The 55,225-nt window shown below is 61.0% G+C and carries 58 protein-coding genes and 1 riboswitch (1 of these 59 cut by a window edge); of the genes, 40 read left to right on the top strand and 18 right to left on the bottom strand.

Annotated elements, in window-relative coordinates; genetic code table 11:
- Window positions 1-704 carry the 5' portion of a hypothetical protein gene (locus BMZ35_RS00285; RefSeq protein WP_093089961.1) on the bottom strand. The gene continues 124 nt to the left of window position 1, outside the view, so 704 of the gene's 828 nt are visible here — the first part of the coding sequence; its start codon is at window positions 702-704; its stop codon lies off the left edge, out of view.
- A gap of 110 nt (window positions 705-814) precedes the next feature.
- On the opposite strand from BMZ35_RS00285, the gene ybeY reads away from it, so the two are divergent.
- The 20 genes from ybeY to BMZ35_RS00185 all read left to right on the top strand — a co-directional run bounded on the left by ybeY (window position 815) and on the right by BMZ35_RS00185 (window position 19,771).
- Window positions 815-1,315 (top strand): rRNA maturation RNase YbeY, encoded by a 501-nt coding sequence (gene ybeY, locus BMZ35_RS00280; RefSeq protein WP_093092411.1) that lies wholly within the window; start codon window positions 815-817, stop codon window positions 1,313-1,315.
- A gap of 33 nt (window positions 1,316-1,348) precedes the next feature.
- Entirely contained in the window at window positions 1,349-2,242 is an 894-nt protein-coding gene (locus BMZ35_RS00275; protein ID WP_093089960.1) for a hemolysin family protein, read from the top strand.
- Entirely contained in the window at window positions 2,232-3,740 is a 1,509-nt protein-coding gene (gene lnt, locus BMZ35_RS00270; protein WP_242654661.1) for an apolipoprotein N-acyltransferase, read from the top strand. The genes BMZ35_RS00275 and lnt overlap by 11 nt, the downstream gene beginning before the upstream one ends.
- Window positions 3,741-3,776: 36 nt before the next feature.
- Window positions 3,777-3,826, top strand: a riboswitch (SAM-SAH riboswitch).
- Window positions 3,827-3,830: 4 nt separating this feature from the next.
- Window positions 3,831-5,012: a methionine adenosyltransferase gene (gene metK, locus BMZ35_RS00265; protein ID WP_093089958.1), complete on the top strand. Its 1,182-nt coding sequence runs from the start codon at window positions 3,831-3,833 to the stop codon at window positions 5,010-5,012.
- A gap of 160 nt (window positions 5,013-5,172) precedes the next feature.
- Window positions 5,173-6,033: a bile acid:sodium symporter family protein gene (locus BMZ35_RS00260; RefSeq protein WP_093089957.1), complete on the top strand. Its 861-nt coding sequence runs from the start codon at window positions 5,173-5,175 to the stop codon at window positions 6,031-6,033.
- 62 nt (window positions 6,034-6,095) lie between these two features.
- Window positions 6,096-6,809 carry a tRNA (guanine(46)-N(7))-methyltransferase TrmB gene (gene trmB, locus BMZ35_RS00255; protein WP_207502856.1) on the top strand — a complete coding sequence of 238 codons (714 nt, stop codon included), beginning with the start codon at window positions 6,096-6,098 and terminating at the stop codon, window positions 6,807-6,809.
- Window positions 6,810-6,866: 57 nt separating this feature from the next.
- Window positions 6,867-7,931, top strand: coding sequence for an amidohydrolase family protein (locus BMZ35_RS00250; protein ID WP_093089955.1), 1,065 nt, complete (start codon window positions 6,867-6,869; stop codon window positions 7,929-7,931).
- Between the two features lie 90 nt (window positions 7,932-8,021).
- Window positions 8,022-9,374 carry a 3-phosphoshikimate 1-carboxyvinyltransferase gene (gene aroA, locus BMZ35_RS00245; protein ID WP_093092409.1) on the top strand — a complete coding sequence of 451 codons (1,353 nt, stop codon included), beginning with the start codon at window positions 8,022-8,024 and terminating at the stop codon, window positions 9,372-9,374.
- Window positions 9,371-9,904: a hypothetical protein gene (locus BMZ35_RS00240; protein ID WP_093089954.1), complete on the top strand. Its 534-nt coding sequence runs from the start codon at window positions 9,371-9,373 to the stop codon at window positions 9,902-9,904. Before aroA ends, BMZ35_RS00240 begins: the two co-directional genes overlap by 4 nt.
- 25 nt (window positions 9,905-9,929) lie before the next feature.
- On the top strand, window positions 9,930-10,439 hold the full coding sequence (locus BMZ35_RS00235) for a hypothetical protein (RefSeq protein WP_093089953.1): 510 nt from the start codon (window positions 9,930-9,932) through the stop codon (window positions 10,437-10,439).
- A gap of 57 nt (window positions 10,440-10,496) precedes the next feature.
- Window positions 10,497-11,111, top strand: a complete 615-nt coding sequence (cmk, locus tag BMZ35_RS00230) for a (d)CMP kinase (protein WP_093089952.1) — start codon at window positions 10,497-10,499, stop codon at window positions 11,109-11,111.
- Between the two features lies 1 nt (window position 11,112).
- Window positions 11,113-12,114 (top strand): aldo/keto reductase, encoded by a 1,002-nt coding sequence (locus BMZ35_RS00225; protein WP_093089951.1) that lies wholly within the window; start codon window positions 11,113-11,115, stop codon window positions 12,112-12,114.
- 357 nt (window positions 12,115-12,471) lie between these two features.
- Entirely contained in the window at window positions 12,472-13,533 is a 1,062-nt protein-coding gene (locus tag BMZ35_RS00220) for a Hint domain-containing protein (RefSeq protein WP_093089950.1), read from the top strand.
- 118 nt (window positions 13,534-13,651) lie between these two features.
- Window positions 13,652-14,566, top strand: a complete 915-nt coding sequence (locus BMZ35_RS00215) for an ATP-grasp fold amidoligase family protein (RefSeq protein ID WP_165609975.1) — start codon at window positions 13,652-13,654, stop codon at window positions 14,564-14,566.
- Window positions 14,567-14,578: 12 nt separating this feature from the next.
- Entirely contained in the window at window positions 14,579-14,917 is a 339-nt protein-coding gene (locus tag BMZ35_RS21190) for a DUF6525 family protein (RefSeq protein WP_278247107.1), read from the top strand.
- 235 nt (window positions 14,918-15,152) lie between these two features.
- Window positions 15,153-16,832 (top strand): 30S ribosomal protein S1, encoded by a 1,680-nt coding sequence (rpsA, locus tag BMZ35_RS00205; protein ID WP_093092406.1) that lies wholly within the window; start codon window positions 15,153-15,155, stop codon window positions 16,830-16,832.
- 202 nt (window positions 16,833-17,034) lie between these two features.
- Window positions 17,035-17,823, top strand: coding sequence for an alpha/beta fold hydrolase (locus tag BMZ35_RS00200; RefSeq protein ID WP_093089948.1), 789 nt, complete (start codon window positions 17,035-17,037; stop codon window positions 17,821-17,823).
- Window positions 17,783-18,049, top strand: a complete 267-nt coding sequence (locus BMZ35_RS00195) for a hypothetical protein (protein WP_093089947.1) — start codon at window positions 17,783-17,785, stop codon at window positions 18,047-18,049. Before BMZ35_RS00200 ends, BMZ35_RS00195 begins: the two co-directional genes overlap by 41 nt.
- A gap of 161 nt (window positions 18,050-18,210) precedes the next feature.
- Window positions 18,211-18,969: a nuclear transport factor 2 family protein gene (locus BMZ35_RS00190; RefSeq protein ID WP_093092404.1), complete on the top strand. Its 759-nt coding sequence runs from the start codon at window positions 18,211-18,213 to the stop codon at window positions 18,967-18,969.
- A 178-nt stretch (window positions 18,970-19,147) separates the two neighbouring features.
- A complete protein-coding gene (locus tag BMZ35_RS00185) occupies window positions 19,148-19,771 on the top strand; it encodes a class I SAM-dependent methyltransferase (RefSeq protein WP_242654658.1) in 624 nt (207 codons plus the stop codon).
- 40 nt (window positions 19,772-19,811) lie between these two features.
- Here the strand turns inward: BMZ35_RS00185 and BMZ35_RS21185 are convergent, their stop codons facing one another.
- Window positions 19,812-19,934 (bottom strand): hypothetical protein, encoded by a 123-nt coding sequence (locus BMZ35_RS21185; protein WP_278247106.1) that lies wholly within the window; start codon window positions 19,932-19,934, stop codon window positions 19,812-19,814.
- Between the two features lie 264 nt (window positions 19,935-20,198).
- Between BMZ35_RS21185 and ihfB the strand changes: the two genes are divergently transcribed.
- The 7 genes from ihfB to BMZ35_RS00150 all read left to right on the top strand — a co-directional run bounded on the left by ihfB (window position 20,199) and on the right by BMZ35_RS00150 (window position 24,753).
- Window positions 20,199-20,480 carry an integration host factor subunit beta gene (ihfB, locus tag BMZ35_RS00180; protein WP_093089946.1) on the top strand — a complete coding sequence of 94 codons (282 nt, stop codon included), beginning with the start codon at window positions 20,199-20,201 and terminating at the stop codon, window positions 20,478-20,480.
- 3 nt (window positions 20,481-20,483) lie between these two features.
- The gene (locus BMZ35_RS00175) at window positions 20,484-20,834 is read left to right on the top strand and encodes a lipopolysaccharide assembly protein LapA domain-containing protein (RefSeq protein WP_093089945.1); all 351 of its coding nucleotides are present in this window, start codon (window positions 20,484-20,486) and stop codon (window positions 20,832-20,834) included.
- A 73-nt stretch (window positions 20,835-20,907) separates the two neighbouring features.
- Complete coding sequence (locus BMZ35_RS00170; protein ID WP_093089944.1) at window positions 20,908-21,567, top strand: phosphoribosylanthranilate isomerase; 660 nt, start codon at window positions 20,908-20,910, stop codon at window positions 21,565-21,567.
- 112 nt (window positions 21,568-21,679) lie between these two features.
- Window positions 21,680-22,933: a tryptophan synthase subunit beta gene (gene trpB / locus BMZ35_RS00165; RefSeq protein WP_093089943.1), complete on the top strand. Its 1,254-nt coding sequence runs from the start codon at window positions 21,680-21,682 to the stop codon at window positions 22,931-22,933.
- A 261-nt stretch (window positions 22,934-23,194) separates the two neighbouring features.
- A complete protein-coding gene (locus BMZ35_RS00160) occupies window positions 23,195-23,425 on the top strand; it encodes a hypothetical protein (RefSeq protein ID WP_093089942.1) in 231 nt (76 codons plus the stop codon).
- 233 nt (window positions 23,426-23,658) lie between these two features.
- Entirely contained in the window at window positions 23,659-24,189 is a 531-nt protein-coding gene (locus BMZ35_RS00155; protein ID WP_093089941.1) for a hypothetical protein, read from the top strand.
- A 45-nt stretch (window positions 24,190-24,234) separates the two neighbouring features.
- Entirely contained in the window at window positions 24,235-24,753 is a 519-nt protein-coding gene (locus BMZ35_RS00150; RefSeq protein ID WP_093089940.1) for a helix-turn-helix transcriptional regulator, read from the top strand.
- On the opposite strand, the gene BMZ35_RS00145 is transcribed toward BMZ35_RS00150, so the two are convergent.
- Window positions 24,750-25,124, bottom strand: a complete 375-nt coding sequence (locus BMZ35_RS00145; protein ID WP_423227736.1) for a DUF2237 family protein — start codon at window positions 25,122-25,124, stop codon at window positions 24,750-24,752. The two genes, BMZ35_RS00150 and BMZ35_RS00145, sit on opposite strands and share 4 nt — an antisense overlap.
- 107 nt (window positions 25,125-25,231) lie before the next feature.
- Here BMZ35_RS00145 and BMZ35_RS00140 point away from each other — a divergent pair, with 107 nt between their 5' ends.
- Window positions 25,232-26,599 (top strand): FAD-dependent oxidoreductase, encoded by a 1,368-nt coding sequence (locus BMZ35_RS00140; RefSeq protein WP_093089939.1) that lies wholly within the window; start codon window positions 25,232-25,234, stop codon window positions 26,597-26,599.
- A gap of 84 nt (window positions 26,600-26,683) precedes the next feature.
- Here the strand turns inward: BMZ35_RS00140 and BMZ35_RS00135 are convergent, their stop codons facing one another.
- The 3 genes from BMZ35_RS00135 to pth form a co-directional block, all read right to left on the bottom strand.
- Complete coding sequence (locus BMZ35_RS00135) at window positions 26,684-27,850, bottom strand: serine hydrolase domain-containing protein (protein WP_093089938.1); 1,167 nt, start codon at window positions 27,848-27,850, stop codon at window positions 26,684-26,686.
- A gap of 68 nt (window positions 27,851-27,918) precedes the next feature.
- Complete coding sequence (locus BMZ35_RS00130) at window positions 27,919-28,956, bottom strand: DUF2332 domain-containing protein (RefSeq protein WP_093089937.1); 1,038 nt, start codon at window positions 28,954-28,956, stop codon at window positions 27,919-27,921.
- Complete coding sequence (pth, locus tag BMZ35_RS00125; RefSeq protein ID WP_093089936.1) at window positions 28,953-29,654, bottom strand: aminoacyl-tRNA hydrolase; 702 nt, start codon at window positions 29,652-29,654, stop codon at window positions 28,953-28,955. Before pth ends, BMZ35_RS00130 begins: the two co-directional genes overlap by 4 nt.
- A gap of 86 nt (window positions 29,655-29,740) precedes the next feature.
- Here pth and BMZ35_RS00120 point away from each other — a divergent pair, with 86 nt between their 5' ends.
- Window positions 29,741-30,430 (top strand): FkbM family methyltransferase, encoded by a 690-nt coding sequence (locus BMZ35_RS00120; protein ID WP_093089935.1) that lies wholly within the window; start codon window positions 29,741-29,743, stop codon window positions 30,428-30,430.
- 18 nt (window positions 30,431-30,448) lie between these two features.
- Here the strand turns inward: BMZ35_RS00120 and BMZ35_RS20810 are convergent, their stop codons facing one another.
- The 8 genes from BMZ35_RS20810 to BMZ35_RS00080 all read right to left on the bottom strand — a co-directional run bounded on the left by BMZ35_RS20810 (window position 30,449) and on the right by BMZ35_RS00080 (window position 37,468).
- Window positions 30,449-30,835: a hypothetical protein gene (locus tag BMZ35_RS20810; RefSeq protein WP_242654656.1), complete on the bottom strand. Its 387-nt coding sequence runs from the start codon at window positions 30,833-30,835 to the stop codon at window positions 30,449-30,451.
- A 258-nt stretch (window positions 30,836-31,093) separates the two neighbouring features.
- Window positions 31,094-31,729, bottom strand: coding sequence for a 50S ribosomal protein L25/general stress protein Ctc (locus tag BMZ35_RS00110; RefSeq protein ID WP_093089934.1), 636 nt, complete (start codon window positions 31,727-31,729; stop codon window positions 31,094-31,096).
- Between the two features lie 127 nt (window positions 31,730-31,856).
- Entirely contained in the window at window positions 31,857-32,480 is a 624-nt protein-coding gene (locus BMZ35_RS00105) for a hypothetical protein (RefSeq protein WP_093089933.1), read from the bottom strand.
- 58 nt (window positions 32,481-32,538) lie between these two features.
- Window positions 32,539-33,705, bottom strand: coding sequence for an alpha-hydroxy acid oxidase (locus tag BMZ35_RS00100; protein ID WP_093089932.1), 1,167 nt, complete (start codon window positions 33,703-33,705; stop codon window positions 32,539-32,541).
- Between the two features lie 127 nt (window positions 33,706-33,832).
- The gene (locus tag BMZ35_RS00095; RefSeq protein WP_093089931.1) at window positions 33,833-35,401 is read right to left on the bottom strand and encodes a trimethylamine methyltransferase family protein; all 1,569 of its coding nucleotides are present in this window, start codon (window positions 35,399-35,401) and stop codon (window positions 33,833-33,835) included.
- Between the two features lie 179 nt (window positions 35,402-35,580).
- Window positions 35,581-36,372 (bottom strand): tryptophan synthase subunit alpha, encoded by a 792-nt coding sequence (gene trpA, locus BMZ35_RS00090; RefSeq protein WP_093089930.1) that lies wholly within the window; start codon window positions 36,370-36,372, stop codon window positions 35,581-35,583.
- Between the two features lie 111 nt (window positions 36,373-36,483).
- The gene (locus BMZ35_RS00085) at window positions 36,484-36,969 is read right to left on the bottom strand and encodes an acyloxyacyl hydrolase (protein ID WP_242654655.1); all 486 of its coding nucleotides are present in this window, start codon (window positions 36,967-36,969) and stop codon (window positions 36,484-36,486) included.
- A 76-nt stretch (window positions 36,970-37,045) separates the two neighbouring features.
- A complete protein-coding gene (locus tag BMZ35_RS00080) occupies window positions 37,046-37,468 on the bottom strand; it encodes a VOC family protein (RefSeq protein ID WP_093089929.1) in 423 nt (140 codons plus the stop codon).
- 93 nt (window positions 37,469-37,561) lie between these two features.
- On the opposite strand from BMZ35_RS00080, the gene ychF reads away from it, so the two are divergent.
- Window positions 37,562-38,659, top strand: coding sequence for a redox-regulated ATPase YchF (gene ychF, locus BMZ35_RS00075; RefSeq protein WP_093089928.1), 1,098 nt, complete (start codon window positions 37,562-37,564; stop codon window positions 38,657-38,659).
- Window positions 38,660-39,021: 362 nt separating this feature from the next.
- On the opposite strand, the gene BMZ35_RS00070 is transcribed toward ychF, so the two are convergent.
- Window positions 39,022-40,899, bottom strand: a complete 1,878-nt coding sequence (locus tag BMZ35_RS00070; protein WP_093089927.1) for an acyltransferase family protein — start codon at window positions 40,897-40,899, stop codon at window positions 39,022-39,024.
- Window positions 40,900-41,524: 625 nt separating this feature from the next.
- On the opposite strand from BMZ35_RS00070, the gene BMZ35_RS00065 reads away from it, so the two are divergent.
- From BMZ35_RS00065 to BMZ35_RS00050, 4 genes are read left to right on the top strand one after another with little or no spacing between them, the layout of a single operon-like run.
- Window positions 41,525-42,442, top strand: a complete 918-nt coding sequence (locus BMZ35_RS00065; protein ID WP_093089926.1) for a branched-chain amino acid ABC transporter permease — start codon at window positions 41,525-41,527, stop codon at window positions 42,440-42,442.
- 1 nt (window position 42,443) lies between these two features.
- On the top strand, window positions 42,444-43,427 hold the full coding sequence (locus BMZ35_RS00060) for a branched-chain amino acid ABC transporter permease (protein ID WP_093089925.1): 984 nt from the start codon (window positions 42,444-42,446) through the stop codon (window positions 43,425-43,427).
- Entirely contained in the window at window positions 43,420-44,184 is a 765-nt protein-coding gene (locus BMZ35_RS00055) for an ABC transporter ATP-binding protein (RefSeq protein ID WP_093089924.1), read from the top strand. Before BMZ35_RS00060 ends, BMZ35_RS00055 begins: the two co-directional genes overlap by 8 nt.
- Complete coding sequence (locus BMZ35_RS00050; RefSeq protein WP_093089923.1) at window positions 44,181-44,870, top strand: ABC transporter ATP-binding protein; 690 nt, start codon at window positions 44,181-44,183, stop codon at window positions 44,868-44,870. The genes BMZ35_RS00055 and BMZ35_RS00050 overlap by 4 nt, the downstream gene beginning before the upstream one ends.
- Before the next feature lie 16 nt (window positions 44,871-44,886).
- On the opposite strand, the gene BMZ35_RS00045 is transcribed toward BMZ35_RS00050, so the two are convergent.
- Window positions 44,887-45,561, bottom strand: coding sequence for a GntR family transcriptional regulator (locus tag BMZ35_RS00045; protein ID WP_093089922.1), 675 nt, complete (start codon window positions 45,559-45,561; stop codon window positions 44,887-44,889).
- Between the two features lie 198 nt (window positions 45,562-45,759).
- On the opposite strand from BMZ35_RS00045, the gene BMZ35_RS00040 reads away from it, so the two are divergent.
- The 6 genes from BMZ35_RS00040 to BMZ35_RS00015 are packed head-to-tail and all read left to right on the top strand — an operon-like array spanning window position 45,760 to window position 52,675.
- Window positions 45,760-46,914, top strand: a complete 1,155-nt coding sequence (locus tag BMZ35_RS00040) for a Gfo/Idh/MocA family protein (RefSeq protein WP_093089921.1) — start codon at window positions 45,760-45,762, stop codon at window positions 46,912-46,914.
- Between the two features lie 34 nt (window positions 46,915-46,948).
- The gene (dctP, locus tag BMZ35_RS00035; protein WP_093089920.1) at window positions 46,949-47,962 is read left to right on the top strand and encodes a TRAP transporter substrate-binding protein DctP; all 1,014 of its coding nucleotides are present in this window, start codon (window positions 46,949-46,951) and stop codon (window positions 47,960-47,962) included.
- Between the two features lie 25 nt (window positions 47,963-47,987).
- Window positions 47,988-48,593 (top strand): TRAP transporter small permease, encoded by a 606-nt coding sequence (locus BMZ35_RS00030; protein ID WP_093089919.1) that lies wholly within the window; start codon window positions 47,988-47,990, stop codon window positions 48,591-48,593.
- On the top strand, window positions 48,590-49,885 hold the full coding sequence (locus tag BMZ35_RS00025; RefSeq protein WP_093089918.1) for a TRAP transporter large permease: 1,296 nt from the start codon (window positions 48,590-48,592) through the stop codon (window positions 49,883-49,885). The genes BMZ35_RS00030 and BMZ35_RS00025 overlap by 4 nt, the downstream gene beginning before the upstream one ends.
- Before the next feature lie 5 nt (window positions 49,886-49,890).
- Entirely contained in the window at window positions 49,891-50,778 is an 888-nt protein-coding gene (locus BMZ35_RS00020; protein ID WP_093089917.1) for a shikimate dehydrogenase, read from the top strand.
- Between the two features lie 10 nt (window positions 50,779-50,788).
- Entirely contained in the window at window positions 50,789-52,675 is a 1,887-nt protein-coding gene (locus BMZ35_RS00015; protein WP_093089916.1) for a bifunctional sugar phosphate isomerase/epimerase/4-hydroxyphenylpyruvate dioxygenase family protein, read from the top strand.
- Between the two features lie 587 nt (window positions 52,676-53,262).
- Here the strand turns inward: BMZ35_RS00015 and BMZ35_RS00010 are convergent.
- Together BMZ35_RS00010 and BMZ35_RS00005 are read right to left on the bottom strand one after the other, a co-directional pair.
- Window positions 53,263-54,678: an FAD-binding oxidoreductase gene (locus BMZ35_RS00010; RefSeq protein ID WP_093089915.1), complete on the bottom strand. Its 1,416-nt coding sequence runs from the start codon at window positions 54,676-54,678 to the stop codon at window positions 53,263-53,265.
- A gap of 218 nt (window positions 54,679-54,896) precedes the next feature.
- The coding region (locus tag BMZ35_RS00005) for an IS3 family transposase (protein ID WP_165609974.1) at window positions 54,897-55,225 on the bottom strand (329 nt) is incomplete at its 5' end.

Raw genomic sequence — 55,225 nt, 5'->3', positions numbered from 1 at the left:
AGAACGTCCTGACCCGCCTTGACGGCATCGGGCGTGCCTGAGTCGACCATGGCCCGAGCACGGGCGCGGGCCACATCGTAGAATCCCCAGCTGTCGCGGTATTCGATGGCGATGTCGATGGCGCCATCCCCGGCGACGCCACCCTCGTATTCGGCGGCGGCCAGCGCGACGAGATCCTTGAGCGACAGGATCTGGTCGCGCAGCGAGGCATCTGCCGCCGCCGCGTTGAGCGAGATCGCTTCGTGCAGGGTGTCAAAGGCTTTCCGAACGGTGTCGGCATCCGCGCCGTCGCGCACGGCGGCGACAAAGGCGGCGTCTTCCGCTCGGAATCCCGGAGCGCCATAGGCTTGGAGCGCGTCCTCGATGTCGTCGTAGAAGGCGTGGTGGCTTTCTTCCATATGGGCGCGCGCCGCATTGGTTTCGCCGTCAAGATAGAGGCGGGAGATAATGCGGTAGGTGCCTTCGAAATAGCCAAGCTGGGTGAGGAAGGCAGAGGGGCCTTCGCTCAGTTCCACACCGGCTTCGCCGGATTCCCCGGCCTCGCCGCCCTCACTGGCTTGGGCTGCGCTGGCGTGCAGGCCGGTGGTGGCGGCAAGGCTTGTCACAACCACGGGATGGGCTGCCGCAAGCGCGGTCGCTGCCACGGTCCCTGCCAGAGACCACTTGCGTGGCCTTGTCGTGCGGGGGGTGTTTTCGTCTGTCATGTCGCGGGCTCCTAAATTCCGACTGTTTTTGTCGGAATATGGTTTGCGCCGGGTTCTGTCAACGGTTTTTTCGACTGTTGCCGGGATGTTGGCCGCGATATGGTCAGGTCATGAACGTGGATATTCTTTATGAAGATGAGCGCTGGCAGGCGCTTGGGCTTGAGCGGCTGGCGGATCGGGCGATGACGCAAACGCTGCGTCATCTTGGGATCGCCGCCGAAGGGGTCGAGGTGGCGCTGCTGGCGTGCGACGATGCGCGGATTGCCGAGCTGAACCGGGATTTCAGGGACAAGCCGGTGCCGACAAATGTGTTGAGCTGGCCCAGCGAGGAACGCGGCGCGGCGGAGGACGGGGATATGCCGGACCTGCCGGAGCCGGGATTGCCGGGCATGCCGGTAGAGCTTGGGGATATCGCCATTGCCTGGGAAACCTGTGCGCGCGAGGCCGAGGCGGGCGAAAAACCGCTTGAGGCGCACGTGACGCATTTGCTTGTGCACGGTCTGTTACATCTACTGGGATATGATCACGTGCGTGACAAAGATGCCACTTTGATGGAAGGGCTTGAAACGGCGATACTTGGCAAGATAGGGATCGCTGACCCATATACATAGGATCAAGGGGCGTATCCCCGATGGAAAGGACCGATGGGCGACAGTACCGACGGGTCTTCTAACGCAGCGCTTGGCGCGCAGCCGGAAGGCCAGACACCGACGAACAAGGGTGGCTTTTTGCGCCGCCTGTTTTTTGCAGACACCCCCGAACCCGAAAGCCCGGAGGGGCGGCCAGAGGCGCCCAAGGCCCCTGTGACGCAGACGCATGGCATGATCAACCTGCGCCGGATGCGGGTCGAGGACGTGGCGATTCCGAAGGCGGATATCGTTGCCGTTCCCACCAGCATTACCAGGGATGATCTTGTGCAGCTGTTCCGTGAAAGCGGGTTGACGCGGCTGCCGGTCTACGAGGGGACGCTGGACACACCGATCGGCTTTGTGCACCTCAAGGATTTCGCATTGCGCCATGGGTTCAACGGCTCGGGTGGCGCATTCGAGATCACCGAAGAGTTGCGCCCGCTCCTGTTCGTGCCGCCTTCGATGTCGATCGGCGTTCTGCTGACGCGGATGCAGGCCGAGCGGCGCCACATGGCGCTGGTGATCGACGAATATGGCGGTGTGGACGGGCTCGTCACCATCGAGGACCTGATCGAACAGGTGATTGGGGAGATCGAGGACGAGCATGATGTCGATGAGGCCGACCTCTGGACCGAGGACAAGCCGGGAAGCTATATCGCGCTGGCCAAGACGCCGCTTGATGAGTTCGAAGCCGCCATCGGGCGGTCGCTGACCCATCACGACGAGGTGGATGACGAAGAGGTCGATACGCTGGGCGGGTTGGTCTTCATGTTGTGCGGACATGTCCCGGCACGGGGCGAGGTTGTCGAATTGCCCGACGGGGTGGAGTTCGAAGTGATTGACGCAGACCCCCGCCGGATCAAGCGGCTGCGGGTGATCCTGCCCAGCGGGGCGCAGCGTGACGAGTAAGAGACGCGCGCGCTGGCAGACCGGTGCGCGTTTCTGGCAGGATTTCCTGATGTTGGCGGGTGCCGGGGCGGTGGCCGGGCTGGGCCACCCGCCGTTTGACCTGTGGTTTCTGACGGTTGCGGGATTGGCGTTTGCGGTCTGGTCGCTAGGGCGCAGCGGATCGGCGCGGCAGGCATGGTGGCAGGGCTGGGGCCTTGGCACGGGCTATTTCGCCGTGTCGATCCACTGGATCGTCGAGCCGTTCTTCGTGGACCCGGTGCGCCATGGCTGGATGGCGCCCTTTGCGATCCTGTTCATGGCCGTGGGGCTGGGGCTGTTCTGGGCTGTGGCCTTTTTGGGCGCAAGGCGGATCGGGCGGTCAGTCTGGCCGGTGGCGGTTTTCCTGACCCTTGCCGAGATGGTGCGCGCCTATCTTTTTGGCGGTTTCCCGTGGGGGATGCCGTCCTATGTGCTGGTGGACAGTTTCACCGGGCAGCTCGCCGCATGGATCGGGCCGCATGGGCTGAACCTTTTGGTGTTCGCGCTGGCCTGTGGTCTGGCAACGGGGGCGGCACAAGGCGGCGTGGTCCGGATCGGGGCCGGGGGGAGCAGCCTTGTTGCGCTGGCGTTGATGGTACTGCCCGCGCCCGAAGCAGACACAGTGGCGCCCGACGCTCCGGTGATCCGACTGATCCAGCCCAATGCGCCGCAGCACCAGAAATGGGACCCGGCACATATCGGGCGGTTCTTTGACCGGTCGATCCTGTTCACGCGGCTGGGCGCGCCGCGCCCCGATCTGATCGTGTGGCCAGAAACCTCGGTGCCGACATTGCTGGGGCGGGCGACCAACACGCTGGCGGTGATCGCGGAGGCCGCCGAAGGTGTGCCGGTGGTTCTGGGCATCAACCGGGTGGGGGGCGAACGGGTCTATAACTCGGCGGTGCTGATGGACGGCACGGGCGCGGTGACGGACATCTATGACAAGCACCACCTGGTCCCGTTTGGTGAATACGTGCCGTTGGGCGACCTGATGAGCCGGTTTGGCCTGCGCGGGTTCGCAAGCCAGCATGGCGAGGGATATTCGCCAGGGCCGGGGCCGCAGCTAATGGATCTGGGGCCGCTGGGCAAGGCGCTGCCATTGATCTGTTACGAGGCGGTGTTTCCGCAGGACGTGAACGGTGCGCCGGAACGGCCCGAATTCCTGTTGCAGATCACCAATGACGCGTGGTTCGGCAATTTCTCGGGGCCTTACCAGCATCTCGCACAGGCGCGGATGCGGGCCATCGAACAGGGCCTGCCGATGGTGCGTGCCGCCAATACCGGGGTGTCGGCCATGATCGATGCGCGCGGGAAGGTGATCGCGAGTCTGCCACTTAACGAGGACGGGTTTCTGGACGTCGCGTTGCCTGCGAAACGCGCCAAAACGCCCTATGCGCGCATGGGGGATTGGCCGCTGGCGGTGTTGCTGGCAATCCTTAGCGTATGGTTGATGCGGCGTGCGCGCCGCGAAAGCGATTGACCTGATCCGGGCAGGCGCGTATGGCGCTGTGGATATTCGTCGTCACAACGGCTTCCTGGCGTGGCGACTTGTGAAATAACGGAGCATTTCATGAGCAGACAGAGCTATATTTTCACTTCCGAAAGCGTTTCGGAAGGGCATCCCGACAAGGTGTGCGATCGCATTTCCGACGCCGTGCTGGACGCGTTCCTGACCGAGGAGCCCGAAGCGCGGGTTGCGGCCGAAACCTTTGCCACCACCAACCGCGTGGTCATCGGGGGCGAGGTGGGCCTGTCTGACAAGGACAAGCTGCATGAATATATGGGCCGCATCGACGAGATCGCGCGCGCCTGTATCAAGGATATCGGTTACGAGCAGGACAAGTTCCACCACGAAACCGTGGAAGTGACCAACCTGTTGCACGAGCAGTCCGCGCATATCGCGCAAGGGGTGGACGCGGCCGAAAACAAGGACGAAGGCGCGGGCGATCAGGGCATCATGTTCGGCTTCGCCACCAACGAGACCGAGGCACTGATGCCGGCCCCGATCCAGTATTCCCACGCGATCCTGCGCCGTCTCGCCGAGGTGCGTAAATCGGGCGCCGAGCCGACGCTGGGCCCGGATGCAAAATCGCAGCTTTCGGTGGTCTATCGCGAAGGCAAACCGGTGGGCGTGAGCTCGATCGTGCTGTCGACGCAGCATCTGGACGAGAGCATGACCTCGGATGATGTGCGCGCCGTGGTAGAGCCTTACATCCGCGAAACCCTGCCCGAAGGCTGGATCAGTGCGGACACGGTCTGGCATGTGAACCCGACCGGGAAGTTCGTGATTGGCGGACCGGATGGAGACGCAGGTCTGACGGGCCGCAAGATCATCGTCGACACCTATGGCGGTGCAGCACCGCACGGGGGCGGGGCATTTTCGGGCAAGGACCCGACGAAAGTGGACCGCTCGGCGGCTTACGCCGCGCGCTACCTTGCCAAGAACGTGGTTGCGGCAGGCATGGCCGAGCGCTGCACCATCCAGCTTTCCTATGCGATCGGCGTGAGCCAGCCGCTGTCGATCTATGCCGACACCCATGGCACGGGAGACGTGGCCCCGGCGGATATCGAAAAGGCAATCGGGCAGGTCATGGACCTTTCTCCGCGCGGCATTCGCCAACATCTTGAGCTGAACAAGCCGATCTACCAGCGCACTGCGGCCTACGGCCATTTCGGGCGCGAACCGGATGCGGATGGTGGGTTCAGCTGGGAAAAAACCGATCTGGTCGAGGCGCTGAAAGCGGCAGTCTGAGGCGGGCAGGGCTTTTGCAATAGCCTTGTCACGCGATTTCGAAATCGCGTGGTACCGTCACGATCAAAAGACAGGGCCAAAGCCTTCCGCGAGGGAAAGCTTTGGCCTTTTTGCTGGCCTGTGCAAACCTGATGCCTGCGAACAGGGAGGAAACCGCGCCATGTTGATCGACGTTGCTTTGCCACTTTCGCTGGCTTTCATCATGTTTTCTCTTGGTTACGGGCTGACATTCGCTGATTTCGGCCGGGTGTTGTCCATGCCGCGCGCCGTTCTCGTGGGAATGCTTGGTCAGGTGGTTCTGGTGCCGGTGGTGGCATTTGTGCTGTTGCAGGCCTTCAGCCTGCCGCCGGCGCTGGCCTTCGGGGTGATGATCCTGAGCTTTTGCCCCGGTGGGGTGACGTCGAATATCCTGACCAAGCTGGCTGGGGGGACGGTGGCGCTTTCGATAACGTTGACAGCGGTGGTCAGCCTGCTGTCGGTTCTGACGGTGCCGGTTCTGGTAGGGTGGGCATCGGGTGTGTTCCTCGGGGCGGATGCGCCGGTGATCAACGTGTCGGCGATCGGGTTTTCGATGTTTGCCATTACTGCCGTGCCGGTTCTGATCGGGCTTTTGATGCGGTTTGTCGCGTCAGATTTCGCCGAGCGCACCGAAGGCGCCGTGTCGGTGGTTGCGGTGGTGTTGTTCGTGGTGATCGTCCTTGCGGCGCTGATCACCAACTGGGATCTGTTCGTGGCCAATATCGGCCGGTTGGGTCCGCTTCTTGTGGCGATCAACGTGGTCCTGTTGATCCTTGGTATTCTGTTGGCACGAGTATTGGGGCTGGGTGGAGGCGACGGGCTGTGTATCTCGATCGAGATGGGGGTGCAGAATGCGGCTTTGGGCATCACGGTGGCCGGGTTGGTGGCGCAGAGCGGGGGAATTCCGGAGTATGCGGTGCCTGCCGCGCTTTACGGGATCACGATGTATATCGTGACCCTTCCCGGCATGTTCGTGCTGCGCGCGATTTTCGGAAAGTCCTGAGGCGGGCTTGACCCCGGCGCAGGCTTTGGGCAAAGCCCATGCCGCGACAAAGGAAAGAGCCGATGCCAAGCGACAAACACCCCTCGGGCGCCCCGTGGCGCAACTTCTATGGCCGTTTCAAGGGCAAGGGGCTGCGTAAAAGCCAGGAAGAGTTTCTTGATGCGGACCTCGAAAAGCTGGCGCCCGGCAAGGTGGATTGGGAGAGCAACCCCGACCGCGAGAAGATCGACCTGAAAGGATTGTTCGGGGAGCGCGATATCTGGCTTGAGGTCGGGTTTGGCGGCGGTGAGCACATGGTGCATCAGGCGGTGTCGAATCCGGACGTGGGGATCATCGGATGTGAGCCCTATATCAACGGCGTGGCGATGCTGCTCGGCAAGATCCGGGACGCCGGGGCGGACAATATCCGGGTGCATCCCGGCGATGTACGCGACATGTTTGACGTGTTGCCCGACCAGAGCATCGCGCGGGCCTTCCTGCTTTATCCTGACCCTTGGCCCAAGAAACGCCATCATCGCCGTCGTTTCGTGACGCCGGAACACCTTGAGCCGCTGGCGCGGGTTCTGAAACCGGGGGCGATTTTCCGGGTTGCCACGGATATTCCCGACTATGTACGCCAGACGCTTGAACAGGTGCCGCGCCACGGGTTCGAATGGCTGGCCGAAGCGCCTGCCGATTGGCGCGAGCCGTGGGGCGACTGGATTTCGACGCGATATGAGCAAAAGGCATTTCGCGAGGGGCGCACGCCGCACTACCTCACGTTCAGAAAGACTTGATTTCGGGGTGGCCTCTCGCGCAACCTGAGGGTGTATTTTGCGTGAAAGGCTTTTACCTTGTCCGACATCGAGATCGTCAACTGCCACATCCACACGTTTACCGCGGCGCATGTGCCGCGCAACTTCCCGTTTCCGCTGGCGCGGCTGTTTCGCAAATCGCCGCATCTGGTGCGGGCCTTGGCGGGGCTTGCGCGGATGCTGGGGCAGCATCCCACGGCGGACACGCTGGATCGGCTCTATCGGTTTGTCGAGGAGAGCGGCCACAAGCATCAGCGCGAATTGCTGGAACTGGTGAAGCGGCATTACCCGTACAATACGCGCTTTGTTGTCCTTCCGATGGATATGGAAGGGGTGGGGTTTGGCAGGCCGCAGGCGGGACTGAAGGCGCAGCATGACGAGCTGGCCGCACTGGCCAGGCATCCTGATCACGAAGGCACGGTCATTCCCTTTGCCACGGTCAACCCGGCGCATGCAGGCAGCGTGGACGAGGGGCTGCGGGCCATTCGGGAGCTTGGCTTTGAGGGGCTCAAGATCTATCCGCGCCTTGGCTTTGCCCCGGATCACCCGGACCTGATGCGGGACGTGTATCCCGAGATGCAGGCGCGCGGTTTGCCGGTGATGACCCATTGTTCGCGCGGCGGGGCGCAGGGACGGCATGTGTGTGACTACAAGGCAGATCAATACACGCGGCCCTTTGCCTACAAGGAGGTCATGCGGGCCTTTCCCGACATGCGGTTGTGTCTGGCGCATTTCGGTGGGCAGAAGGACTGGCGTGCCTATGCCAATGGCGAGGTCTTGCCCGCCAAGGAAAACTGGCAACGGCAGATCCGGCATATGATCGGGTCGGGGGAGTGGCCAAACCTGTGGACCGATATCTCCTATACTCTGTTTCACTTTGACGACTACATCCCGTTCCTGCGCCTGTTCCTTTTGGATGAAAGCGAAGAGGGGGAGCGGTTGCGCCGGCGGGTGTTGTTTGGCTCGGACTATTACATGACGCGGCAGGAGAGCCTGAGCGAGAAGGCGGTGTGTTTCCGGTTGCGTAATGCGCTGGGCGAGGAGGTGTTCCGCCAGATTGCCGAAAAGAACCCCGTCGAATGGCTGACGGGGCGGACCGCCTAGGGTTTCGCGCGGCGGGGCAAATCGCGCCATGGACGCATGGCTGTTGTTGCGCTAACAGCGAAGGAACGACCCAAGAAGGAAATGCGCGAAATGTCCGGCCACGGCACCCCGATCCCAATGACCTCCCGACCCTGCGGCCCGCTCACGGGCGAGGCCAATGTCCCCGGTGACAAGTCGATCTCGCATCGTTCGTTGATCCTTGGGGCGATGGCGGTGGGGGAGACCCGAATTTTCGGCCTGCTGGAAGGCGAAGACGTTCTGGACACAGCCAAGGCGATGCGTGCTTTTGGGGCCGAGGTTACGGACCATGGCGGTGGCAACTGGTCGGTGCATGGCGTGGGCGTAGGCGGCTTTGCCGAACCCGAGAACGTGATTGATTGCGGCAATTCGGGCACGGGTGTGCGGTTGATCATGGGGGCGATGGCCACGAGCGGGATCACGGCGACCTTTACCGGGGATGCGAGCCTCAACAAGCGGCCCATGGCGCGGGTGACGGACCCGATCGCGCTTTTCGGGGCGCAGTCGGTCGGGCGGTCGGGCGGGCGGTTGCCGATGACCATCGTGGGCGCGGCGGACCCGGTGCCGGTGCGCTACGAAGTGCCGATGCCCTCGGCCCAGGTAAAATCGGCGGTGCTTTTGGCGGGGTTGAACGCGCCGGGACAGACGGTCGTGATCGAAAAGGAAGCCACGCGCGACCATACGGAACGGATGCTGGCCGGGTTTGGCGCAGAGATCAGCGTTGAGGAAACCGAGGAAGGCCGGGTGATCACGCTCACCGGGCAGCCCGAGTTGAAACCGCAGACCATTGCCGTGCCGCGTGATCCTTCTTCGGCGGCGTTTCCGGTCTGTGCGGCGATCATCACGCCCGGATCGGATGTGCTGGTGCCCAATATTGGATTGAACCCGACGCGCGCCGGGCTGTTCACCACGCTGCGCGAGATGGGCGCGGACCTGGCTTATGAAAACGAACGCGAAGAGGGCGGCGAGCCGGTGGCGGACCTGCGCGCGAAGTTTTCGCCCGACCTCAAGGGGATCGAGGTCGATCCGGCGCGCGCCGCGTCGATGATTGACGAATACCCGGTTCTGTCCGTGGTCGCGGCCTTTGCCAAAGGCGACACGGTCATGAAGGGGGTCAAGGAGCTTCGGGTCAAGGAAAGCGACCGGATTGATGCTATGGCCAAGGGGTTACGGCTGAACGGAGTTGAGGTTGAGGAAGGCGAGGATTGGTGGATCGTCAAGGGGCTGGGCCATGGCAATGTGCCGGGCGGCGGCACCTGTGAAAGCCATCTCGACCACCGGATCGCGATGTCTTTCATGGTAATGGGCATGGCCGCACAGAACCCGGTGAGCGTGGATGACGGGAGTCCGATTGCCACGTCCTTCCCGATCTTCGAACCGCTTATGGCCAGCCTTGGAGCAGATGTTGTGAGGTCCGATCGGTGAGCCGTTACGCCAAGTCGTTTTCCCTGCTGAGCGTGGTCACGGTTGTGACCTATGCTGTGCTGGTGACGCTTGGCCTCAACCACCTTGTGGTTGGTGATCCGCCCATGCAACCGTTTGACCTTCGGATGCTTGGGTATACCTATTTTGAATCAACGGCTTACCTTGAAGCTTTGCCCGAAGCAGCGGCCCGGCTTTATGCGGGAAGGCTGCGCCTGATCGACACGGTCTTTCCCGCGCTCATGGGGCTTTGGCTAGGTTGGGCCCTATGGGGGCTGACGCGCAACGTGCACGCCTGGAGCCGGGTCATTCTGATGGTGGTGCCGGGCAGTTTTGTGGTGATGGACCTGTGCGAAAACGCGCTGGTATCCGAGATGCTGAGCCTTGGGGCGACGCAGATCACCGATGAGATGGTACTTTTGGCAAGCAGCTATACCGTGTCAAAGTTTGTCACGCTTTTGGTTGCTTTTGCGCTTTTGTCGGTCATGATCGTCTTCAATGTCGGTAAGAACAGGCGCGGCTGGCGGGGATGACCTGCCGCATCGGGCGGAGTAGGGCATGCAACGGGTATTCTGGATCAGCTTTTGTACGGCGGCGGCCGTCTATCTGATCATGGTGCTCTGGTCCTTGCCCCGGATCACCGAAGCGGCGCAGGGCCTGACGCCGTTCGACATGCGCCCGCTGGGCTATTCTGCACAAGACGCACGTGCGTTTCTGGGCGCGCTCAGCGAAGAGGGGCGTCAGTTTTATGTCGGCGTTCAGCAGAAGCTGGATATCCTTTATCCCGCGCTTCTGGGCCTGACGCTCATCCTCGGGTTTCAGATTCTGTTCGCGCGGCCCTGGTCGTCGGTGCTTGGTGTGCTTGCGCTTTTGGGAGCGGCGGCCGATTACCTTGAGAACTACCTTGTTGCGGTAATGCTGACGACGCCGGTCACGGCGGTCGAGGACAACCTCGTGGGATTGGCGAGTTTCTGGACCCTGAGCAAATCATTGTCGGCGACCGTCTGTTTCATGGCGCTCATCTATGGATTCATCCGGTTGCTGGTCCGCCGCCGCAAAGGCGGATGACTTGCATCCCGGCGCCTTGGCTGGGATAGATGAACGTCAGGAAATTTGAGGAACATCATGAGTTTTACCATCGCAATCGACGGCCCGGCAGCGGCCGGAAAAGGTACGATTTCCAAGGCTGTCGCGGCGCATTTCGGGTTCGGGCACCTTGACACCGGGCTGTTGTACCGGGCGGTGGGGGCCAAGACGCTGGATGGCACGGACCCGATCGAGGCGGCCCGCGCGCTGGTGGCGGAGGACCTTGAAAACGACGCCTTGCGCACCCCCGAAGTGGCGCAGGCGGCGAGCAAGGTGGCGGTGATCCCGGATGTGCGCGCGGCATTGGTGGATTTTCAGCGTGCTTTTGCCCGGCGCGCGGGCGGCGCGGTGCTGGACGGGCGCGATATTGGCACGGTGATCTGCCCCGAGGCCGAGGCCAAGCTTTTTGTAACTGCAAGCGCCGAGGTGCGGGCAGAGCGGCGGTTTCTGGAACTGGAGGCCAAGGGGCTGGAGGTGAGCCGCGAGCAGGTTCTGGCGGACGTGATCGAGCGCGACCAGCGCGACCGCGAGCGCGCCGAGGCGCCGTTGGTGGCCGCCGAGGATGCGGTGGAAATCGACACGTCCAACCTCAGTATCGAGGCCGCGGTGGCACAGGCGGTGGCGGCCGTGGAAGCAAGAAAACAAGGGGGTTGAGATGAAAACGCGCAGGCTTGGGCCGCAGGGGCCGGAAGTTTCGGTTGTGGGCGTCGGGGCAATGTCCTTTGGCAATTTCTATGGGCCGACCACGCGGGAAAACTCCTATGCGGTTCTCGACGCGGCACTGGAGGCTGGGGTGACGCATCTGGACACTGCCAATGTCTATGGCATGGGCGGTTCGGAGGAGACAATCGGGGAATTCCTGAAAATGCGGGGCGCCGGGACGCGGGAGCGGTTCTTTATCGCCACCAAGGCGAGCATCACCAAGGACGGCGATGGAAAACGCTGTTACCGCAATGACTTGGCGCATCTCGAAGAGGAGCTCGACAAGAGCCTGCATCGGATGGGCACGGACCATGTGGACCTGTTCTATGTGCATCGCCGGGATCAGGCAGTGCCAGTTGAAGAGGTGGCGGGAACCCTCGCAACCCTGAAAAAGAAGGGCAAGATCAAGGGGATAGGGTTCAGCGAGATCGCACCGAGTTCGTTGCGCAGGGCGGCGGCGGAACATCCGGTGGATGCGGTGCAGTCGGAATACTCGCTTGGTGTCCGGTCGCCGGAACTGGGACTCGTGCAGACCTGCAAGGCATTGGGGACGGCGTTGGTGGCGTTTGGCCCGGTGGGGCGGTCCTTTCTGACAGACGAGCCGATTCCGGCCAGCCGCATTCCCGATCTGCCCTGGCCGCGCAGTAATCCGCGGTTTCAGGAACCGAATTATTCCAACAATATCAAGGCGACAGAACCGTTTCGCGCCCTTGCGCGCGACATGGGCGTTCCGGCGGCATCGCTGGCAATGGCATGGGTGCTGGCGCAGGGCGAAGAGGTCTTTGCCATTCCCGGCACCCGGTCTGTGGCGCATTTCGAGGAACTGGTGCGGGGGGCCGAGATCACGCTGAGCGCCGAGGACTTGGTCGCGATTGAAACCGCGCTGCCGGCGGGCTGGGCGCATGGGGATCGCTACAGCGTGGACCAATGGGACGGGCCGGAACGCTATTGTTAGGGCTTTCAGGTCGATTCGAAGGTTAACGGCCTTGTTTTGCTGGTATTGCCTGTCGGTATCGCGTCGGTTTGACGTCGGTATCGCGTCGGTATCGCACTCAGAACACCGCCATTCGGGCAGGTGTTAACGGAGCGGGCGCAAGGGTTTGTTAAGATCTGCGGCCCGACCGGAGCGCACGGGGCGTTTTCGCCGGGATTCCTGGCGTCTGCGGCTGTGTTGAAATATGTCACAAATGAGATGAAACTTTTTATGCGCCTTGAATAACGGCGGGTTTCGCTGTCTGATAGACCTCAAGATCCCGAAAAAGGGGTCACAAAAAGGCCCGAAAACGGGTCAGTCCGGTTGAGGCGGGCAGACATGGCGACGATCAGCTTTTTCGCACGTGGCGACAGCAACACGGCGAATAACTCCTATCTGAATGCGGAGAACACCAACAGTGTTCCCACGACCGAAATCACGTTTTCCAGCGGGACTTCGGGCAACCTCAAGCTTCAGCCCAACGGCGGATTGCCGGACCCGAACACGACGGTGATCATCAACGGCGTGGAGATGAGTTTCACGGTCGAATTCTCAGGGACGCTGCCCAATTCCAACAAGCTCAGGAACGTCAATGGCGAAGACCTGCGCGGGGAACCGATCGTGGTGATCACGACCGAGGACGGTCAACGGCTTTTCCTCTTTCCCAACGGTGTCTCGCAGGCCACGATGGATGCGTTTCCAAACGGGGCGCATGATCTGAACGGCTGGTCGGACGTAGTGAACATTCCGATCTGTTTCGTGCGTGGCACGCTGATCGACACGCCAAGGGGGCCGGTTCCGGTGGAACGCCTGATCATCGGGGACAGGGTGACGACCGAGGCGGGTGGATCGAGCGAGATCCGCTGGATCGCGGAGCGTCGGATGAGCCAGGCCGAGTTGCTTCTGGAGCCGCAATACCGGCCGATTTGTATCCGGGCGGGGCAACTGGGCAAGGGTATGCCACGCCGCGACCTGTGGGTGTCGCCGCAACATCGCATCCTGTTTCGCGGCTGGCAGGCGGAAATCCTGTTTCGCGAGGCCGCAGTGCTGTTTCCAGCGGTGAGTTTCGCGCGGTTTGGCGGGCAGGTGGCGGACCCGGCGGGCGGGATCGACTATTTCCACCTGATGTTCGAGCAGCACGAAGTCATCATGGCCGAGGGGCTTGGGGCGGAAAGCCTGTATCCGGGGGATCAGGCGGTGGCCAGCCTGACGCCGGCGGCGCGGGCGCGCATGGCGCGGGCGTTCCCGCATCTTGAGGGCGATTGGTCGGCATACGGGCCGTTGGCGCGCCCCTGTCTGACCCGGTGGGAAGGCGAGACGCTTTTGGAGTGCGCCGGGTTCGGGGACGGAGACGGTGCCAGCAAGCAGGCTTCGGGCGGGCGCTGGCAGGCCGTGGCCTGAGCCGGATGGCGCCAATTGGCGCCAGTTTCCATGCATGGAAAGGCTTTGGGGCGGGGTGTCTTGTTCCCGTCAGGGCATGCTGTATAGGAGACGCAAGTCGACGATCCAGGTTTCGAAAATGTCCCGGTGGAATGCCCTGAAATACTTCTTTCTCCGCAAGATCAGCGCCATCGAAGGCCGCATTGACAAGGCCCGAGGCTACAAGCGGCTGAAGGCGGAATATGCCGGGACCTTTGGTGCGGACCCCGACCTTCGTGATCCCAAGGGGTTCAGCGAGAAGGTCCAGTGGCGCAAGGTCCATGACCGCAATCCGCTTTTCCCGGTTTTTACCGATCGCGTGAAATGCCGTGCCTATTTCGAGGAACGTCTTGGCAAGGCGCGTGCCGAGGCGTTGACGACGCGCCTGCTTTGGCATGGGCGCAACCCGGAGGACATTCCCTTCGATACGTTTGGCGATGGGGCCATTCTCAAGGGCAATCACGGCTCGGGATGGAGCCGTATCATTTTGCCGGGCGAAGATTATGACCGGGACGAAATCCGTCGGCAATGCACGCGCTGGGTCGGGCGGACCTATGGGCAGGAAGTGCATGAGTGGGGATACTGGGGTGCCGAACGCGGTATCGTTGCGGAAGAGCTGATCCGGACGGAAGAGGGCGCGCATATCTCGGACCTGAAATGCTTTGTGTTCGATGGCAAGCTGCGGTTCATGTACCTGATGCAATATGGCAGCAACAAATGCGGGTTGTTCGATGCGGACTGGAACCGGATTGCGGCGACGTTCCGTATCCGTACCACCAAGCCCTTCGGGGTGCTGGGCGATATGCCCGCGCCGCCCTATCTGGACGACCTGATCGAGGTGGCGGAAAAGCTGGGGGAAGGGGTCGACATGCTGCGGATCGACTTCCTTGTCACCAAGAGCCGGTTCTGGCTGTGCGAGATCACGGTTTATCCGACAAGCGGTATCGGCAATTTCGATCCCCCCGAGTTCGAACGCGCGGCGGGTGATATGTGGACGTTGCCGAAGGTCGGCTGAACGGGCGCGCACATGCCGGGGGTGCTTGCATCTTTTGTATGTAATGTTATTACATATTGCGTCGCGTGCCGATGGTCGGTGCGGTGGGTGCAAGAGGATCATGACATAGAACGCAATCTCAACAGCAGTTTGCGGCGCCGCCGCCGGGAGGGGTGCGCGATGACATCCTTTGACCGCTTGCCCCCGGCCTTGCGGGGGTGGTTGTCACAGGCAGCCCTTCCGTGGAGCCCGGCCTCGGCGCGGGCGATCTGGGAAAAGGCGGGCGGGCGACGGGACCCGGAGGCGGCGTTGCAGCGTCTGAGCGAGGTGGAACGGGCGATGCTGCGGCGGGATCGTTTCACACAGGCGTAGCACGGGTATGGGACTTGCGCTCATACCCGCGTTGAGCTATACGCGCGCCTGTCCAGAGACCGTCAAGAGTCGCGGATGTGGTGAGTAGGGCCCGAGGAAATCCTCCGGCCCTTCTTGTTTGTGTGTGACACCACGCCCGTTTTCTTGGCCAAACGGCCCGGGACGTAACGAAACCAAGACCGGCGGAGACAACCGCGTGGCCCGCAAAAATGTTTGTAAAGGAATGAAACGCCACATGGCTAACGCAACCATGGAGGAATTCGAAGCCCTCCTTAATGAAAGCTTCGAAATGGACACCCCGAACGAGGGTTCGGTTGTCAAAGGCAAGGTCATCGCAATCGAAGCAGGCCAAGCCATCATCGACGTCGGCTACAAGATGGAAGGCCGCGTTGATCTGAAAGAATTCGCAAACCCGGGTGAAGCTCCTGAAATCGCCGTTGGCGACGAAGTGGAAGTCTTCCTGCGCGCGGCTGAAAACGCCCGCGGCGAAGCGGTTATCTCGCGCGAGATGGCCCGCCGTGAAGAAGCATGGGACCGCCTGGAAAAAGCATATGCCGACGACCAGCGCGTCGAAGGTGCGATCTTTGGTCGTGTCAAAGGTGGCTTCACCGTCGATCTCGGCGGCGCCGTGGCCTTCCTGCCCGGTTCGCAGGTTGACGTGCGCCCCGTGCGCGACGCCGGCCCGCTGATGGGTCTGAAGCAGCCGTTCCAGATCCTGAAAATGGACCGTCGCCGTGGCAACATCGTTGTATCGCGTCGCGCGATCCTCGAAGAGTCCCGCGCCGAGCAGCGCGCCGAGGTTATCGGCAACCTGCACGAAGGTCAGGCCGTGGACGGTGTCGTCAAGAACATCACCGAATACGGTGCGTTTGTTGACCTGGGCGGTGTTGACGGGCTTCTGCACGTCACCGACATGGCATGGCGCCGTGTGAACCACCCGTCGGAAATCCTGACGATCGGTGAAACTGTCAAGGTACAGGTCATCAAGATCAACAAGGAAACCCACCGCATTTCGCTGGGCATGAAGCAGCTGCAGGACGATCCGTGGGATCTCGTGGCCGCCAAGTACCCGCTGTCGTCGGTCCACAAGGGCCGCGTGACCAACATCACCGATTACGGCGCCTTCGTGGAGCTGGAGCCGGGTGTCGAAGGTCTCGTGCACGTCAGCGAAATGTCCTGGACCAAGAAGAACGTACACCCCGGCAAGATCGTCTCGACGAGCCAGGAAGTGGACGTCATGGTTCTCGAAATCGACGGCGCCAAGCGTCGCGTTTCGCTGGGTCTCAAGCAGACCATGCGCAACCCGTGGGAAGTGTTTGCAGAAACCCACCCCGAGGGCACGCAGGTCGAAGGCGAAGTCAAGAACATCACCGAATTCGGTCTGTTCATTGGCCTGCCGGGCGAGATCGACGGCATGGTTCACCTTTCGGACCTCAGCTGGGACGAGCGTGGCGAAGACGCCATCCAGAACTACCGCAAGGGCGACGTTGTCCAGGCGGTTGTCTCGGAAGTCGACATCGACAAGGAGCGTATCTCGCTGTCGATCAAGGCGCTGGGCGGTGACAAGTTCGCAGAAGCCGTTGGCGGCGTGAAGCGTGGCTCGGTCATCACCGTTGAAGTGACCGCGATCGAAGATGGCGGCATCGAGGTCGAGTACGAAGGCATGAAATCGTTCATCCGTCGTTCGGACCTGAGCCGTGACCGTGCAGAGCAGCGCCCCGAGCGTTTCTCGGTCGGTGACAAGGTTGATGTGCGCGTGACCAACGTGGACAGCAAGACCCGTCGTCTGGGCCTGTCGATCAAGGCACGCGAGATCGCCGAAGAGAAAGAAGCCGTGGAACAGTACGGTTCGTCGGATTCGGGTGCATCGCTGGGCGATATCCTGGGCGCCGCGCTCAAGTCGGGCGACGAGTAAGTCTTTCGACATACGATTTGAGAAGCCCCGCCGGAAACGGCGGGGCTTTTTTGTTGGCCGGCGATCGGCTCTCGGGGCGGGTGCGTGGACCGGATTGAGGGCGCGGGCGAGCGCCCGGAGCGGGCTGCACAGGACCGCGAGAACGGGACTTTTCATTCATTTCGTGATAGGATTTGAGCGGTGAAGTCCGGAGGCATCTTCAATGCCGAGCTATCGTACATCGCATTTTCGCTTGCAGTCCGGTTTCGTGCTGCCCGAGCTGGACATCGCCTACGAGTGCTACGGCGACCTGAATGCCGAAAGATCGAACGCAGTTCTTGTGCACCACGGAACGACAAGCACGCATCATGCCGTCGGTCGAACGACTCCCGACTTACGTGAAGGTTGGTGGGATGGCATCATCGGCCCCGGAAAGCTCCTCGACACGGACAAATTCTGCGTCATTTCCTCGAATATGCTCGGCTCTTCCTACGGCACGACCGGGCCGAACTCCTTGAACCCGGAGACAGGGCGGGCCTGGGGCGCCGATTTTCCCGAAATCACGCTTGAAGACATGGTCCGCGCGCAGAAATGTCTTATTGATGCTTTGGGCATTGATCAGCTTCTTGCCGTGGCTGGTGGATCAGTTGGGGGATTGCTGTCGTTTCAGTGGGCGGTCACCTATCCTCGGGCCATGCGGGGCATTATCGCCGCCGACTGCGGCCCGGTGAGCCAGTTCGGAACCAGCGCGGCCTTGCCTGAACTTGTCGCCGAACTGCAAGCGGACCCCAATTGGAACGATGGACATTATGCAGAAGCGGGGGGGGCTCTGGGACGTGATGACCCGCATCCGGATCAGAACCCTGCTGTCCTACCAGTTCATGGAAAAGTTCGAAGGCCAGATGCCAAGACGGGATGTCGAGAAACTCTTGCACGAAACGTCGGCGGAATGGGCCGACGAATTCGATCCCATGAGCCTGATCGTCTTGAATTCGGCGATCGGAGATTTTGACGTCTCGGACAGGCTCGACCGCATTCGCGCGAGGTTCTTCTATGTGCTTTGCGATACCGATGAATTCTACCCGGCCTCGATCGGACAAGGGGTTGCCGAGGAGATGCGTGCAGCGGGCGCAGAGGTGACATTCCATGAAGTGCGCAGCCACATGGGGCATTATTCCACTTCCGTCGAGCCGGAAAAATGGGTGCCGCAGGCGCGGGCCTTTCTTGCCGGATTGTGATCCACAAACAAGTCGGGATGTGAGCGACCTGTAGCCGGTTCGCCGGGCAGGGGGGGGGCAGGTCTTTGCGGGAAGGAAGGGGCGTCAACCGGGTTGATCGTTTTGATTTCCGTTCGCACGTGGTCGTGATTGAATGGGCGGGGACAAACGAGGGGACTGTGATGACGTCGAAAAAGGATCTTTTGCAAAAGCTGCTCAAGGGGATCGAAACCGGCGATCCCGAGGCGGCGGCGGTGGTGAACGAAGCGCGCTATGTCCAGCACAACCCGCAGACCCACGAGGGCAGCGAGGGGTTGGCGGCGCTGTTTGCGCGGCTGTCCAAAACCAATCCGAAGGTGACGTTTGTCAGGGTCTTCGAGGATGGTGATTTCGCGTTTGCCCATAACCTTTATGATTTTGACAGGCTTCGGGTCGCGTTCGAGGTGTTTCGCTTTGAAGACGGGCTCGCCGTCGAGCACTGGGACAATATCCAGCCGGAGCGCGGGCCGAACCCGTCCGGGCGGGGCATGCTTGATGGGGAGACCGGGATCACGGATCTCGAGAGGACCGAGGCGAACAGGGCGCGGGCGCGGGCCTTTGTCGAGGAGGTGCTGATTGGGCAGCAGCGCGCGCGCCTGCCCGAATACGTGGCGGCGGATCTGATCCAGCATGACCCGGATATCGGTGATGGGGCCGACGCGTTGTGGGCGGTGTTGCAGAACGAGGCCACTGGGCCGGGGGCAAGGCGGTATGATCGGCTGCACCGGGTCCTGGCGGAAGGCAATTTCGTGTTGTGCATGAGCGAAGGGCGTCGGGGCAATCTGCCAACAAGCTATTACGATCTGTTCCGCCTTGAGGCGGACAGGATCGTCGAGCAGTGGACCACGGTGGAAACCATTGCCCCCAAGGATCAATGGAAGAACAACAACGGCAAGTTCTGAGATGGCGACGCGTCGGGATATTGTCGGATGGCATTTGTCATCCTGAACCGCGGGTCGGGGTATCATTGCACTTCGATGGCGGTGTTTTGCCCGTTGCACGCGACACAGCAGGGTATCAAAGGGCCGGGTTTTGACGTAGAGATCAGGTTGTCGCAGAACTCGATGGAGGGTTCGTCTGATGGCAGAAAAGACTGCCCGTTTGACCGATCGTTATGACGTCGCCGCGCCTCGTTGGGGCGACAAGATGCGCACGTTGGGATACTATGATGCCTATCTCGGCTTTCTTTCTGCTCAACGACGAAACGACGGCGGCGACCTGCGCGTCGTTGACGTTGGCGCGGGCACAGCGTCCTTCTCTGAAGCCTGGGTTGCGATAAACGGCCCGCCGCGCGAGTTGATCTTGCTTGAGCCAAGCCGGACAATGCTTGGACTTGGCGGAACAGCACTACGCAGACGTGGCGTTGAGCCGAGGATGGAAATGTCCTTGTTGGGTGAAGCGGATTTGGGTCTGTCAGAAGTCGTTCTGGCGGCGCATGTCATCGAGCATTGTCCGGATCCGTTACGTGCCCTCAGGCAAATGCGCGACCTGCTTCGCGAAGGTGGCCGGTTGCATCTCGTGGTGTCCAAACCGCATTGGTGCAATGCAATCATATGGCTGCAGTGGCGTCATCGTACTTTTCTGGAGGGTGAGATCGTGGCGCTCGTCCAAGAGGCCGGTTTTGACATTGAGCGGATGTACAGTTTCCCGTCGGGGCCGCCATCACGGACCAGCCGCGGGATCGTGGCCGTTCGAAAAAGGTAAACCTCTGGCAGAAGCGCGCGTGGGATTTTCGAGGGACGGTTCAGGCACGTTTTTGCGCGCGCGCCTGTCCGTGTTCGTCGCGGGCGTACTGATCCAGCATGACCCGGATATCGATGATGTGGCCGACGCGGTGTGCGCGGTGTTTCAGCGCGCGGCCGGGCATTGCAGGGCGGTATTTGCAGTCCTGAACAGAGGATCAGCTTTTCATTGCGAATCAATGGCTTCTCTGCGGCGCGGCGGGCGTGCTGGTTGAAGGCATGGGGGAGGAATTCGCCAAGTGGGACGCCGATTCCGCAGGGAATCTCGGGGATTCGGCAGGATTTCGCGCCCAAGGAGTGTGTTTCCATTTTCCGTTTGCGCGGTTTCTTCCTATAGTCGGGGCGATGCATGCGGCCAAAGACGTGCACACCCAGGGAGACATGAACCGATGATCCGTTCGGAACTGATACAAAAGATTGCTGATGAAAACCCGCACCTCTACCAGCGCGACGTGGAGCGTATCGTGAATACGATCTTCGAGGAGATCACCGATGCCATGTCGCGGGGTGATCGGGTGGAGCTGCGTGGCTTTGGTGCGTTTTCGGTGAAGCAGCGGGATGCCCGCGTCGGGCGCAATCCGCGCACGGGAGAGTCGGTGGAAGTGGAAGAGAAACACGTGCCCTTCTTCAAGACGGGCAAGTTGCTGAGAGACCGACTGAACGGAAAGTAAGGAATGCGTTACATTCGCTATGCCTTTCTGGGCATACTGGGCGCCGCGCTGATCGCGGTGGCGCTTGCAAATCGCGAGATCGTGACCCTGACCCTGTTGCCGCAGGCGCTTGGGGAACTGATCGGGATCAACCATTCGATCAGCCTGCCGTTGTTCGTGGTGATTTTTCTAGCCATTGCTGCGGGATTGCTGATCGGATTCGTCTGGGAGTGGATGCGTGAGCATCGCCACCGGGCGGAGAAATCCAAGGCCGAGAAGGAATTGCATCAGACCAAGCGCGAGGTGCGGCGTCTGAAAGGCAAGCAGGCCGAAAACAAGGACGAGGTTCTGGCGTTGCTGGACGAGGCGAGCTGAGTCGCAGTTTGAGTATTTTGGGCAAGATGAAGGGGCGGGTTGCGCCCCTTTTTGCCGTGTGGGATGAAGAGCCATGGATATCCGGGTGAAAATCTGCGGGCTTCGCGAGCCTGAACATGTGGCGGCGGCGGCTGAGGCCGGGGCGGCCTATGTGGGGTTCGTGTTCTTTGAAAAATCGCCGCGCCATATCGGAGTTGCGGCTGCGCGGGATTTGGCGCTCGAGGTGCCGGTGGGAGTTGCCAAGGTGGCGCTGACCGTGAATGCGGATGATGCGTTTCTGGATCAGCTGGTGGATGCGGTGCCGCTCGACATGCTGCAGCTTCATGGCGGTGAAAGCCCGGAGCGGGTGGCCGAGATCCGGGCGCGGTTCGGTCTGCCGGTGATGAAGGCTGTAGGGATCGCCGGGCCCGAGGACGTGGCGCAGATCGACGCCTATGGCGCGGTGGCGGACCAGTTGCTGATTGATGCCAAACCGCCCAAGGGCGCGGATTTGCCGGGGGGCAACGGGCTGGCCTTTGACTGGCGGTTGGTGAACCGGAAATACTGGCCCTGTCCGTGGATGTTGGCCGGGGGGCTGACGGCGGCGAACGTGGCCGAAGCGGTGCGCATGACCGGCGCGCGACAGGTGGATGTCAGTTCGGGCGTGGAAAGCGCGCCGGGGGTGAAGGATGCCGGATTGATCCGGGATTTCGTCAAGGCCGCACAGGGGCAGGCGGTGCCGGTTTTGCGGTAACAGGGTTTTGTTGCTTGTTCCGAGTGGATCGGGGCACGCGGCAGCCGCTTTCCCGCTTGCCCTGTAGCTTCGTGCGTTCTAGGTAAAACCGACGCTAGCGAAGGACGACCCCATGGCCAATGATCTTTTCAATTCCTTCATGACCGGACCTGACGAGAAGGGCCGTTTCGGCGATTTCGGGGGACGGTTTGTCTCTGAGACGCTGATGCCGCTGATCCTTGATCTGGAGGCGGAATACGAGAAGGCCAAGGATGACCCGACATTCTGGGCCGAGATGGACGATCTTTGGAAGCATTACGTTGGCCGTCCGAGCCCGCTTTATTTCGCACCGCGCCTGACCGAAAGCCTTGGCGGCGCCAAGATTTATCTCAAGCGGGACGAGCTGAACCACACCGGCGCGCATAAGGTGAACAACGTGCTGGGCCAGATCATCCTGGCGCGGCGCATGGGCAAGACCCGGATCATTGCCGAGACCGGCGCGGGTCAGCACGGGGTGGCCACGGCCACGGTCTGTGCCAAGTTCGGGTTGAAATGCGTGGTCTATATGGGGGCGCATGACGTTCAGCGCCAGGCGCCGAACGTGTTCCGGATGCGTCTTCTGGGCGCCGAAGTGATCCCGGTGACATCAGGGCGTGGCACGCTCAAGGATGCGATGAATGATGCGCTGCGTGACTGGGTCACGAATGTGCGCGACACGTTCTATTGCATCGGGACTGTGGCCGGGCCGCACCCCTATCCGGCGATGGTGCGCGATTTCCAGTCGATCATCGGCAAGGAAGTGCGCTGGCAGCTGGCCGAACAGGAGGGCGAGGGCCGTCTTCCCGACACGGTGATCGCCGCGATCGGCGGCGGTTCGAACGCGATGGGACTGTTCTATCCCTTCCTTGACGACAAGTCGGTCAACATCATCGGGGTCGAAGCCGGTGGCAAGGGCGTGGACGAGAAGATGGAGCATTGCGCGTCGCTGACGGGCGGGCGCCCCGGCGTTCTGCATGGCAACCGCACCTATCTTTTGCAGGATGATGATGGGCAGATCCTTGAAGGCTATTCGATTTCGGCCGGGCTCGATTATCCGGGGATCGGGCCGGAGCATAGCTGGCTGCATGACATCGGCCGGGCAAGCTATGTGTCCGTGACCGACAAGGAGGCGCTGGAGGCGTTCCAGTATTGCTGTGCCCATGAAGGGATCATCCCGGCGCTGGAACCCAGTCATGCGTTGGCGCATGTGATGAAGATCGCCGGCGATCTGCCCAAGGATCATATCATCGTCATGAACATGTGTGGCCGGGGTGACAAGGATGTGCAGACCGTGGCGCGCTATCTCGGGTTCGACATGAGTGACACCGAGGGGCGTCCGGCGGACTGAACCCGCGCAACGCTGTTCCGAAAAACATGTAAGGGGCGTCTTCGACAAGAGGCGCCTCTTTTTTTTGTGTCTGTTCGCGCCCCGGGCTTCGGGGAGGCCATAAACCCAGGTTTATGGCTGTAATCCTTTGAAAAATGCAGGGGATGGTAAACCCCAGACCTATGGACGGCGCCCGCCGGCGCGGGCTTTGCTGGGGGTACCGAATGGCACGGGCCATGTATTGAATTTGATATCTCGAACAACCACGGGGGCACCGGAAAGATGGGGCGAAAACTGAGGGCATTTCTATCTGTTACCCTTGGCTTCGTGCTTGTCGTTCTGGCCGAGGAGGAAGGCGTTCTGGATAACATGGTCGATGCCGCCTTGGGGCGCTATCCCAAGGCAAGTTCGGATCCGTTATTGGTCGCGGAAAGCCCGACCGTCCTGCTTGGCAGCATATGGGGCGGATGGGCAAGTGAGACCCGGGCGGCGCCCCGCCCGGTAGGTGAGTGAAATGTGGTTTCGACTCAGACGCCTGGACCAGTGCATCCCATTCCCGGATCAGGCGAACTTGGCCTCATGGAGGTGGTGCGTGTATTCCCACGCATCCACGGGCGATTTCATGAGGTGCGATGATTGGCGGTGTGTTGCGTGACAAATCTGTCCCTCGAGCGTAACCTACGCCTTCATCTTGCCGGTCGCCGTTGCTTCCCCAGAGCACGGCGGCCGGAAAACATGGTTTGGTCATGAAACATCTCAAAATCATAGCATGCGTCCTGGTACCGACCCTTGCGGCACAAGTGGCGAGCGCGGAGGCGGTTGCAGAGGCGATCGTGCGCCAGTTGCGCGCGCTCGGGTATTCCGAGTTCGACGTGTCGCGCACCTTTCTTGGACGTGAGCGCATCGTTGCGCGCACGGAAACGCGCAGTCGCGAAATCGTGGTGAACCCGCGGACCGGCGAAATCTTGCGCGATTTCCAGAAGGGCGGTTTTGGACTGGCGTCCGATCCCATACTGGGAGCAAAGAAAGAACAGGCGGACGTGGCACAAGCCGGGGACAAGGAAACATCGGGTCAGGGCCGTGGAAATTCCGACAAAGACACTTCCGGGAAGGAAACTTCTGGCAACGGAAACTCGGGCAACGGGAACTCGGGCAACGGTGTGGGCAACGGGACTGGCAATGCCGACAGCAGCGGGAATGGGAATGCTGGTGGGAACGGGAATGGAAATGCCGGTGGGAACGGCAACGGGAATGGCAACGGGCGGGGTGGCTCGTGAGGCTTCGCAGGACATCCTGACGTCCCATGAGGCCATAGCGTGCTGATGCGCGTGCGCCGGTCGCGCCTTTGGCTGATCCTGTTGATCGTGGTCCAGGGGGGCTGCGCGATCTTTTTCGTGTCCGACATCCTGTTGACCGTGATCGGTGTGCGCATGTCCCCGATCAGCTGGCAGAGCCGCGAGTTTCTGGAAATCGGTGCCGCGGTGGGCTTGTTTCTCGGGGTGGTGCTTGGATGGGTGGCGTTCCGGCGAACCCTTGCGGACAAGCACGAGGCCGAACAGAGCCTGCGCAATGTGCGCATGGCCTTCGTTGATCACATGGACAAGCGGTTTGCGGACTGGGGGCTGACCCCGGCAGAGCATGAGGTTGCGCTGTTTTCGGTCAAGGGGCTGAGCATTCAGGACATTGCCGATCTGCGCAACACGTCCGAGGGCACCGTCAAGGCGCAGTGCAACGCGATCTATCGCAAGGCAGGCGTCACCGGGCGCGCGCAGCTGATGAGTGTCTTCCTTGACGATCTTCTGGACAGCGACAAGGAGTTCACCGGCACACCGCCGCGTTAATGTGCGCCATAAATGGCCAGGATATCCAGCGGCACGATGTCGAGCGCGCGTTGGTGCGTGGCGGCAAGATTAACCCGCGGGGCGCAGCCTTCGTCATGGGCCTGCAGGAAACGCCCGGCGCAGAGGCACCAGTGATCGCCCGGCTTGAGTCCGGCAAAGCCGAACTCGGGGCGCGGGGTCGAGAGATCGTTGCCGACATACTTGGAAAAGGCGAGAAACTCGGCCGTCATGATGGCGCAGACCGTATGGCTGCCCTGATCCTCGGCGCAGGTATTGCAATGCCCGTCGCGGAAGAACCCGGTCAGGGGTTCGGTGGAACAGGGGGCAAGGGCGGTGCCAAGCACGTTGAGGCTGGGGTCTTTCTCGATCATGGGGGTATTGTTGCATGCGCGGGTATGCGGCGCAAAGGGACAAATCCTGTATGGCCATTTCACTTTTGGATTGACGCAAGGCAGGGCTTTGTCAAAGGCTGGGCGTCATGAAACAGATCACCGAACCCGCCCGCCAGATTGATGTCATCCACGAAACAGACGTGCTGGTCGTTGGCTCGGGGCCGGGGGGGCTTTCGGCGGCGCTGGCGGCGGCACGGGCCGGGGTCGAGGTGACGTTGGTCGAGCGGTTCGGCTGTTTCGGGGGCAATATCACCGTGGTCGGCGTGGAGGGGATGCATTGGTATCGCCACGAACAGACCGTGGAGAGCATGGGCATTCCCAAGGAGTTCGAGGACGCCGCGAAGGACGCGGGCGCGGCGGTGCCAGAGAGCCAGTCGCTGAGCTATGAGATCGACAGCGAGGGGTTCAAGCTGGTCGCGGATCGCATGGTCGAGGAGGCGGGCATTCACCCGATGCTGCACCGTCAGTTCGTGGCGCCGATCATGGAAGGCGATGCCATTGTCGGCATCATCACCGAATCCAAGGCCGGGCGCGAGGCGATTTTGGCCAAGCGGGTGATTGACGCGACGGGCGACGCGGATGTGGCGCATCGCGCCGGTGCGCCGACGCGGATGACGCCGCGGGAAGAGATGATGGCGGCGTCGGTGATGTTCCATCTCGCCGGGGTGGACAAGACCCGGTTTATGGAAGGTATCAAGGCCGATCCCCAGACCTATGCGGATTGGGGCGGCGGCGGGGAGTGGAATATCGAGACCTCGGGCAAGGAGGACGAGATGTTTTCGCCCTTCCTTGGCAAGCCCTTTGCGCAGGCGATCAAGGCCGGCATCATTCCGGCGCATCTCAATACGATTGCCGGGACGTGGGGGGCGATGCATGACACAGGCGAGCTGACCTATATGAACCTCGTGCATCTGGACGGGGTGGACGGAACCGACCCGGACAGCCTCACGCAGGGCGAAATCGAGGGGCGCCGGCAGGCGATGCTGGCGATCGAGGCGCTCAAGCGGTTCACGCCGGGATGCGAGGGCGCCCGGCTGCGTAACTTCGGGATGAGCCTTGGCGTGCGGGATACGCGCAAGGTGGATACGGTTTACGAGATGCGCGAGGGGGATGTGCGCGAGCAGGGGCGGTTCGAGGATTCGATTGGCATATTCCCCGAGTTCATTGATGGCTATGGCGTGCTGATCCTGCCGACGACGGGGCGGTATTTCCAGATCCCCTATCGCAACCTGTTGCCCAAGAAGATCAAGAACCTGTTGGTGTCGGGGCGGGCGACAGGGGCCGAGCGCATTGCCCATGCAGCGACCCGCAACATGGCGTGTTGTGCGGTGATCGGGCAGGGCGCAGGTGTGGCGGCGGCACTGTCAGTGAAACAGCAGGGGCGCGACCTGGATCAGGTGGATATCGGGGATATCCAGAAAGAGCTGGAACGGCAGGGCGCGCGGGTGTTCTAGTACGCCCGTTTGCCGGGCAGCGCCCGACCATGGGACGGTCGGGCGCTGCCCGGCGGCGCGCTATGCGCGCCGTGATTCCGGGCTTTAGTTTAGCGCCGCAACGATCTCGCGGAACATGGCGATGTTGCTGTCGGTTACACCGCTTTCCTTGAACTGGCGATCAGCCGAGTTCATTGCGATCACCACGCCGCTTGGACGGTCAACGTAGATGTATTGACCATAAACACCGATGCCGAAGAACTCTTCGGGTTGGGCGTCTTTGGGCATCCACCATTGATAGCCATACTGCAGTTCGCCCGGTGCCGTGTTGGCGCTTGGGGTCGTGCTTTCGGCGGCCCATTCGGCGGGCACGATCTGAACGCCGTCATACATACCGTTCTGCAGGAACATCTGGCCAAAGCGGGCATAGTCGCGGGTGCGGATGTTCAGCCCGCCCAGAACAAAGGCCACGCCAACGCCGTCGGTGACGTAGTAGGGGCTTTCTTCATAGCCAAGCGGGGCGATGATTTTCTCGGACAGGAGCGAGGCCACGTCGCGCCCGGTGGCGCCACGGATCACCATGCCAAGGACATGGGTGTCGATGGACACGTATTGCCACTGGCTGCCCGGTGCGGTGAAGGTTTCCGAAAGGCTGGCGGCGAAATCGTCCATCGTGCCTCCAAGGGCAAGCACGCGGCCCATGCGGTTGATGTCGGAATTGAAGTCGAGATAATCCTCGTCAAAGGTCACGCCCGAGGACATCTGCAACACGTTGCGGATGGTGGCGCCGTCATAGGCGGTCCCCGTCAGCTTGGGGGCGTATTTCGTGACCGGGTCATCAAGGCTGTCGATCTGACCTTCGGCCAAAACGATGCCGAAGAGGGCGGAGAGATAGGATTTGGCCACCGACCACGAGATGCGCAGATCGTCGGGCGCGGTGTCCTTGTAATAACTTTCATGCACGATCCGGCCGTCCTTGAGCACCACCAGAGAGGTCACGGAGCGCGCGGTCAGCCAATCGTCGATGCCGGAAGGCAGGGTCATGTCCGAGCCCCTGGGCAAATCCGAGACGGGGGTGTCGCCGCGCGACACGGGACGGGTGAGGAACAACTGGTCCATGTTCGAGAAATTCCAGACGATTTTCTCTTCTGAAAACAACGAGTTCACGGCCAGAAGGCGGTGGATTTCCTCGCGTTTCCAGACATAGACGACCACCGCCGCGAGGACGAACATCAACAGGATGCGGCCAAGCCATTTTCCGAATGTGCGCATGGGTTCCTCTCTCCCTTCTGGTCCGGGAGAGAGTTGAACAGAGCGTTGCCGCTGGGGCAAGGGCGACGTCAGGGCAGGTGGGTTGGCGCCTGCCAGTCGACCCAGCGACCGTGAAAATCGGCGCGCCCGAGGGCGATGTCGTGGTTTCCGGGCCAGAGGCGCAGGCGGATGGCGGCGCCGGGGGTCTTGTCGTCGGCTTCAAGAGAGAGCCACGCCAGCGGGGCGTCGGGCAGGGCGGCATGGCCTGCGCCAACGATGATTTCTTCGCCGCGTTCCTGTGCGTGGGCGGGAAAATACTGCCATGCAACGGTGTGATAGATCAGGTGCAGCGTGCCGGGCACAGGCGCAAGGCGGCTTTCGAGCCAGTCGATCGCATCACCCTGTTCCAGCGGGGCGTTCTGAAGTGCGATGGCGGCGCGGGTGCGGGCAAGACGTTCGGATTGATCGGGCCAGAGATAGGCCAGCAGGCGCAGCTGATCGGCGGGGTCTTGTGCATTGAGCGGGTTGAGGTCGACGCCGCGCCTCTCGGTGATGTTGAGTGGCGTCTCGGGCGGTAGGGACCCGCGCCAGTCGGGGGCCAGTTGCACCGGGCTTTGCGGGCCATAGTCCGCCCCGTCCAGCGCCATGTGGAACTGGTCGAACATCAGGTTCAACCCCGCCGACGCCCCCAGTTCTGTCAGGCGGATGGGCAGGCCATGGCGTTCGCTCAGCAGGTGGGCGGCGCCGATCAGAACGGCGGCGCGGCGCACCTCGTTGGTTTGCGGCGCGTGGTCGATCCATTCGGTGAGAAAGGCGTCGTGGGTGTGAAGTGCGCCCTGCACCGCCTGCCAGAGATCCGCGTCCGGCACGCTGTTGGGTGGGTAGGCGGCGGCAAGGGCCGGGTCCATGCCCTGCAGGACCAACGCATGAAGACCTCCGGCGATGCGCAGTGGCAACGAGGCGGCCATGGGGCCGATATCGCCCTGCCAGGCGGCACATTTCTGCGCCAGCGCCGTATCGGTCGGCCAGCGGTCCGCAAGCAGGCGCAGCAAGCGGCCCATGAAGGGGCTGTCGAGCCCTTCGCAGGCGTCGGCCTGAAACAGGAAGGCGTCGCGCAGGGCGGTCATTTGAACTTGTCCATGAGCTGTTGCAGCTTGGAGCGGGGTTCGGGCTGGGCCGGGGCCGGTTCAGGTGCTGGCTTTGCTGTTTTCGGGGCCGGGGTGTCGGCCTTGGGGGCCGGGTTCTTGGAGGAACGGGGCGGCTTCACACGTAGGGCCACGGCGTTCATGAACTTGCCTGTGTCGCCCTCGGCCAGATGCGGGGCGCCGTCGGAAATGCCGCGCAGGAGATCGTCAAGCCAGTCGGCATCCGCCTTGGGGAAATCGCGCAGCACATAGCCCGAGACCGCGTTCTTGTTGCCGGGATGGCCGATGCCCATCCGCACGCGATCGTAATGCGGGCCGATATGCTGGTGGATCGAGCGCAGGCCGTTATGGCCCGCATGGCCGCCCCCCGCTTTGGCACGGCATTTGCCCGGCGCGAGGTCAAGTTCGTCATGGAAGACGGTCACATCGGTGCTGTCGAGCTTGTAGAACCGCATGGCTTCGCCGACCGACTGACCGGAGAGGTTCATGAAGGTTTCCGGTTTCAGGAGCAGCACTTTCTCGCGGCCAAGACGGCCTTCGCAGAGGGACCCCTGAAACTTGGATTTCCACGGGGAAAAGCCATGGTCGGCGGCAATCTGGTCAAGCGCCATGAAGCCGATATTGTGCCGGTTGTTCGCATATTTGGCGCCCGGATTCCCGAGGCCGACAAAGAGTTTCATGGCGCGTTTCCCATTCGTCGTGATGGTTGCTCTATAGGTGGCAGGGGCTTAGGAATCAATCAAGGGTAAGGCAGGAGCGGGCAGGCGTGACGGTTTACACACTCAAAGGCGTCGAGATCGGGCTGCCCGAGTTTCTGGTGGGCACGGCGATCGAAGACAAGATCCGGGCCGGGGAATACGAGAGCAAGGAAAGCGACGCGGCGCTGAAGCGGTTGCGCAAGGGCTGGAAGGTGCTTGAGCTGGGCGCGGGACTGGGTTTTGTCAGCTCGGTCTGTGCCTCGGTAGTGGGGGCGGAAAACGTGATCAGCGTGGAGGCCAACCCGCAGATGCTTGATCCGGTGCGGGCCAACCTTGAACGCAACGGGTTTGGGGGTGTCACGCTCTTGCATGGGGCCGTCGTCGGAGATGACCACGAAGAGGAAACCGTGCGGTTCCGCGCCGGAAAACTGTTCTGGGGCGGGTCCATCGTCGAGGAGGGTAAGAGCCATGACGACATGGTCGAGGTGCCCGCTTTGCCGATGTCGCATCTCTTGGCCATTTATGAGCCGAAATTCGTGATGATGGATATCGAGGGGGCGGAGGCACATCTTTTCGAACGGCCATGGCCGCGCTGCGTGAAACATGTGGTGATGGAGATTCACCCCAGCCGCTATGAAAGCAAGCAGGTGATCCGCAAGATGGTGGATTGCATGTCGAAATCCGGCCTGACTTATGACCCGGTGATGAGCAACGGGCGCACGCTGGGCTTTATGCGGGTGGCGAAGGGGCGGAGGTGAGGCCGCCCCGAGGTCTGGTCAGCGCAAGAGGGCGTCCGCCAGACCGATGAAGGCGATCACGCGACCGGTGTCGGGGCTCATGCGGAAAATCTCGCGTCCGACCATGTAGTAAAGATAGCTGTCGTCGAGGCCGTAGCGGTCATAGTCGCGGATGATCTTGTAATCCCGGAGGATTTTGTCACCGTTCTTGTAGGCCGGATGATAGCCCGGATACTTCTTCTTGGCTTGCCCCGGCGGGATGCAGGGCGGGTTCTTTTTGGCCAGACCCGGCGGACAGTTCGCAACATAGGTGGGGTCCGCGTGTTTCGGGCCTTTGGTCTTGCCGTTCCCGTTGCCTGCGAAAGCAGGCGTCGCGGCAAGGGCCAATGCGGCGAGGGCCATCGGTAGCTTGGTTTTCACAGACATTTGGACGCTCCTTTTGTCGTTCATATAGGTGTTCAACGTCGAAGGAGTGTAGCGGGTTCCCATTGTTCTTTACCGATCTGCGATTTGTTGCCTATCAGGGCTTTTGGGTGAGCGGGAAGTCACTCAAAAGCGGTCAGGGCATGCCGACCCACAGCTGCTTTGAGGGGAACAGGTGCTCAACTGGCATCTGTCACACAAAAAAAACGGCGCTCCGGGTGGAGCGCCGTTTCAAAACCGTCGGGAAGACCCGGTGCGGTCTTATTCTTCGGTGGCTTCTTCTTCGCCCTCTTCGCCTTCACCTTCTTCGTTCTCCGAGGAACGCAGGCCCGAGGGGGCCGAGATGTTGGCAATCACGAAGTCGCGCTCGACGGTCGGCTTGGCGCCGTCGGGCAGGGTCACGTCCGAGATGTGGACGATGTCGCCGATGTCGAGACCTGCGAGGTCAACCGTGATGCTCTCGGGGATATCGCCCGCGGTCACGTTCAGTTCCACCTCGGGACGCACAACGGTCAGAACGCCGCCCTTCTTGATGCCCGGTGCCTGGTCTTCGTTGATGAAGTCCACGTGGATGAACAGGCTGATTTTCGAGGTGCGGCGCAGGCGCAGCAGGTCGATATGGGTCGGAAGGTCCTTGACGACGTCACGCTGAACGCTGCGGCAGATGACGCGCACGTCTTCCTGACCGTCGACTTTGAGGTTCCACAGGGTCGAAAGGAAGCGGCCTGCCTTCAGTTTCTTCAGAAGAACGTTGAAGGGGATCTGGATCGCTTGGGGATCAGCCTCGCCACCATAGACGACACCGGGAACGAAACCGTCGCGACGCGCTTGACGAGCGGCGCCCTTGCCTGTCCCCGTGCGTGCTTCGGCGTGAAGATCAGGAATCTGACCAGCCATGTTGTATACTCCAATAGATAGGGCAGGGTGCCTCCAAGGCTGTCACCCCGCGTGAAGCCGCGTCCTTAACGCGGATTCGTCCGGTTGCAAAGGGGGTTTTGTCGGGTTTGGGGCGGTTTTTCGCGCCCTATTCCTCTGAATAGGCGCGCAGCACGCCATCGGCCTGAAGAATCCGGTCATAGAGCGCGAAATCCTCGGGGCGGGCGGCGCGCAGTTTGGCTTCGACCTCAGGCGAGAGGGGGGCCGGGATTTCGGGAGAGACGTTCTTTTGCTTGGGCTCGATCTCGCGTTCGAACCGCTGTTCGAGGAAGTCGCGCAGGAGGCGCTGGCGTTCATAGGCAAAGAGGTGGTGGACTGGCAGGCCCTTGCCAGCCAGCGTCAGGAAGGAATGCTGGCTTCCGACACCGGCCGGTTTGGACGGTTTGTCGGAGATCACGTCGAGCACGTATTCGTCGAAACTGACCCCGCCATGGCAGTGTTTGTTGTCGCCCATGCGTTCGGGGCTGCGGTATTTGTACCAGGAGCGGATCACGTCGATGGGATCGCGCATCACCGCCATGCGTTCGGGTTTCAGCCCGTAAGTCTGGTCGAGAAAGGGCGCGAAACGCTTGTGGAACTTGCCCACGGTCATGTGTTTCGTGGCCTTGGTGAAGGCGATGTCGGCGGCGGGGCGCAAAGCGAGTTCATAGGCCGTGGTGCCGGTTTTCGGCACCGAGAGAAACGCAAGATTCTGTTTGAAAAAGACCAGCAATTGACCTGCCCCTGAAATGCCCGGCGCCACTATTGCGCGCCGGGCGGGGGGTGTCCAGTTACTGCTGCCAGCGGCCTTCGAAATCCTCGGGGATCAGGAGGATGTCGCGGGTCACTTCGTCGATGCGGCGGTGCCCGCAGAGCGCCATTGAGATGTCCATCTCGTTGTGGATCACGCGCAGGGCTTCTTCGACGCCCTTCTGTCCCATGGCGCCAAGACCGTAGACGAAGGCGCGCCCGATGAAGGTACCCTTGGCGCCCATCGCCATGGCCTTAAGGACGTCCTGTCCCGAGCGGATACCGCTGTCGAGATGCACTTCGATCTTGTCGCCCACCGCGTCGAGGATAGAGGGCAGGGCGCGGATCGAAGACAGGGCACCGTCAAGCTGGCGGCCACCGTGGTTGGAGACGACGATGGCGTCGGCGCCCACGGAGAGCGCCATTTTTGCGTCCTCGGCATCGAGAATGCCCTTGAGGATCACCTTGCCGCCCCATTCTTCCTTGAGCTTGCGCACCTTGTCCCAGTCGAGCGAATGGTCAAAGCTTTCCCGCGTCCATGCGCCGAGGTCAGCGGCGTCCGAGATGCCGTCCACATGGCCGACGATATTGCCGAAATTGCGCCGCTTGGCGCCCAGCATTTCGATACCCCAGGACCACTTGGTCATCAGGTTGGCGATGGTGGAGGGGGTCAGCTTGGGCGGGGCGGAGAGGCCGTTCTTGAGGTCCTTGTGGCGCTGGCCCAGAATTTGCAGGTCGAGCGTGATGACGAGGGCGGAACACTTGGCATCCTTGGCGCGCTGGATCAGGCGGCTGACATAGTCGGTGTCGCGCATGGTGTAGAGCTGGAACCAGAAAGGTTTGGTGGTGGCCTCGGCGACTTCTTCGATCGAGTTGATCGACATGGTCGAGAGGGTGAAGGGCACGCCGAACTCTTCGGCGGCGCGCGCCGCTTTGATCTCGCCATCGGCGCATTGCATGCCGGTGAGGCCCACGGGGGCGAGGGCGACGGGCATGGAGACGTCCTGGCCGATCATCTGGGTTGCCAGCGAGCGGTTGGTCATGTCCACCGCGACACGCTGTTTCAGGTAGATCTTGTCAAAATCCGAGGTGTTTTCGCGGAAGGTCTGTTCCGTCCAGCTGCCCGACTCGGCGTAGTCGTAGAACATGCGGGGCACACGGCGGTGATAGATGCGCTTGAGGTCTTCGATACAGGTTATGACGGGCATTTTGGTCCACTTTCCCTCATATTGGTAAAGGTTCTTTACCAATATCGGGATTTTGACGCAATGGGAATTTGGTCGCAGGGGGCGCTTTGGCCGCCTGCGGTGCGTTGTTTTACCGAAATCGGGCGGCTCAGATCGTGTCGACGGCCCCGGCGCCCGAGTAGACCTCGACGATATGTTTGTCGGCGGCACTGGCGAGAGCGGCGATTTCGCGGCGCTGGTCCTCGGAGAGGACGCCGCCCTCGGGCTGGGCCTTGATCGCGGCAAGGGCGTGGTCGCGGGCTTCGTCAAAGGCGGTGCGGCGGCCCGAGGCTTCGTAGTCGTCGCGGCCCATGCGTTGAAAGACGCGCGGGGTGAGCTGGTCGCGGCAGCCTGCGACGGTGTGGTTGCTGTCGAGGAAATGACCGCCCTGGGCGACGCGCATCATTTCGTCGAAGTTCAGCGCGTCGTCGGAAATGTCGGGCGTGCGAATGAAACGGCGCATCATCGCGCCGATTTCATTGTCGAGCACGGCTTGCACCGGGCTGAAGACGGTGGCGCATTCAAGTTGACCAATGCCACCGAGGATGTCGGCACCGGAAAGGGCAACCGTCTGCATCAACAGCGCGCGTTCGGCCATGGATTGATGATCGGCATCGGGCGTGTCCGAGCCGGAGCCGTAGGTGTGGGCCATGAGGCCATAGCTTTTGCAGATCTGGATCGAGAGCGAAGCGGCTTGCAGGGCCTCGACCGAGGATTGCAGCGCCGAGCCGGTGCGCATGTCGAGCGCGAACATCAGCGGCGTGGCGATGACCGGCAGGCCGGGCGAGAGCACATGCGCCATGGTCACCATGCCGACGATCTCGGCCACGGCCATGAGCGAGAGGGCGGCAGGCGAAAGCGGTGCGGTGCCGCCAGCAGAGGGCAGGGAGCAGGCATGGACCGGGACGCCGTATTTGCCGCAGGCGATGATGACCTCGGTGTCCATGTGTTTGAACTCGAGCGGCGAGAAGGAACAGGTGATGGTGCTGGTCGAGGGATGCGCGCGCAGCTGGTCTTCGCCCCCGGCGGCGATGGCGGCGATCTTCAAAAGGTAGTCGACATTTTCCTTCTGATAGGGCTGCATCCAGACATGTTTGTTGGTGTGGCTGGTTATGCGGGCATAGGAGTGGATATCGGCGGTGACTTCGGGGACGCCATGCACGAAGGGGTGGGCGATAAAGCCGACCTGATCCAGCGTGTCGGCCACGGCGGCGATTTCACCGGCGGCGGTGAGGTCCATGTTGCGATACGACGCGTCGCGCGGATCGACATAGCCATGACCGCCGGTGCCGGTGCGCAGGATGAAGCCCTTGTCGGGGCGGGGCACCTGCATGTCGCGGTCGCGGGTTTTGCCCGCGAGGGTGCAGGTTTTGGGCGTGGCGGCGAGCGCTTCGTGAACCAATGCGCGGGGCAGGCGGAAGCGGCCCGCCTCGCTGCCTTCGGTGGCCCCCGCTTTGCGCAGCGCGTCCTGCGCGGCGGGGTGCACGATCATCATGCCGTAATCTTCGAGCAGGGTCAGGACGCGCTGTTTCAGCGTGTCGATCCGGGTGGCATCGAGAAAGCCGAAACCGGCGCGCGGGGCGATGATGTGGTCGAGGGAAAAGGCGTCTGCGCTGGCGCGGCTGACGGGTGGGTTCTTGCGGCCGCGGCGTTTGCGGGGGGCGGTATTCTGTTCCATTTCGGGTCCTCCGGAGATGAAAAACGCGGAAATGGCACACACCGATTAAAGCTCACTGCCTGCCGACTTGAGCGACCAAAGCCTAGCAGGGGTGGGGAATGGATCAAGCGATTTGTGTGAGAGGAGACGGGCGCTGCCCGGCGGCATGCACAGCACGCCTTGGGTCCGGGCAAACGAGATTAGGCCGAATGCGCGCCGTCCGAGAGGGTTTTCACAAATTCCAGCACTTCGGAAACGGGCTTGCCCGCGCCGATCTGACCGACGATGGCCGAGCCAACCACGGCGCCGTCCGCGACAGAAGCAATGGCGCGGGATTTCTCGGGCGTGTTGATGCCAAAGCCGACGATGACGGGCAGGTCGGTGCTGGCCTTAATGCGGGCCACTTCGGGGCCGACATCGGTCGCTTCGGCTTCGGCCGAACCGGTGATGCCGGTGATCGAGACGTAATAGACAAAGCCGGACGTGTTCTGCAGCACCTTGGGCAGGCGGCGGTCATCGGTGGTCGGTGTGGCGAGGCGGATGAAGTTCATACCTGCGGCCTGTGCCGGAATGCAGAGCTCTTCGTCTTCTTCCGGGGGCAGGTCCACAACGATCAGACCGTCGATTCCCGCCGCCTTGGCGTCGGTCAGGAATTTGTCCACGCCGCGCGAATAGATCGGGTTGTAATAGCCCATGAGCACGATCGGGGTGGTGTCGTCGGTCTTGCGGAACTCGGTCGCGAGATCGAGCGTCTTTTGCAGGGTCATGCCGCCATCAAGCGCACGCTGACCAGCAAGCTGGATCGTGGGGCCGTCGGCCATCGGATCGGTGAAGGGAAGGCCCAGTTCGATTACGTCGACCCCGGCGCCGGGCAGACCTTTGACGATTTCCAGCGAGGTGTCATAGTCGGGATCCCCCGCCATCACATAGGCCACGAAAGCCTTTTTGCCAGCGGCCTGAAGCTCTGCGAATTTGGCGTCGATACGTGTCATCGGCGGGTCCTCGTCATTGATCCTGTCCCATGTGCCGCAAGCCACGGGGGAAATCAATCCCGCCTGCGCCGCTTGGGCCGAATTGCCGTTGAAAGGGCGGGTCGTGCGCGCTCAGAAACTGCGGTGATAGCGCAGCAGTAGAGAGTTGACGCCGGGATTGGTGGCAGAAATGCTGGCGTTGGATTTGTGCACGACGGCCAGCGACAGAGCGGAGCGGTCGTCGATCCTGTGGCCGATGCCGAGCAGGCTGCGGAATTCGAGCTTGTGCCCGAGGTCATTGAAGGGATTGCCCTTGAAATAGGCGCCGGGCATCAGGCTGCCTTCGACAAACCAGCTTTCGTCAAAACCATAAGTGGCCACCAGCCCGCCGCCAAAGAAGAAATCGTCTTCGGTATCGTAAGAGAGCATGGCGCCCCAGCCGAGGCTGAGGCGATTCCGTTCGAGAAAGGGGCGGTGATGGTATTCGACTTCCATCAGGGCCGCATCTGCGGCGGTACTGTCGAGAAAATCCGAATACCCGAGGCCCAGAACAATTTCCTGTGCGCTGACCTGCGTCGCCAGAAGCAGGCCCGTCAGAACGAAAGCATGTCTTTTCACCGATGATCTGCCCCATGCTCAGAACCAAGTTATCTTTTGAATATTAGTGCGTTCTGAGACATCGACAAGGGGGGCTCTATTGCGGCATGGTTTCGTCTTCCGGGTAGACGCCGATCATCCAGTTCGTCCCGAACTTGTCGCGCAACATGCCGAAGGCGGGAGCATAGAAGGTGGGGCCGTAGGGCATGATGATCTCTGCGCCGTCGGACAGTTTGTCGAAAATGGCCTGACCAACCGCAACAGAGGGAACCGGGTGGTTGATTGACACGGAGTCCTGGGCCGGGACGGGGGTGCCGGGCATGCCGTCTGCGGCCATCAGGCATTGGTCGCCAAGCATGATATGCGCATGCATCACCCGGTCGGACGCGGGCAGGCCCTCGTCTGCGGGGGCGTCGCTGTAGCGCATGATCTGGATTTCGGTGGCTTGGAATACATCGGCGTAAAAGTTCATGGCGGCTTCGGCGGTGCCATCAAAAGTAAGGTAGGGAATAAATGTCATTTGGGGTCCTCCATGGGGGGCAGGCTAACACGTGGCTTGCGCCGCCCCCAAACACTGCATATTAGCACCACGAGATTGTGACAGGAGGCCGACATGGGTTTCAAAATGGGGATCGTGGGGCTGCCCAACGTGGGCAAGTCGACACTGTTCAACGCACTGACCAAGACGGCCGCGGCGCAGGCTGCGAATTTTCCGTTCTGCACGATTGAGCCGAACGTGGGCGAGGTCGGCGTTCCAGACGCACGGCTGGACAGGCTGGCGGCCATCGCCGGGTCCAAGCAGATCATCCCGACACGCATGACGTTCGTGGACATCGCCGGTCTGGTCAAAGGGGCGAGCAAAGGCGAGGGGCTGGGCAACCAGTTTCTGGCCAATATCCGTGAAGTGGATGCGATTGCCCATGTGCTGCGCTGTTTCGAAGACGGTGATGTGACCCATGTCGAGGGTCGGGTGAATCCCGTCGAGGACGCCGAGACCATCGAAACCGAACTGATGCTGGCTGATCTCGAGTCAATCGAGAAACGCCGCGCCAACCTCGTGCGCAAGCTCAAGGGCAACGACAAGGAAGCCCAGCAGCAGGACCGTCTTCTGGCCGCCGCGCAGGCGGTGCTGGAAAATGGCCAGCCAGCCCGCGTGGTCGAGGTGGACGCGGAAGACGCCAAGGCGTGGAAGATGTTGCAGCTTCTGACCACCAAGCCGGTGCTTTACGTGTGCAACGTGGGCGAAGCCGAGGCGGCCGACGGCAATGAGCATTCGGCCAAGGTGGCGGAAATGGCCGCATCGCAGGGCAACAGCCACGTGATCATCTCGGCCCAGATCGAGGAAGAGATCAGCCAGCTTGAAGACGACGAAGCCGCCATGTTCCTTGAGGAAATGGGGCTGGAGGAGGCCGGGCTCGACCGGTTGATCCGCGCGGGCTATGACCTGCTGCATCTCGAAACCTATTTTACTGTCGGCCCCAAGGAGGCGCGCGCCTGGACCATCCGCAAGGGCATGCTGGCGCCGCAGGCAGCAGGTGTGATCCACGGGGATTTCGAAAAGGGCTTCATCCGCGCCGAGACCATTGCTTATGACGACTTCATCGCCTGCAACGGCGAACAGGGGGCCAAGGAAGCAGGCAAGATGCGCGCCGAGGGCAAGACCTATGAGGTCAAGGACGGGGATGTCATGCATTTCCTGTTCAATACGTAAGCAGGATCAAAACCTGTTTGGAAGGGCGCTGATCGGGCCCGCCACTTTGCGGTACATTGTGTATGTGAGAACCTTGAGGGCTCGACGCCGAAACTGCGGCTTTGAGCCCATACTAGAAGTGCTCCAAAAAAATGCAGATGTAGTCACGCGACCGACCAAAGCCACAAGTTGCATCTCAGAAAGAAAAGCAGCCATTCGTTTGTAGCGTGGCGAGTTCTTTGGCATCGACGTTCGAATTGGAGACACGCCAGCTGTGCACGTTAATTTGGCCAGACAGGTGCGCTCCGGATATCTCCGGCCAACCTGTTAGCGATTCTGCAGCGGATCCGTTGGGAAAACTGTTTTCTCAACTTTGGCCGGTGTCACGGTAGTGAGAACCCTTTGCCTTTTAGGCGCTCGACGATGAGCCTTGCGCCGGAAAGGTTGAAATGACCGTAATCCCAAACTAGCGGTATTCCCGAGGGAGAAAAAACCGTACATTTATCATTTGGGCAGACAGCCTCGATCATGGAATAATACTCAACTGGCAAGTTGGACAACTGCCGCGCCATTTGTTGGTCTAGATCCCGGATTTCCGGCAATTTTGACATGAAGGCCTGGACATCTGAGCTCCGCCTCGGAAGGTAATTCGCCATCAAAAGTTCAGGTAACGGGTGATCATATTCAACTGTTTGCCCCAGAACGATCAAGCGATCTGTATGAGTGCCCAACAGATCAACCGTTTTGCCAATGTTTTGATGCTCACCGTTCCGCCAACGCGCAGACAAAATGATCGCGTCGAACCTGTGATCTGGAAGAACGTCATCAAAGAACGAATTATACATCGCAACGCATTGTTGTTTGCCAGCGGACTGAACCACGGGCCTGCATCCTGACCGCGTGATTGTGCTTATCTTGACTGCTGGGAATGCGTCTTGAATGGCCCTTAGTAAATGATTTGCATGGCTGTCACCCATTAAAAGAGCATGAAACTCATTTTCAGATGGTGGCGCACATTCTAAATTCTGTTCAATAAGAGCGCGGAAATCGCAAAAAGCTCGTTTTGGCTCATGCATTTCATGCGACATTTTCGCCGATAGTTCCTGCCCAGCGATGTCCAAGCGATTGGGCGCGCCGCCCGTCATCACAAATGTCCATGATATTGATGCCGCCACGCAGACTATAACAAACGACGCAGCAAGAGTTCTTTTATCGGAAATACGATTGCGCCTGAATGGCTCTTCGACAAAGCGCCAACTCAAGTGTGCTGCGCCCCATGCAAAAAGAAAAAGCGCAATGCTTTCTGGAATGGTGAGAGATGTGGATAAGTTCCATGTCAGGTACATGACCATCGGTGGCCAATGCCATAAGTAAAGAGAATAAGAAATTCTCCCAAAATAGCGTAGTGGCGCCAGGCCAAAGAAACTGGCGATGCGCGTCTTACGCTCTGTCGGCCAAATCAACAAAGCAGTCCCAACCGCAGGCAACAGCGCGGACAAACCGGGATATGTCGCATTCGGTTCGATAAGGAAGATGGCGGCTAAAAGAAGCAAAAGGCCAACCAGCTTTATGGATTCAGATTGGCCTTTGCCCTCAAGGTTGGGGAGAAAAACAAGAAGTCCGCCCATCGCCAACTGCCAAGCTCTGGTCGGTAGCATGAAAAAAGAGAAGGTGGAAAAATCTGCACTGAGAAGGAATATTGAGACAAAGCTGGCGGCGATCAGGACGAAAATTGCGAATAACGCCCGCCCCGTTCGCAACCCAAAAGTGCGCGACATGAAAAGGAGCGCTATGGGCCACAGCAAATAGAATTGCTCTTCGACACCAAGAGACCATGTATGCAACAGCGGTTGAGTGTGCGCTTCTGGAGAGAAGTACCCGGACGCCCCCCAGAAGTATATGTTTGATGCACCAACCAATGAAAATGTAGCCTGCTGCCCAAGTAGAATGAGCGCTTCAGGTGAAAGCAAAACAGCACCGGCCGCCAAAGTCAGGAGGACCATAACCAATAGGGCTGGAATAATTCGCCGGGCCCTTCTGGAGTAGAAGTTCATGAAGCTGAACTCATTCAGCTCAATATCACGTACGATCAGCCCAGTTATCAAGAATCCGCTGATCACAAAGAAGACATCGACCCCTACAAATCCTGCCGTCTTACCATTGCTGTAGTGAAACAGAACCACAGCGAAGACAGCCAGAGCCCTAAGACCTTCGACATCTGGTCGAAAAACAGCGTCAAAAGGTGCGCGTCTTTCTATCATTCTATTGCTGTACTTCAAAACCAGCGCTTTTCTGAAACCTCGGATATCTGATAACCCGACCAGTCAATCTATAGTCCTGTGATAGTTGAAACTAGGGTATCTGTCCACATGCGGCAGACTATTTTGCAAGAGGCATTTGGGACGTCCGCTTGGAGAGTGTTTCATCAATGGATGGGCGCCAATCTTTCTGGCAAACTGCGAGCAAGTTGTTGGTCATCAAGGTTTTTTCCAGGTGAGCGAGATAATCTACCGCTTTTGAACTGATGTGCTGCGGGGCTGCCGCCCGCATCGTTTCACGATGGAGTCCTAAATCGCTGATCAGCGTATTTGCATCTGGCAGGTTTGTCCGGCACGACCGAAATCCTTCGCCGACAGCTCCCGAAGATATCTTCGGGAGCTGCTTCTCGACATGGCATCATGCCTTCACTGCGTTCGGCCCGAAGCCGCACCATTTATCGCAAAGGGCTGGTGAACGGGCGCCCTTTCTTGTTGGAAAATGCCACAGTTCCGCGCCGTTCTGGACGCTTGTGGCGGGCGGGGTGTTGAAATCTCGTCAGGAAAAAGGGCAGAACCGTTGAAAGAAAATCACGCGCCCTGACGCGCGGGTCCGGGGGGATGGACAGCCGTGAGCACGGTTCTATTGATCGAACAGACACTGAACGGGTTGCAATTCGGGGTCATGCTGTTCCTGATGGCGGCGGGGTTGACGCTTATTTTCGGGGTCATGGGGCTGATCAATCTCGCGCATGGGTCGCTTTACATGGTGGGGGCCTTTGCCGCTGCGGGCGTGGCGGCGGCGACGGGATCGTTCCTGTTGGCATTGATCGCCAGCCTTGTCGCGGCGGCGATTGCCGGGGTGATTGTCGAAATGACGGTGATCCGGCGGCTTTATGACCGGGATCATCTGGATCAGGTGCTGGCGACCTTTGCGCTGATCCTGATTTTTTCGGAAGGCACGCGGTGGGTGTTCGGCTCGTTTCCCTTGTTCCTTGATAAACCGGCGTGGCTCTCGGGCACGGTGATGCTGCCCTTCGGGATCGAGTATTCGCTGTATCGGCTGACGATCATTCTGGTCGGGCTGGCAGTGGCGGCGGGTCTGTTCTGGATGATCGCGCGTACGCGGATCGGCATTCAAATCCGGGCCGGGGAGAATGACCGCGAGATGATCGGCGCGCTGGGCGTGAATATCTCGCGGCTTTATACGCTGGTCTTCGCGCTGGGCGCGGCGCTTGCCGGGTTTGCCGGGGCGTTGATCGGGGCGATCCAGTCGGTGCAGGTGGGCATGGGTGAACCGGTGCTGATCCTTGCATTCGTGGTGATCGTGATCGGCGGGATCGGGTCGATCAAGGGGGCCTTGGTGGGGGCTGTGCTTGTGGGTTTGACCGACACGCTGGGGCGGCTTTTGCTGCCGCAGCTTTTTGGCCTGTTCATGGACCCGTCGGCGGCGACCACGGTGGGCGCTTCGCTGGCGTCGATGGCGATTTATGTCCTGATGGCGGGGGTGTTGCTGTTCAAGCCGTCCGGCCTGTTCGGAGGGGCATGAGATGCGACGCGAAACGATGCTCAACGCCACCCTGATGCTGATCCTGCTGGGCTTTCCGCTTTGGGCATGGTCGGTGGACGAACCGTTCCTGATCACGCTGAGCACACGGGCAGTGATCTTTGCCATTGCCGGGGTGGGGCTGAATTTTGCGCTGGGGATCGGCGGGCTGGTGAGCCTTGGCCATGCCGCGTTTTTCGGGATTGGCGGTTATGCGATGGGCATCCTGGCCTATCACGCGCAGACCTACACGGCGCTGGCAGAGTGGCCGGTGCTGATCGAGGGCACCAAGTCGATGCCGGTGATCTGGATCGTGGCGATCGTGGCCTCGGCGTTGGTGGCGCTGGGGATGGGAGCATTGTCGCTGCGCACGACCGGCGTCTATTTCATCATGATCACCCTGGCTTTTGCGCAGATGTTTTTCTACTTCACGATCAGCTGGCCGACCTATGGCGGCGAAGACGGGTTGTCGATCTATGTGCGCAACGGGTTTCCCGGGCTCAATACGATGGACCCGATCCAGTTTTACGCGATCTGTTATGCTTGGCTGGTAGTCGTGCTGTTCCTTGTGCACCGCGCGGCCAAAGCGCCGTTTGGCCTGATGCTGAGCGCGGCGCGTCAGAACGGGGCGCGGGTGCAGGCGGTGGGGCAGGTGCCGTATCGTCTCTACCTTGTGGCCTTCACGATTTCCGGGGCGATTACCGGGCTGGCCGGGGCGCTGTTTGCCGATCTCAACCGCTTTGTCAGCCCGACCATGTTCAGTTGGCAGACCAGCGGCGAAATCATGGTGTTCGTGATCCTTGGCGGGGTGGGGCGCATCTTTGGCCCCGTCGCCGGGGCGGCTCTGTTTATCCTGCTGGAACACGTGCTTGGGGGCTTGAGCGAATATTGGCATGTCTATCTCGGCGCGATCCTTCTTGGGGTGGTTCTGTTTGCGCGGGGCGGTCTTTTCGGGCTGATCGCGGGCCGGGAGGTGGCGCATGACTGAGCCGATTCTGAAGGTCGAAGGCATCAGCAAGGCGTTTGGGGCATTGCAGGCGAGCAAGGGCATCACGCTTGATTTGCGACAAGGCGAGATTCATGCGCTGATCGGTCCAAACGGGGCCGGGAAATCGACGCTGATCCAGCAGATCACCGGCGGGTTGGCGCCGGATGCTGGGCGGGTGGTGTTTGGCGGCCAGGATGTTACCACGTACAGCACCGCGGCGCGGGCGCGGCTGGGCATGGCGCGGACCTTTCAGATTTCATCGCTGGCGATGGAATACACGGTGTTGCAGAACGTGGTGCTGGGCGCGCTGGGCGCCCGCGGCGGCGTGTTCCGGTTCTTCCGCCCGGTGATGAAGGACAAGGCGTTGCTTGCAGTGGCGCGCGATGCGCTCGCGCAGGTCGGGCTGGAGGAGTTCGAGCGGTTCCGCACCTCGGAACTCAGCCATGGGCAGCGTCGTCAGCTTGAGGTGGCCGTGGCGCTGACCCTGAAACCGCGCGCGTTCTTGATGGATGAGCCCATGGCGGGGCTTGGGGCGGAAGGCACGCAACGCCTGATGGGGTTTCTGGACGGGTTGCGCGCGCAGGCGCCGATCCTGCTGGTCGAACATGACATGGATGCGGTTTTCGCGCTTGCGGACCGGATCAGTGTGCTGGTTTACGGCGAGATCATCGCCACCGGCACGGTCGAGGATATCCGGGCGAACCCCCTGGTGCGCAGCGCCTATCTTGGCGAAGAGGACGCGGAGGGCGTGGCATGAGCCTGTTGAAGCTATCGCATGTGTCGGCCTTTTACGGTGCCAGTCAGGCCCTGTTCGATGTGCATCTGAGCATTGAAAAGGGGCAGGTCGTGGCGCTCATGGGGCGCAACGGGATGGGCAAATCGACCACGGTCAAGGTGATCTCGCGCCTGCTGCGCCATCGCGGCGGGACTGTGATGTTTGACGGGCAGGATATGGCGCGTGTGCCGTCTTATCGGGCAGCGCGGGCCGGGATTGGCCTTGTCCCCGAGGGGCGGCGGTGTTTTTCGAACCTGACGGTGCATGAAAACCTGATCGCGGCGGCGCGGCCCGGGGCGTGGGATTTCAAGGCTGTCGCAGGGTTGTTCCCGCGCCTTGAAGAACGGCGGGATCAGGTGGCGGCGTCCCTGTCGGGCGGAGAGCAGCAGATGCTGGCGATCGGACGGGCGCTGATGACCAACCCGCAGCTTCTGGTGCTGGATGAGGCGACCGAGGGGCTTGCCCCCGTGGTTCGGCAGGAAATCTGGGCGGCGATTGCGCGGCTCAAGGCGGAAACCGGGATGGCGATCCTTGTGATCGACAAGTCCATTCGCGAACTGTCACGGGTCGCGGATCACGCGGTGATCCTTGAAAAAGGCGTGTCGGTCTGGGAGGGCGCGTTTTCGGCGCTGAGCCCGGAGATCACGGACAGATACCTCGGCGTCTGAAGTGGGACGCGAATTATTACTGTCCGAGTGAGTCAAGCTGCATGGCTTCGAGCGTGTGCGTCAGGCCATTGTGGATGTGGGTTTCCAGAAGCTGCGTGGCTTTGTCGGGGTCGCGGGCAAGGGCCGCGTCGAGCATTGCCTTGTGTTCGGCCGCCGCGACTTCGCCCCGAAAGGTCAGAACAAGGAGCTGGTAGCGCAGGTACCTGTCATAAATCTTGGAATGCAGGGACAGAAGGTTCGGGGCGTTACAGGCCCGGATCAGCGCGAGATGGAATTCCCAGTCATAACGCTTCCAGGATTCCTTTTCGCTCTCGTCTCCGCTTTGCATCATGAGTTCCATGCGGTGCAGCTTGTGATGGGCCGCGACAAGGTCGCCTTCCCATTCCGTGTCACCATTCTCGATGGATTGCCGGAGCGCGTGACATTCAAGCAGGGCGCGAAGGCTTGCGATTTCGAGCAGGTCTTCCTTGGAGACGGGGGTCACGAAGAAACCACGCTGTTCCTCGGCGGCGACAAAGCCGTCACTTGCCAGCCGGTTGAGCGTTTCGCGCAAGGTCGACACGCTCGCGCTGTAGCGCGCTTTGAGCGCATCCAGTTTCAGCTTCGAACCGGGGGCCAGCGTGCCGAATATGATGTCGCGCTTGATGCGTTCATAGGTTGATGAGCCTACCGTGTGCGGTTGCTTGGCCATGCGGAGCGCCCTGATTATTCAAGAATTTCATATGACGTAACATTTCCTGACAGCATCTACAATTCTCCAAAATATCACCTGTTTTAAAAAATATATGATATTATTGATTTGGTCGACTGAAATCGTTAGTCTCCTGTCCAACAAGAGATCGAATCCCATCAGCGGGGATGTATTTGATCCGACTTTGGGAGGTGGCCAATGGTGTCATCCAGAGATAGCGGGACGGTGGGAAAGGCGGGCTCTGGCCTGCGTCTTGCCATTGCGGGCATCGGTCTCGTGGGGCAGCGCCATGCCGACGCGCTTGATCATGTGGCAGGGGCAACGCTATGCGCGATTGTCGACCCGAGCGACATGGGAAAGGCCGAGGCCGCGGCCCGGAACGTGCCATGGTATGGTGAACTCGAAAGCATGATCCGGGCCGAGGCGCCGGACGGAATCATCCTGTCCACGCCAACCAAGCTTCACGTGGCGCAGGGGCTGGCCTGTGTCGAGTCGGGTGTGCCGGTGTTGATCGAAAAGCCGCTGGCCGATGACATTGACGCGGCGCGCGTGCTGATCGACCGTGCCGAGAAGGCAGGTGTGGCAATTCTCGTGGGGCATCATCGCCGCCACAACCCGATCATTCGCAAGGCGCTTGAATTGATCCGCGAAGGCCATGTCGGCACGGTGCGCGCCGTGCAGGCGACCTGCTGGTTCTACAAGCCGGATGGCTATTTCGACGTGGCGCCGTGGCGCAAGAAGACGGGGGCGGGGCCGATTTCCGTCAATCTCGTGCATGATATCGACCTGCTGCGCCACCTGTGCGGCGAGGTCGTGAGCGTTCAAGCGCAGGCCGCCCCGTCAGCGCGCGGATTCGAGAACGAGGATGTCGGGGTTGCCTTGCTCAGGTTCGAGAGCGGGGCGCTTGGCACGATTACCGTATCCGACAGTATCGTGTCGCCCTGGAGCTGGGAGATGACGTCGCAGGAGTACCCGGTGTATCCCGCAACATCCCAGAGCGCCTACCAGATTGGCGGCAGTCACGGTTCGCTTTCCATTCCCGACCTGACACTGTGGTCGCATGGCGCGCAGCGCGATTGGTGGTCGCCGATTTCGGCAACCTCCATGCCGCGTGGGGCATCCGACCCGCTGATCAACCAGATGGCGCATTTCGTGGCGGTTATCGAGGGGCGCGAGGCGCCGGTCGTGTCCGGGCGGGAAGGGCTGCGCAGCTTGGCCGTTGTCGGCGCCATTCAGGACGCAGCCCGCACACGGGAAACGATCCATCTTGTTTCGGAGGCCGTGGAGGCGGCCAGGACGGGGGCGGAGGGGCTCCGCGACCGTAAAGGACACTTTGAAAACCCGGTGCAGTAAGACGCCGGAAATCATCATCTTGGGAGGAAAACAGATGATTACCAAATTCACCCGCCGCGCTGCGCTGGCATCATTCGCGGCCCTCGGCCTTGCCGCTGGGGTCGCTGGTTCGGCCCATGCCGCAGGCGACAAGGTCACGATCACGATGGCAACATCCGGTTCGGAGACGGACCAGCGTTCGGTTGCGCTTGCCCAGGTGTTTGCGCCCATGGTTTCAGGTTTTGCCGAGTACAAGCCGGCCTACAACGGAACGATGTTCGCGCAGGGTGCAGAGCTTGAGGCGATTGCGCGGGGCAACCTGACGATGTCGATCACCTCGGCGCAGGAACTGGCGCAGTTCTTCCCCGAGTTCTCGATTTTTGCCACCGGGTACGTGCATCAGGATGCGGCACACCAGGTGCGCGTGTTCAACGACCCGCTGATGGATCCCTTCAAGAAGACGGTGGAAGAGGAACTTGGGGTCAAGCTTCTGTCGGTGATGTATCTGGGGCGCCGCCACGTGAACCTGCGCTTCACGCGGGCCGAAAAGGACATTCAGACCCCGGCCGATCTCGCCGGTGTCAACCTGCGCATGCCGGGCACGGAAGCGTGGCAGTTCCTTGGCAAGGCGCTTGGCGCGTCGCCGACACCGCTGGCGTTCACCGAGGTCTATACCGCTTTGTCGACCGGCGCCGTCGATGGCCAGGACAACCCGCTGCCCACCGTCGTGGACAAGAAATTCTACGAAGTGACCAAGCAGATTGCCCTGACATCCCACCTTGTCGACCTGAACTATATCGCGTTCTCGAAAGAGACCTGGGATTCGCTGACATCCGAGCAACAACTCGTGGTGCAACGCGCGGCGGATGCGGCGGCGTCTTACGGGCGCCTCAAGCAACTGGATCAGGAAAACAGCCTGGCCGAGTTCATCCGCAGTCAGGGCGTGGAAATCTACACGCCGGATCTTGCGGCCTTCCGGACCCATGTCCAGTCCCAGTATGTTGGTTCTGAAGCTGCGGCGAGCTGGCCCGAAGGGGTTCTGGATCGCATCAACGCGCTCGGTAACTGATAAACCGGCACGGGAGGGCCATGTCATGAACGCTGTTTTTAACAGGCTCTCCCGTGTTGCAGAATTCATCGCCGCCATGGCATTGGCGGCGGTGTTCGCCACGTTCCTCATCCAGATTTTCAGCCGCTACGCTGCAAAAATCGCCTGGCTCATGCCCATTCCGCCAATCTCGGACTGGATGGCGTCTCTTGAGCCGATCGGCTGGACGGTGAACCTCATTTCACTGCTCTGGGTCTGGATCATTTTCTTCGGCTGCGCCTTCATCGTGAAGGAACGGGATCACGTCACGTTCGACGTTCTCTACCTTGCCGCGCCGAGTGGCGTTCGCCGGGTGCTGGCCTTTGTGTCGGCGCTCGCTCTGATTGCTGCCATGCTCTATTCCTTTCCGGCCACGTGGGATGCGATCTTTGGCAACCGATTGATGGATCTCAAGAAAATCCCAACTTTGCGGATGCCGTTCACGGGTGAAAAGATCGCGATCAAGTGGCTCTTTGGGGCCTATATCCTTCTCATGATCGCGACGATCCTACGCTATCTGTGGCGGCTTTATTGGCTGGTTCGGCACGGACCGCCGAAAACCGAGTTGGAGGAACTGGTTTCGGATGACGCCCAAACGGGGGACACACCATGAGCCAAGAGTTGCTTTTTGGCCTCATCGCCCTCTTTGGAATGGCGGCGGTCGGCACACCGGTGGCCTTTGCCATCCTTGTCGGGGTCATTGTCTATCTCGGTATGGCAGGGCAGGACCTTGCCATCGCAGGTCAGACGATGGTGCAGCGCCTGTTCGACGGGTTTCTGCTTTTGGCGGTGCCGTTGTTCATCGTCTCTGCCAATATCATGAATGCCGGATCGATTTCCGATCGGTTGCTGAATTTCTGTATCGCAGTTGTCGGGCGGTTCCGTGGGGGCATGGGGCACGTGAACGTGGTTGCGTCACTCATCTTTTCGGGCATGTCCGGATCGGCCGTGGCCGACGCGGCGGGGATCGGCAAGATCATCATCGAGATGATGGTCAAGAGCGGCAAGTACACGCGCGGCTATGCGGCGGCCATCACGGCGGCCACGGCCACGATCGGCCCGATCATCCCGCCCTCTATTCCGATGGTGATCTATGCGCTGGTCTCCGGGGCGTCGATCAAGGACCTGTTCCTTGGCGGTATCGTTCCGGGCCTGCTGATGGGGCTGGTTCTGATGGGGTTGAACGTCCTGATCTCGCATCGCCGCGATTTCGGACGCGAGGACCCGGTGCCGCTGCGTGCCCTGCCGCGGCTGACCGTGCAGGCGACGCCGGCCCTGCTGATGCCGTTCATCCTGCTTTTCTGTCTTTATAGCGGCATCACCACGCCCACCGAGGCGGCGGCCATTGCCGCGCTTTATGCGCTGGTGATCGCGGCGGGCCTTTATCGCGCGATCAAGGTGAGCACGCTTTATCGCGTTTTCGTGGACAGCGCCCGCGCGTCGGCGTCGGTCGGGCTGGTGATCGGGGCGTCGATGATCCTGACCTATGTCGTGGTTCAGGAAAACATTCCGCAAACGCTTTCGAACGTTCTGGACGGGGCGGACATTCATCCGCTGGTGTTCCTGCTGCTGATCAATGTGCTGGTGTTGCTGCTGGGCTGCATCCTTGATGCGACCGTGATCATTCTCGTGATCGTGCCGCTGTTCATTCCGACCTGTGAAGCGCTTGGGATTGACCTTGTGCATTTCGGGGTGCTGATCGTGGTCAACTCGATGATCGGACTGATCACGCCGCCCTATGGAATATTGCTGTTCGTCATCAACGCGGTCACGGGCATTCCGCTCCGGGAGATCATCGGTGAAATCTGGGCCTTCCTGGGAGTTCTGCTGCTGGCGCTTCTGGCGATGATCCTGATCCCGGATATCGTTTTGTGGCTGCCGCGCCTGTTCGGCTACCAAGGATAGCGGACATGTCATCACAGATCAAAGCGGGGCTTGTCGGGCATGGGATTGCAGGGTCGCTGACCCCCTTGCTGCACGAGGCCGAGGGGCGCGCGCTGGAGCTGAACTATCGCTATCTGCGCATTGACACGGTGCTGGCCGAACATGCGGGGCGGTCTTTGCGAGACCTGATCTCGATGCTGGAGGACCAGGGGTTTTGCGGGGTGAATGTCACCCATCCCTACAAAGGGGAGGCGGCTGCATTGGCAGACGAGGTTTCGCCCATCGTTGCAGACCTTGGTGCGGCCAACACCGTTGTTTTTAAAGACGGAAAACGCGTCGCGCATAACACGGATTACATCGGGTTTCGGTCCGCCCTGCAGGAGGCGAAGGGGCTGGGCGCGATCGGGTCGATGCTGTTGCTGGGGGCAGGGGGCGCGGGCAGCGCGGTTGCGCTGGCGCTGTTGGATCAGGGCTGCGATCACCTGACGATCTGTGACCCCGCGCCGGGAGCGGCGGAACGTCTGGCGCACAGGCTCGGGGGGCTGAGGCCAGCGCGGCGGGTCGAGGCGGTGACGGGACTGGCGCAGCTCGACGCGCAGCTGCTGGATGGTGCGGTGAACGCGACCCCGCTGGGAATGGAGGGACATCCGGGCATAGCGATGGACCCGGCCATTCTGGCGGCGCGGACATGGGTGGGGGATATCGTCTATTTCCCGCTTGAAACCGAATTGTTGAAGCGCGCGCGTGCGCGTCGCCTGAACACGTTGCACGGGGGGCGGATGGCGGTGTTTCAGGCCGTTTCAGCCTTTCACCTGTTGACCGGCCACAGGGCCGATGCGGATCGAATGAGCGCGCAGTTCCAGAACCTTGTCTCGACCGGTTCACCGCCCGTGAGGGCCAGCGGACCTGCCTGAGGGAGCGACCATGAAGAAGTCTATCGCCACGGTGTCGATCTCTGGCACGCTCCGGGAAAAGCTGGAGGCGATTGCCGCCGCCGGTTATGACGGGATCGAGATTTTCGAGCAGGATTTCATCGCCGATGACGGCAGTCCCGCCGATGTCGGGCGGCTGGTGCGGGATCATGGGCTTGAGATCACCCTGTTCCAACCCTTCCGGGATTTCGAAACCTTGCCGGAGCCGGCCCGGTCCAAGGCATTCGACCGTGCCGAACGCAAGTTCGACGTGATGCAGGAGCTTGGCACCGATCTCGTGCTGGTGTGTTCTTCGGTCCATCCTGCGGCGCTTGGCGGTATCAACCGGGCAGCGGACGATTTTCACGCGCTTGGGGAGCGCGCGGCCCAACGGGGGCTGCGGGTGGGCTATGAGGCGCTGGCCTGGGGGCGCCATATCAATGACCATCGGGACGCCTGGGAGGTGGTACGCCGCGCCGACCATCCGAATGTCGGCCTGATCCTGGACAGTTTTCACACGTTGGGACGCAAGCTGGACCCGGACAGTATCCGATCCATTCCCGGCGACAGGATTTTCTTCGTACAACTGGCGGATGCGCCGCTGATCGAGATGGACCTGCTTTATTGGTCGCGCCATTTCAGGAATATGCCCGGCGAGGGTGATCTTGACGTGACCCGGTTCATGCGGGCGGTGATGGCGACGGGCTATGGCGGGCCGATCAGCCTGGAGATTTTCAACGACCAGTTTCGCGGGGGCAATCCGCGCTCGGTTGCCAAGGACGGGTATCGGTCGCTCGTGGCGCTCATGGATGACGTTGTCCGCACGGAGCCGATGCCGGGGCTCTCGGAGGCGGGTATTCCGCCGCGCGTTCCCGCCGAAGGGGTGGCTTTTGTCGAACTGGCCTCGCGCGGCTCCGAGGCGGAAGCGCTGGCCGGGGACCTTGACGCAATGGGGTTCGAGAAGGTCGGTCAGCATCGGAGCAAATCCGTCGCGCTGTGGCAGCAGGGGGATATTCGCATCGTCGTCAACGAGGAAACGACAGGCTATGCCGCCGCAAGCTGGAACGCGCGCGGAACCAGCGTGTGCGATATCGGGCTGACGGTCTCGGATGCGCAGGCGGTGGTGACGCGGGCCACGGCGCTGGGGGCGGAGCTGTTCGAACAACCCATCAGCGAGGGGGAGCTTGCGATACCGGCTGTGCGCGGACTGAGCGGGTCGGTGCTTCATTTCCTCGATGGCAGTTCAGATCTCTCGCAAGTGTGGCGGACGGAGTTCGATGCACCGGAAGATGCGCCTGCCGGCGCGGGGCTGACCCGCATCGACCACATAGCGCAGACCATGAGCTACGAGGACATGCTGAGCTGGTCGCTGTTCTACACGACCCTGTTCGAGATGAAGAAGGCCCCAATGGTCGACGTCATCGACCCGGACGGGCTTGTGCGCAGCCAGGCGGTGGAATCGGGGAACGGGGCGGTCAAGATCACGCTGAACGGGGCGGATACCCACCGAACGCTCGCGGGCGCTTTTCTTGCGGATACGTTCGGGGCGGCGGTACAGCATATCGCCTTTGCCACAGATGACATTTTCGCGACGCTGGAACGGTTGTCCGCGCGCGGATTCGCGACCCTGCCCATTTCGCCGAACTACTATGACGACCTTGCTGCCCGGTTCGATCTTGCCGACGGGCTAATCGGGCGCATGAAACGGGCGGGGGTGCTCTATGACGAGGAAAATGGCGCGCCCTTTTTCCAGAGCTATTCGCGCAGCTTCAGTGGTGGATTGTTCGTTGAGATCGTTCAGCGGTCGAAGGGGTATTCGGGCTATGGCGCCCCCAACGCTCCGTTCAGGATCGCCAGCCAGAAACGCCTGTCCCGCGGGAAGGCCATGCCGAAGAGGTAGTAGACCTCTCGGCCGGGCGATTGGTTGAAAAGGGCGTTTAAGAGGCGCCATGCGAAGAAGCGGAACTGCCGAAAGAAATCCGGTTTGAGACCGCGCGACCTATTGAGTTGAGGGACCGTACCTGAATTCGAGCGATTGCAGACGGACACCGCTCCGGCCGCTCTGGCGACCTGCTGCTTGTACCGCTGGTCTAGGAGAAGGTGGCCGGGTGGGAGGAATCCTTGCGCCCCGATGATCGTTCTAGCCTTATCCTAGCCGCCGGAGAAACTGGGGCAGTTCGGTTGAAATGGCTGGCGCACCAGAAGAGCGAAGCGAAGGCAATTGGCTTGGGTTGGCGCGAGGAGCGGAATGGAGCGGACCCTGGGACAAGGTGCTTTCCAGCCCTTCTTGGGCGTAGATCATGCCCACTGGCAACGCTTCGCAGCCGGCCGCCCGGCATTTCGGTCAATGCTACCGAAAAGTGGGACGTTGCCACCCTTGAAAGCTATGCCAATTTCAAGTCACGCCGTGGCCGTCAATTATTCGCGTATCGGTGCGCTGGCGAAAATGATCCTACCAAAAAGGCAAGTTCCCCGGTTTTCTCTTCCTCACGACGGCAAGATGTTATGGTTCAGTCGGAAGAAGTTGTCCGGGTCGTACTTGCCTTTGATCTGGGAAAGCCGCTGGCCGTTTTCGCCATAGGCGCTTGCCACGGGTTGCTCTTCATCTTCGGGCATGAAGTTCACGTAGGCGCTGCCCGTGGAAAACGGTTTCATTCGATCATAAAGGGTGCGTGCCCAGGTGATACAACTTTCGTCTTTTGCCGGGTCTTCCCAACGCGTGTGCACGTTCATGATGAAATGCGAAGACCTTTGAGGATAGGCTGTCTCGTTGTCCGCTACGCGTGCCATCGCCCCGCCGATATGGGCGATGAATACTTCGCAGGCCGGGTCTGGTAGGGTCGCGATACCGTCGAGCAAGGCTTCAATGGCATCCGACGGCAATGCATCGAAGTCATGGCTTTTCCAGTAGTTTCGCACCCCCGGTGTCAGAAGCGGATCAAACGCTGCCTGCCAATCGACAAATGCGTGGGGCGAAATGACGTCTGCAATCGGAGTGCCCAGCGCGCGCAAACCGGCCATTGCTTTTTCGCCTTCCTCAATTGCGCCAGTGTAGCAGGTCGCAAAAATGAGAACTTCGCGCCCGTGCCATTCTTCGGGAAGAAAAGGCAGCGGGGGCGCCTTTCGCATCACGCTCCATACAGTCAGTTCATCAGGTGCGTTGTCCGCGATTTTCGTGAATTCCGGAAGCAATCCCGGTGCCGCGTCGATGGGATGCACAATCAAGCCAGACAATACTTCAGGGCCCAGATCATGCAATCTGAACTCAAAGGATGTGACGATACCAAAGTTGCCGCCGCCCCCCCGTATTGCCCAGAACAGGTCTGGATGGCTGCTTTGTGATGCGGTCACGATGTCGCCGTCGGCGGTCACGACCTCGGCCGAAATCAAGTTGTCGATGGTCATCCCGTATTTGCGTGTTGTCCAGCCGAAACCGCCCCCCAAGGTAAGTCCTGCAATACCCGTGGTAGAGTTGATCCCCACCGGAACCGCAAGTGCGTGCGCCTGGGTTTCACGATCCACATCTCCAAGCAGCGCGCCCGGCTCAACGCGGGCGACCTTGGCTTGCGCATCCACGTGAACGGAACGCATGTGTGAAAGATCGAGCAGAACGGTTCCATCGGCCACGGCATGGCCGGCAATTTGGTGGCCGCCGGACCGTATCGACATGACCAGTCCTGCCTGGCGGCAAAAATTCACCGCCTTTTGCACATCGCTTGCGCCTATGGCGCGGATAACAATGGCTGGCTGGCGATCGACCATGCTGTTCCAGAGCGTACGGGCTTCGTCATAGTCTGCGCCGCCGGGCATAAGCACGTTCCCCCGGAGAGACGCCCCGAGCGCATCCAGAGCGTCCTGGCTTAACTCTGTCGCGCCGCCATTGAGTTGTTTTGCTTCAACCATAAGAAAATCCTCCCAAAAAACTGGTTGGGTTTCCTGTGTATCTGCCTCAAGAAAGCGAATTCACTTCAGCAATGAATCTGGGCCCTATGACAGGGCGCAGAAGTACGAGTTAACACCAATTTAGACTGTCAGGCGAAGAGGCCGGGATCGACGCGGTCCACCGGGGTAATAACGTCCGCCGGGATATTCAGGCGTTCGGCTGAGGTGCCCCTAGTTTCCTAGACACCTGCCTTTTCCAGTTTGAGCTGTCGTTCTTCGAAGTCAACGGGCGACAGCATGCCGTTGTTCGTATGTTTGCGCTTTGGGTTGTAGAACAGCTCGATGTATTCAAAGACATCTCGCCGGGCTTCCTCGCGCGTCCGGTATTTCCGGCGTCTGACCTTTTCCCGCTTCAGGAGCTGAAAGAAGCTCTCAGCCACTGCGTTATCATGGCAATTGCCCCTGCGGCTCATTGAATGTTCCAGATTGTGTTCGCGCAGGAATGCGGCCCATTCACGGCTGGTGAACTGGGCGCCTTGGTCGGAGTGGATCAGCAGGCCAGGTCCGG

It is taken from the genome of Shimia aestuarii, assembly GCF_900114635.1.
Lineage (GTDB): Bacteria > Pseudomonadota > Alphaproteobacteria > Rhodobacterales > Rhodobacteraceae > Shimia > Shimia aestuarii.
This window is presented reverse-complemented; position numbering and strand designations above follow the sequence as displayed.

What these genes read in the sequence shown, in the direction of transcription:
- ihfB (WP_093089946.1), top strand. Translation starts at nt 20,199, where the DNA reads ATGATCCGTTCGGAACTGATACAAAAGATTGCTGATGAAAACCCGCAC.
- BMZ35_RS00225 (WP_093089951.1), top strand. Translation starts at nt 11,113, where the DNA reads ATGAAAACGCGCAGGCTTGGGCCGCAGGGGCCGGAAGTTTCGGTTGTG.
- BMZ35_RS00145 (WP_423227736.1), bottom strand. Translation starts at nt 25,124, where the DNA reads ATGATCGAGAAAGACCCCAGCCTCAACGTGCTTGGCACCGCCCTTGCC.
- BMZ35_RS00055 (WP_093089924.1), top strand. Translation starts at nt 43,420, where the DNA reads ATGACTGAGCCGATTCTGAAGGTCGAAGGCATCAGCAAGGCGTTTGGG.
- BMZ35_RS00190 (WP_093092404.1), top strand. Translation starts at nt 18,211, where the DNA reads ATGACGTCGAAAAAGGATCTTTTGCAAAAGCTGCTCAAGGGGATCGAA.
- BMZ35_RS00275 (WP_093089960.1), top strand. Translation starts at nt 1,349, where the DNA reads ATGGGCGACAGTACCGACGGGTCTTCTAACGCAGCGCTTGGCGCGCAG.
- BMZ35_RS00140 (WP_093089939.1), top strand. Translation starts at nt 25,232, where the DNA reads ATGAAACAGATCACCGAACCCGCCCGCCAGATTGATGTCATCCACGAA.
- metK (WP_093089958.1), top strand. Translation starts at nt 3,831, where the DNA reads ATGAGCAGACAGAGCTATATTTTCACTTCCGAAAGCGTTTCGGAAGGG.
- aroA (WP_093092409.1), top strand. Translation starts at nt 8,022, where the DNA reads ATGTCCGGCCACGGCACCCCGATCCCAATGACCTCCCGACCCTGCGGC.
- BMZ35_RS00030 (WP_093089919.1), top strand. Translation starts at nt 47,988, where the DNA reads ATGAACGCTGTTTTTAACAGGCTCTCCCGTGTTGCAGAATTCATCGCC.
- trmB (WP_207502856.1), top strand. Translation starts at nt 6,096, where the DNA reads ATGCCAAGCGACAAACACCCCTCGGGCGCCCCGTGGCGCAACTTCTAT.
- ybeY (WP_093092411.1), top strand. Translation starts at nt 815, where the DNA reads ATGAACGTGGATATTCTTTATGAAGATGAGCGCTGGCAGGCGCTTGGG.
- ychF (WP_093089928.1), top strand. Translation starts at nt 37,562, where the DNA reads ATGGGTTTCAAAATGGGGATCGTGGGGCTGCCCAACGTGGGCAAGTCG.
- rpsA (WP_093092406.1), top strand. Translation starts at nt 15,153, where the DNA reads ATGGCTAACGCAACCATGGAGGAATTCGAAGCCCTCCTTAATGAAAGC.
- BMZ35_RS00045 (WP_093089922.1), bottom strand. Translation starts at nt 45,561, where the DNA reads ATGGCCAAGCAACCGCACACGGTAGGCTCATCAACCTATGAACGCATC.
- BMZ35_RS20810 (WP_242654656.1), bottom strand. Translation starts at nt 30,835, where the DNA reads ATGTCTGTGAAAACCAAGCTACCGATGGCCCTCGCCGCATTGGCCCTT.
- trpB (WP_093089943.1), top strand. Translation starts at nt 21,680, where the DNA reads ATGGCCAATGATCTTTTCAATTCCTTCATGACCGGACCTGACGAGAAG.
- BMZ35_RS00220 (WP_093089950.1), top strand. Translation starts at nt 12,472, where the DNA reads ATGGCGACGATCAGCTTTTTCGCACGTGGCGACAGCAACACGGCGAAT.
- dctP (WP_093089920.1), top strand. Translation starts at nt 46,949, where the DNA reads ATGATTACCAAATTCACCCGCCGCGCTGCGCTGGCATCATTCGCGGCC.
- BMZ35_RS00015 (WP_093089916.1), top strand. Translation starts at nt 50,789, where the DNA reads ATGAAGAAGTCTATCGCCACGGTGTCGATCTCTGGCACGCTCCGGGAA.
- BMZ35_RS00160 (WP_093089942.1), top strand. Translation starts at nt 23,195, where the DNA reads ATGGGGCGAAAACTGAGGGCATTTCTATCTGTTACCCTTGGCTTCGTG.
- BMZ35_RS00070 (WP_093089927.1), bottom strand. Translation starts at nt 40,899, where the DNA reads ATGATAGAAAGACGCGCACCTTTTGACGCTGTTTTTCGACCAGATGTC.
- BMZ35_RS00185 (WP_242654658.1), top strand. Translation starts at nt 19,148, where the DNA reads ATGGCAGAAAAGACTGCCCGTTTGACCGATCGTTATGACGTCGCCGCG.
- trpA (WP_093089930.1), bottom strand. Translation starts at nt 36,372, where the DNA reads ATGACACGTATCGACGCCAAATTCGCAGAGCTTCAGGCCGCTGGCAAA.
- BMZ35_RS00135 (WP_093089938.1), bottom strand. Translation starts at nt 27,850, where the DNA reads ATGCGCACATTCGGAAAATGGCTTGGCCGCATCCTGTTGATGTTCGTC.
- BMZ35_RS00200 (WP_093089948.1), top strand. Translation starts at nt 17,035, where the DNA reads ATGCCGAGCTATCGTACATCGCATTTTCGCTTGCAGTCCGGTTTCGTG.
- BMZ35_RS00060 (WP_093089925.1), top strand. Translation starts at nt 42,444, where the DNA reads ATGCGACGCGAAACGATGCTCAACGCCACCCTGATGCTGATCCTGCTG.
- BMZ35_RS00175 (WP_093089945.1), top strand. Translation starts at nt 20,484, where the DNA reads ATGCGTTACATTCGCTATGCCTTTCTGGGCATACTGGGCGCCGCGCTG.
- BMZ35_RS21185 (WP_278247106.1), bottom strand. Translation starts at nt 19,934, where the DNA reads ATGCCCGGCCGCGCGCTGAAACACCGCGCACACCGCGTCGGCCACATC.
- BMZ35_RS00195 (WP_093089947.1), top strand. Translation starts at nt 17,783, where the DNA reads ATGAGCCTGATCGTCTTGAATTCGGCGATCGGAGATTTTGACGTCTCG.
- BMZ35_RS00130 (WP_093089937.1), bottom strand. Translation starts at nt 28,956, where the DNA reads ATGACCGCCCTGCGCGACGCCTTCCTGTTTCAGGCCGACGCCTGCGAA.
- BMZ35_RS00170 (WP_093089944.1), top strand. Translation starts at nt 20,908, where the DNA reads ATGGATATCCGGGTGAAAATCTGCGGGCTTCGCGAGCCTGAACATGTG.
- BMZ35_RS00050 (WP_093089923.1), top strand. Translation starts at nt 44,181, where the DNA reads ATGAGCCTGTTGAAGCTATCGCATGTGTCGGCCTTTTACGGTGCCAGT.
- BMZ35_RS00235 (WP_093089953.1), top strand. Translation starts at nt 9,930, where the DNA reads ATGCAACGGGTATTCTGGATCAGCTTTTGTACGGCGGCGGCCGTCTAT.
- BMZ35_RS00100 (WP_093089932.1), bottom strand. Translation starts at nt 33,705, where the DNA reads ATGCCCGTCATAACCTGTATCGAAGACCTCAAGCGCATCTATCACCGC.
- BMZ35_RS21190 (WP_278247107.1), top strand. Translation starts at nt 14,579, where the DNA reads ATGCCGGGGGTGCTTGCATCTTTTGTATGTAATGTTATTACATATTGC.
- BMZ35_RS00150 (WP_093089940.1), top strand. Translation starts at nt 24,235, where the DNA reads ATGCGCGTGCGCCGGTCGCGCCTTTGGCTGATCCTGTTGATCGTGGTC.
- BMZ35_RS00155 (WP_093089941.1), top strand. Translation starts at nt 23,659, where the DNA reads ATGAAACATCTCAAAATCATAGCATGCGTCCTGGTACCGACCCTTGCG.
- BMZ35_RS00260 (WP_093089957.1), top strand. Translation starts at nt 5,173, where the DNA reads ATGTTGATCGACGTTGCTTTGCCACTTTCGCTGGCTTTCATCATGTTT.
- BMZ35_RS00215 (WP_165609975.1), top strand. Translation starts at nt 13,652, where the DNA reads ATGTCCCGGTGGAATGCCCTGAAATACTTCTTTCTCCGCAAGATCAGC.
- BMZ35_RS00010 (WP_093089915.1), bottom strand. Translation starts at nt 54,678, where the DNA reads ATGGTTGAAGCAAAACAACTCAATGGCGGCGCGACAGAGTTAAGCCAG.
- BMZ35_RS00020 (WP_093089917.1), top strand. Translation starts at nt 49,891, where the DNA reads ATGTCATCACAGATCAAAGCGGGGCTTGTCGGGCATGGGATTGCAGGG.
- pth (WP_093089936.1), bottom strand. Translation starts at nt 29,654, where the DNA reads ATGAAACTCTTTGTCGGCCTCGGGAATCCGGGCGCCAAATATGCGAAC.
- BMZ35_RS00110 (WP_093089934.1), bottom strand. Translation starts at nt 31,729, where the DNA reads ATGGCTGGTCAGATTCCTGATCTTCACGCCGAAGCACGCACGGGGACA.
- cmk (WP_093089952.1), top strand. Translation starts at nt 10,497, where the DNA reads ATGAGTTTTACCATCGCAATCGACGGCCCGGCAGCGGCCGGAAAAGGT.
- BMZ35_RS00095 (WP_093089931.1), bottom strand. Translation starts at nt 35,401, where the DNA reads ATGGAACAGAATACCGCCCCCCGCAAACGCCGCGGCCGCAAGAACCCA.
- BMZ35_RS00080 (WP_093089929.1), bottom strand. Translation starts at nt 37,468, where the DNA reads ATGACATTTATTCCCTACCTTACTTTTGATGGCACCGCCGAAGCCGCC.
- BMZ35_RS00025 (WP_093089918.1), top strand. Translation starts at nt 48,590, where the DNA reads ATGAGCCAAGAGTTGCTTTTTGGCCTCATCGCCCTCTTTGGAATGGCG.
- BMZ35_RS00040 (WP_093089921.1), top strand. Translation starts at nt 45,760, where the DNA reads ATGGTGTCATCCAGAGATAGCGGGACGGTGGGAAAGGCGGGCTCTGGC.